This is a genomic window from Pseudobacillus sp. FSL P4-0506 (assembly GCF_038003025.1).
Lineage (GTDB): Bacteria > Bacillota > Bacilli > Bacillales > Domibacillaceae > Pseudobacillus.
In genome coordinates this window covers 240001-282500 of the sequence record NZ_JBBOOI010000002.1, presented here as the reverse complement: position 1 = coordinate 282500, position 42500 = coordinate 240001, and the positions used below count along the sequence as shown (strand labels likewise).

The window sequence follows — 42500 nt, the reverse complement described above, 5'->3', positions numbered from 1 at the left end:
GGGACCTTAGCTGGTGGTCTGGGCTGTTTCCCTCTTGACTACGGATCTTATCACTCGCAGTCTGACTCCCAAGGATAAGTCTTTGGCATTCGGAGTTTGTCTGAATTCGGTAACCCGAGGGGGGCCCCTAGTCCAAACAGTGCTCTACCTCCAAGACTCTTCCCTTGAGGCTAGCCCTAAAGCTATTTCGGAGAGAACCAGCTATCTCCAGGTTCGATTGGAATTTCACCGCTACCCACACCTCATCCCCGCACTTTTCAACGTGCGTGGGTTCGGGCCTCCAGTAAGTGTTACCTTACCTTCACCCTGGACATGGGTAGATCACCTGGTTTCGGGTCTGCGACCTCATACTCATGCGCCCTATTCAGACTCGCTTTCGCTGCGGCTCCGCCTTTACGGCTTAACCTCGCATGAAATCGCAACTCGCCGGTTCATTCTACAAAAGGCACGCCATCACCCATTAACGGGCTCTGACTACTTGTAGGCACACGGTTTCAGGTTCTCTTTCACTCCCCTTCCGGGGTGCTTTTCACCTTTCCCTCACGGTACTGGTTCACTATCGGTCACTAGGGAGTATTTAGCCTTGGGAGATGGTCCTCCCGGATTCCGACGGAATTTCACGTGTTCCGCCGTACTCAGGATCCACTCTGGAGAGAACGATGTTTCGGCTACAGGATTGTTACCTTCTCTGATGGGCCTTTCCAGACCTCTTCGCCTACACCGTTCTTTTGTAACTCCGTATAGAGTGTCCTACAACCCCAGAAGGCAAGCCTTCTGGTTTGGGCTGTTCCCGTTTCGCTCGCCGCTACTCAGGGAATCGCGTTTGCTTTCTCTTCCTCCAGGTACTTAGATGTTTCAGTTCCCCGGGTGTGCCTTCTCCTACCCTATGGATTCAGGTAGGGATACTGTTCCATTACGAACAGTGGGTTTCCCCATTCGGAAATCTCCGGATTAACGCTTACTTACAGCTCCCCGGAGCATATCGGAGTTAGTCCCGTCCTTCTTCGGCTCCTAGTGCCAAGGCATCCACCGTGCGCCCTTTCTAACTTAACCTAAAATGGCGATTACTCGGTTATTGCTTGGTTACTTTTATACGATATTATCCAGTTTTCAAAGAACAAGATTGCTTACCTATAGAGAAGGAATTCATCCTTCAAAACTGAACAAAAAACAATGCCGTTAATTCGCTTGTGAGAACAGCGTTCTCTGTTGCTACTACGTGCGGCTAAAAGCCTGGCACGGTTCACAATTTCCTTAGAAAGGAGGTGATCCAGCCGCACCTTCCGATACGGCTACCTTGTTACGACTTCACCCCAATCATCTGCCCCACCTTAGGCGGCTGGCTCCCGTAAGGGTTACCCCACCGACTTCGGGTGTTGCAAACTCTCGTGGTGTGACGGGCGGTGTGTACAAGGCCCGGGAACGTATTCACCGCGGCATGCTGATCCGCGATTACTAGCGATTCCGGCTTCATGCAGGCGAGTTGCAGCCTGCAATCCGAACTGAGAATGGTTTTATGGGATTGGCTAAACCTTGCGGTCTTGCAGCCCTTTGTACCATCCATTGTAGCACGTGTGTAGCCCAGGTCATAAGGGGCATGATGATTTGACGTCATCCCCACCTTCCTCCGGTTTGTCACCGGCAGTCACCTTAGAGTGCCCAACTGAATGCTGGCAACTAAGATCAAGGGTTGCGCTCGTTGCGGGACTTAACCCAACATCTCACGACACGAGCTGACGACAACCATGCACCACCTGTCACCGCTGTCCCCGAAGGGAAAGATCTGTCTCCAGACCGGTCAGCGGGATGTCAAGACCTGGTAAGGTTCTTCGCGTTGCTTCGAATTAAACCACATGCTCCACCGCTTGTGCGGGCCCCCGTCAATTCCTTTGAGTTTCAGCCTTGCGGCCGTACTCCCCAGGCGGAGTGCTTAATGCGTTAGCTGCAGCACTGAAGGGCGGAAACCCTCCAACACTTAGCACTCATCGTTTACGGCGTGGACTACCAGGGTATCTAATCCTGTTCGCTCCCCACGCTTTCGCGCCTCAGCGTCAGTTACAGACCAGAGAGCCGCCTTCGCCACTGGTGTTCCTCCACATCTCTACGCATTTCACCGCTACACGTGGAATTCCGCTCTCCTCTTCTGCACTCAAGCCTCCCAGTTTCCAATGACCCTCCACGGTTGAGCCGTGGGCTTTCACATCAGACTTAAGAAGCCGCCTGCGCGCGCTTTACGCCCAATAATTCCGGACAACGCTTGCCACCTACGTATTACCGCGGCTGCTGGCACGTAGTTAGCCGTGGCTTTCTGGTCAGGTACCGTCAAGGTACCAACAGTTACTTTGGTACTTGTTCTTCCCTGACAACAGAGCTTTACGATCCGAAAACCTTCTTCACTCACGCGGCGTTGCTCCGTCAGACTTTCGTCCATTGCGGAAGATTCCCTACTGCTGCCTCCCGTAGGAGTCTGGGCCGTGTCTCAGTCCCAGTGTGGCCGATCACCCTCTCAGGTCGGCTACGCATCGTCGCCTTGGTGAGCCGTTACCTCACCAACTAGCTAATGCGCCGCGGGTCCATCTGTAAGTGACAGCTAAAAGCCGCCTTTCCATTCTTCTTCATGCGAAGAAAAAGAATATCCGGTATTAGCCCCGGTTTCCCGGAGTTATCCCAGTCTTACAGGCAGGTTACCCACGTGTTACTCACCCGTCCGCCGCTAACTTGAACAGAGCAAGCTCCGTCAAGTCCGCTCGACTTGCATGTATTAGGCACGCCGCCAGCGTTCGTCCTGAGCCAGGATCAAACTCTCCAAAAAGATTGTTTGACTTGCTCATGTTTTAAAAATAAGAATTAACTTACTGGCATGTATTTTGTTCAGTTTTCAAAGATCAATTTGTTTTGTTGTCGTTATCAGCGACAGCTATATTATAATAACATTTTACAATAATAGTGTCAACGGTTTTTTTAAAATATTTTTTCTCTATCTCACTGTTTTTAGCAGCAAAGAGAACTATATCATTCTTTTAAATACGGGGTCAATAACTTTTTTAAATATAATAGTAAGTTTTTCTGCTAGGTAGCAATCATCCGAATAAAGAAGAAGCAAAAATTGAGCCTTGCCAAACTATATAAAAAGAACTCTCTGATTCACTCAAAGAGCCCACCCCACCTTCTTATTTAACTGACTTTAACTGGTCCTCATTATGGAACAAGTAAACAAGATAAGCATTCAAATCAAACTGGTTTTTATTGATAAAGTTAGTCAACATCAATTTATTTTCTACAATCACCATTTCTCTCTCCTTTACTAAATATTCTTGTCTCTATCATTGCCAATCTTTTATTCTTCTATACATGCAGATGTCTAAAAACTATTGATTAATAAAAAGAGCAACCTCTCCATGTGCTCATCCACATGGTTACCCCTTTTCAAAAAGGCCGTTCTTTTATTAAACAGAGCTTTAAAATAAAGTTTGATCAACACTACTTCATATTTTATGGTAAACAAGAAGAATCCATTTTGAAAAATTTAATCAAAATGGATTCTTCTCTAGCCGTTTTCAGTTTTGTTTTTTAATCGCTTGGTCCGTTCCTATTTGTGCGCATTATCGTTTTAATTGTGGGTAATTGAATTTTAGTTAAATCTCTATCTTTGTTCCGATCGATATGAAACTAACTTACAATGTAATAAACAACGAATAGTTTCTAGCTTTGAGCCAAGGTGCCATTGAAAATTTGTCCGCCTCCATTTACTTTAATGATTTTAAGGCGACTGGTATTTTTGATAAATATAGTTTTATATTGTTCTTCCCCATTTTCATCTTTAATAAGAAGAATACGTTTCCCTTCGTTATCTGTTACCGTTTGAAATCTATTATCTTTGTCCCCAATCTGCTCAATAATCTTATTATATTCAGGTAATGAAGACCATTCCTCATGATTTACACTTTCTTTAGATTGGTTTTGGGCTTGCTCTGTTGGCTGTTCATTTTCTTGCCGCTCTTCTTGTATGTTCTCTGTTTGTAAAACTTCCTCGTTTTTTGGGGTACTCTCATTATTGTCTTTATGTGCCTCATTACTATTACAAGCTGTTAGCATGGATGCAGCAGCAATGAATGCAATAAACGTTTTGAACATTATTCTTTTCCTCTCCTATTAATGTATTCTTTTTTCATTCTAACAATAAATCTTCTATAGTTGACTTATTTTGCTGATTCATTCATCACTCAATGGATTGATATAAAAAGACGAATTAGTTGCATGAAAGCATAGAAAAGAATAAAGCCATTCTCCACATGCTTACTGGAAAGTGAACGAAAAAACATGCACTCTTTTCTATATACGATCGTTCAACGATTTGCACACTCATGCAGTAGCTAAAATTTTGTATGGTTACTTTTAAGCTTTAGCAAACCGATTGAAAGAATGATTGCCGCAAAAAAAGAACCTCCCTCAACAAAAAACGACGCGGGAGGTTCTGAACCATTACTCAGATCATTTTATTTTAGATTGGTTCACTCTCTAATTCCTCTTTTGTTAAAACTCACCTCTCATTTATTCTTCATCCAAGTTTACATAAATTGTATCTTCTTTGACATTAGGTATGTATTTAACACCTTGGTCATCATTCGCCTTAACCTTTTCATAAACGAAAGTTGATGATATAAATATTAGTCCTACAATAGCACAAACTGAAAGTAGAACTGTTCTCTTTTTTTTCATTTAATCGCCTCCGTAACTATATAATTTTTTTGCTTTTGTATTTGTGAGTAATACATATTGAGTAGTAGTTTTTCCGCTCATCTTTGTTACTTTTATAGAGGTTGCACTCTTTTTATACCTATATTTACTAGTTGTCTTAGTAATATTTTTCATTTCACTTCTAGCACTTGAGGCTTTATTTAAATACTGTTGTAAATTATTTACTTTAACATACTTATCATTATAGTGTTTTGCAAAGTGATAATCTATCGATTTATGAATATCAGAAAAAGTTCCTTTATCCCATTCTTTAGTCAACTGATCCGTTGAAAAATCTAAAGACGCGTTAACACTTTTAGTAACAACTTTTTTGCCATCTTTAATGACTGCGCTACCTGTATAAGACATCTTGGTTCTAACCATCGGTACCGGTTTAGATTTGTCTTGGGAAATAGCAGGTTTTAAGTTAGTAAAAACAAAGGTGCTTTTGTTTTTTCCTTTTTGCTCTTTTCCTTTTGAGGTCAAAATCTTCGGTGAATTAACTGTAACTACTACACTGTCTACCGTATCCACCCCATAATTTCTCACTTTAACTGTTACACCTGTAACACTAGGAGTCACATTAATCGTAACAGCGTTCGGCAAAGAAGCTAACCTTTTAAATTCCTTATTGCCAGATTCTGATAATTCACTTTGACTAACGTTAATAACATCAGATTTTACAAGTACATTTCCTTCATTAAAAGAAGCATAGACTTCACTTTGGTTCCCTGATAAAAATAATAAAAAAATACTAACCATTAATAAGTACAAACTCTTTTTCATCAAATACACTCCTCCCAACTGTTTAGTTACAAATATAAATAAACGGTCAGGAAAAATCATCATTTTAAGTAAAATTATGACTATTTACATCAACCATTTTAAGGAAACTGTGTCTATATTCCTGCATGATACAAGATATACTTAGCATCTTTTATAAAGCCAACCATTTCCAAACAACCTTCTATAACGTTTAACAAATCTTTTTTATCAAAAAATTTCTCTTTAACCTCCTCAAGTTCTTCGAGGGTGAGCTTTTCCCTTTCTGTTTCATCCATTGTTTCTAATTCATAATAATAAACATCGGTGGGAAAAGAGAGGATCACGTCTTTCCATTGTAAAAACATGTTTTCTAGTTCACTAACAGAGTGTTTATTAAAAACCGTTACTCCATAATAATTAAAGCCTTTGTATTCAGGGAAAACTAAGCCATATGGTTTCTCTTGATAATCAGGATTAATAGAAGGAACCGTGTAAAACAAATTGTTTTCTTCTCCTATTGTTGTATCAATGTAATTTAAAAAGTCATCATGTATACTCAGTTCTTTTAATACTTTATCACTATGCTCTTCTATCAATTCAAATTCATGATTAAGTCCCATACTATACTCCTCTTTTCAAATAATAAAGATGGCTCATTAAGGATAAACTGAAAGTTCCAAGGAGAGCTATTTTAGATATACATCACCTTACCGGAAGCCATAAAAAGACTCTTCGACTGAAATATCATTTTTGTAGCTTAACTCCCTTTTTAGTTGAATAACACCTGGCTGTTTTTCTCTATCATCCAATCGTTATCCTATTAGCAATTCTCTCATCAACTTGCTGTTATTTTCCTTTTTTATTTCGATAAAAATCTTAATCATTGTTATAGGATGAATAGTCGGCTATTTATTGTTGCGGCTTCATAAACCTTAAGAGATCTCCAAAAATGATCTTGTCAGACAGTGTTAACTCTTGTCTCACCACATCTAGATATGGTTCACAATGATGAGTCCCTGCCGCTTGCCCACTTTCTTTTCTATAACAAATACTATCCTTGTATATGTAATTCTTTGAAATAAAACTGCCATCTCGAAAAACAACTGGATAATCTGGATCTCTTGTGAAAAGATCATGACCGAATGAATAATTGTTTTCTTTTTTAATGCCTAAAAGATGGAGAAGTGTTGGACGTATATCAATTTCTCCTCCCTGTGTGTCAATGATTTTTCCTTCGTGGCCGGGAATATGGATAATCAGCGGCACTTGGCGATGTTTCATTCGATTAGCCACGTTAATTTCTTCTCCTAATAACTCACTCAGACCTTCCTCGTATTTTTCAGAAATGCCGTAATGATCCCCGACTAGAACAAACATAGTGTCTTCGTACATCCCTTTTTCTTTCAATTGTTTAAAAAACGTTTCAATAGATTTATCTAAATACCGAACCGTTGTCACATAGCGATTAACAACTCCTTCTTTTGTAGCTGCTGGCTCAATGAACATATCTTCCTCTTCTAGCAAAAAAGGAAAATGGTTTGTTAAGGTGAGAAATTTCGCATAGTAGGGTTCAGGTATAGTCTCTAAATATTGAACAGACTGATTGAAGTATGGAATATCTTTAATTCCATAGTTGATTGAATTTTCTTCTGTTACTATGTAATCCTTCTTAGAAAAAAACTTATCGTAACCTAAAGTCTTGTACATCGTGTCCCGGTTCCAAAAGGTACTTACATTCCCATGAAATGCAGCAGCATAATAATCCTGTTTTTCTTTTAATAAATGTGGAAGACTATAGTACACATTTTCCGGTCTTCTTACAAAAACAGAACCGCTTGCTAACGGATAAAGCCCCGTATCAATCATAAATTCTGCGTCAGATGTTTTTCCCTGAGCTGTTTGATCATATACTTGGCTAAAATAGAAACTGTCTTTAATTAAATCATTAAGAAAAGGGGTTATTTCTTCTCCATTTACTTTTTGATGAATGACAAAGTCTTGGGTTGATTCCATGCTTATGACTACCACATTTTTTCCTTCTGCTATCCCAAATAAATCCGTTGATTGAAGATTTTTATGCTGAAAATATTCTTGCGGGGCAACAGCATCTGCTTCTGTGACCACAAACCGCTCTAAGGATACTTTCATCCCTAAAGCAATGTCATATACATGATAATTCAGCAAACCTAATGACTTAACCATTTGTTCCCGATCATAAGATTCAGAAAAAAGGTGAACAGATTTACCAATTCCTAAACCAATTGTTATTATAGTAAACGTTAAACTTGCTGCTGCGTATAACTTTTTGGTCTGTTTTCCTACTTTAAAACAAGTAGCTCTCGTTTTAAAAAGAAACCACCCTACCAAAAACAGATCGATAAATAAACAAAGATCCCATGGATTCATTAGCTCAACCGTGCTGGCACTCAAGCCGCCCACATTATCAAATTGAAAAAGAATCGGCGCGCTAACAAAGTCAATATAAAAACGATAATATAAGAGATCCCCATAAAGGATAAAAGTTCCGGTAAATAATAATCCGAACAACAGCAGTCTGTTTACCCTTTCACTAAAATAAAAACTAAAGCCCATTACAAATAAGAGCGAACCAAGGGAACTTATTAATATCACTCCGATGTCATACCATGATTGGAGGCTAAGGTTAAAGCCTAAAAGGCAAACGATCACCGTTTTTAACCAAAGAATGCCCGCTATCATTAAAACTAGTTTTATGCCCTCTATGTGTTTCCATCGCTTATTTTGAAACATGGTTTGAAACCTGCTTAATTTTTTTATTCATTATGTTTTGAAGGATGGCCAATGCAGTTTCAAACTCTTTTAATGTAAGGTTCCCCATTAAGGCAAACTGGATCCAGTTCCGTCGCAGTAAATAGTCACTTTCATAACTGATAATGATCCCGTTTTCCTTTAACTGATCCCCCACATTTTTTGAAGAAACACCGTATGGAAGCGGAATAGTCATAATGCCCGGTGAGTAATCCTCATTTCCTAACACAGAAAACCCAGCATTCGTCAGCATTTTCCTGACCTCATTTGCTAATGTATGCCTGCTTTCTACATTTACTTTTTTTACTGCTTCATGCAATGCAAAAATCAAGTTTGATGAATGAGTATAAGGAATGCTGTCAGTCATGGCATATATCCCTAAATCTAAATACCTCGGTATCTCTTTATTCGGTGCAATGGTCTCTTGATGAAACACAATAGCTAGCCCTGGATAAGAACCTAATCCTTTTCCACTAACAGTGCTTGCTAAATAAACATCCTGAAAATCAACAGGAACGACTCCAACTGAACTGCAGGCATCTACACATAATTTTATGTGATGCTTTTTGACCACTTCTAGAAGCTTGTTCAAATCGTACAGGTATCCTGTAGATGTTTCACAATGCACTGTCCACAGCCAATTTACATCCTGATGGGTTTCAAGAAAGCTCTTAATCTCTTCTGCCGGGATGCCCTCATTCCACCGTTTTTCCAATGTATAATGCTCCAAGCCGAACCGCTCTGCATGATCGATTAACCGATAGCCAAATTCTCCATTTGCAAGGATTAATCCTTTTCCAGGAAGTTTCTTTATTTGAGCAGCTACTAAGTCATTCGCAAGTGTTCCGGTTCCGACTGCGATTTGTGCCTTTTTTGCATTGACCAATTCACATAGTTTTGTTCGAACTGTTTTCATTTCATTAATAACCTCGCTAGAGCGATGGGAAATAGCTGTTTTTCTAAAAACTTGCTCTACTTCTTTATGTACTGCCACCGGACCCGGCAAAAAGTTCATTTTTTTTGGTTCTCTCTTTTTCTGTTTCATCATTTTAGAAAACGCTTTTGATGTAGTTTCAAATTTCTTCTTAGTTAAATACATCGGTTGAAACATTGCTTTTTCTCTTCCAACCATGGGGCCGAATGGTTCAAAGCCAATTCTTTTATATAGCCTGATTTGACGATCGGTACCGGAAATAAGAGCCATGTTATATTGTTTTTCCAAGCAATAGCTAACGAGTAAGTTTACCAGCTGGTAAAATACCCAGCTTTTTCGATAGTCTCTTTTCACCGAGAGCAACCGCACTTCACAAGGATTAGCATTCTTTGGTAAATAATGATCTAAATCGTCTATTTTATAATCAAGAGAAAACGGGCGGTTGGCACGCACTGCGATCATTCCGACGATAACTCCCGCGTCCTTGGCAATAATATAGGTATTTTCCTTATCAAATTTATCTATTAAACGTCGGCCTTGATTTTGTTGATGCTGCGGAATTTCCTCTACAAACGTTTCGTAATTTAGTTTATAGATTTGTTCCATTTCTTCCGGTTCGGATGCTATTTTATAGGTTAACGTATGTTGTTCCATTCTGTTGCCTCCTCAAAATAGATTGAAATGAAAGAAGTATAAAATAATTTATTGAATCATGCGTCTTTTATGTGTGAGATAACTACAATGACCAATAAACTAAATAGCCCAATAGCAAAATAGTATTCTCCCAGTATCCAAGCTGTCACAGGAATGGTGGCCATCGAAAAAAGACCAGCTATCGTAAAGTTTCGTACAATCCAATAGCTGATTCCAACGCATGTTCCTAAAACTCCAATGGCCGGTGGAACTAGAAACAAAGTGGAGGTTAAAAAAACGACGACTCCTTTTCCCCCTTTGAAACCAAGGTGTACCGGCCAAATATGGCCAATTAACAAGAAAAAAGCGCTAACTAACAGCATGATTTTATTTTGCGGAAAGAAAAGTGTTACGAAAGACAGAACCATCATAACTTTTGCCATATCAATCAAAAGTGTAAACACAAACGCTTTCTTTCCTAACTCTCTTCCGGCATTTCTGGCTCCAGCATTCCCGCTCCCAAGTTGGCGAATATCTTTTCCCACTGACCACTTGGCGATATAATATGCCCCTGTTATACTTCCAGCACAATAGGAAAGCATAACCATCAATACAATTTTTAAAATGGCGCATTCCCCCAAAAGAATCCTCATGTACATACAATAATTTTTTAACTGCCTACTGACTTCAAATAAGGATCATCCCTGTGTTAACGATTGTTTTTTGGCATTCTGCAGTTATTTTACCATAAATAACCATAGGCATCTTGAACTATTCTTTCACCTTGTTCATTAAACAATGCGTCTTAGGAGAGAAATACATATTAGTCTCCTTTTTGCTAGAATTCAGATTTTAACTTGCTTCTTTATACTAAAGAAATATAAAGCCTAATAGATGAATCTTAAATAAATGTAGTAATGAAAGTATATTCAATTTTATAAGTATAAAAATCAAGTAATAGTAAACAATCAATTCTATAAAAAATAATTCAAAATAAATACTCAAAGTTAATAAGCTCTTTTTTAAAACAGTTTCTAAACCCTTACAACAGCTGGGCTTATACCAAAAAGAAAGACACCAATATTTGATATATTCATAGATTCACAAGCAATCTATTGAATAATTAATAGACAAGAAGCAATTTACTGATACAAAAACCACTTAAGAAGCCATCATTTGTTTTTATGAAAAATAAGAAGCAATCTATTGATAGTAAATGAAATAAAAAAGAGAACAGCTTCTTGGTAAGAGGCCATTCTCTTAAAAAAGGAGCATAGATAAAAGAAAATCCAAGAACAGATACAAGTTCTTGGATTTTTTATACACGGGAAATAGCCTTGTTTGACTAAAAATTTAAAAACAAGGCATTAGATGAAATGCAGGGCTGGTACTTGTCCTGTTTGGATATATTCGTTGTACTTGGCCTGATGCATTTTATCGTATGGAATTTTTTTAAGTTCTTTAGGAAGCTCTCGTCGATAAATGGTCCGAAAATAGGCGCCGATGGACGTATGGAACGAGAACTTTCCTTTACGGTTGATTTGTGTTCGAATATGTTGTTCAAATTGATCCAGGCAGCGGAAAAACAGAGATTCTGCCCAAGCATCACGGTATGTATAACGCTCTTCACTTTCGTCTTCATCGATCAAGTATTTGACAATGTCAAGTACCTCTTGTTTAAAGGACAGCATGATATCAAAAAGATCTCGTGGCTTGTAGCGCAGTTTTAGCCCATTGAGTATATAAAGCGTGTGCTCCTGAAATTTAGCCAAAAGCGGCTCGACATGAAATTCATCTGTATTCTCTTTCACACATTCCGGTTTTAAGCGAAAAATCGCTTTTCGGATCCACAACTGGCAGCCGCGGACTTGAACGCCTGTATATTCGATATCAAAAAGAGGTTGTAAAATGGCCAATACCTCTCTTACCCCTTTTGCTCTTTTCTTCAATTTTTCTTTTAATGTATGCATGGTCCGTGCTTGTTCAAGAGCTGCCACTTCGTTTTTACGATCAAGTTTGGCGATTCCATGTCGAAATTGATTGAATAGAGAAAACATGAGTTCAAACGCTTCCGGATTAGAGGTGCGCACAAACTCGGCTACAATCGTCGTATCCAAGAGGGTATGAGGGACGATAAAATAATTCAATTCATGGCCGTTCTTTAATTCAGGAGTAGTATATTCCTGATAATTGGCTAACACCCATGCAGGCAGTCCGTTTGGCAGAATTTCTTCATAAAGAAAGCCATGCTCTTCTAAGAATTTACGTCCCGCATGCATCGTCGAATAAGCCACATGCAATTTTTTGCTCCAAAAAGCGAGATTAAACTCTTGGACTTTGCCCTGGCTATTTTTTTCCAAATGAATTTGTTTTAATACAGAAAGCAGGACGGCATAGGCACTCGCTGGTACTTGCCGTTTTTGTTCTTTTTGGAAGACACGAAGATCTTCGAGCAACTGATGGGGGAAACGGAAGCCATCCATTTTCACTATTTGCCGTTTGCTTTGCTTACGGAATTTTGCCATTTTCATACCCTCCCTTCTAGCGGTTTATGTATAAGTATGTCTATTATACACGACGCCTTTTTTCGAATAGGCTCTCTCTAAGAGAAAAGTGGCAAATTTTAAAGAGCCCCTCAGCCCAGTCAGGTCAAGGGCTCAGAGATTTTTTAAAATTTTTTCAGGTGCACGGGTAGGACGGAGCAAAATGGAAAGTGGCAAGGTTCAAGTGGAAAGATTTTTTGACTGCATGCTTCACAAACGTTGATTTAGCGGGATTTATAAAAAATTCCTATTTAAAAAAGGTGCACGGGTAGGACGGAGAATTTTTAAAGTGGCAAGAAAAAGGTGCACGGGTAGGACGGAGCAAAATGGAAAATGGCAAGAAAGGTGCACGGGTAGGACGGAAAGTGGCAAAAAAACGGTGGTTTTCGACTAAATCCGCCTCTTTTTATCCAAATATAGGAAAAAATAAAAGAAAAAGATGCACGGGTAGGACGAAGGAATAATGAAAATGGCAAGAAAGATGCACGGATAGGACAGAAATGTGGAAAGAAAAAGGTGCACAGGTAGGACGGAGAATAGAACAAAAGTGGAAAGGATCAGTAAACACAAGGAGAACTAGCAACTGTAGGAGCACCGTCTCTTCAAAGAAAAGAGATGATCAAAATGGCAAGTTGCCATTTTTATGATAGAACTGGCATAATGAAGGTATCCATATAGACAGAACGACTTGGGGAGAGATAGCATGGCGGAATACATTAACCCTAATAAACTCGCACTAAGTGAAGACTTTTTTAAACTTGCCGTTTTAGAAGAAGTCCAAAGGTATTTTTCCAACAACTATATTATTGAAGAATGGCAACAGTATGTCACAAGTGAAATCAATCAAACGTTTGATAATCAAAAAGCGTATAGAAGTTTTGATTGGTTATGTGAGATTGTGCGCTCCCTGCTAGTGAGCAAAAAAGTCACCCAGGAAAATATACGGGAGGTCTTCAGAAAACATCACACATATGTATTGGAACAAGTCAGCAGCTATATTAACCAGGACTTTCCGTTGGATGTACATCTTAGTGTTAACGAAGCGGCTGTCCAATTTGCCAAAGAAGAGCGGCATTTGGTCTCCAGCATGGATTATCAGTTTCATCTAGTAAGAAATATCGTGACACAGCCTAAGGCCTTTGTGGCGGCTAGTGAAGCAGACGATCTCTTTCAAGCAGAAATTAAAGATTCTAAAGGCAACATTCATGGAATGGCACGCGTCAATGTGGCAGGAGGAATGGACATGCCTTTTACGGATGAAGAACAGGAGTATTGGGATAAACTCCGGACGGCATTTAGTGCCATGGATGAAATGACAGCCGATATTTTTGATATTATTTGTTTTCTGTTTCTTTTTGCGCCAAAAGATGAAGATGGTTACCTGTATTTTCACTCCAATGATGCGCTGAAATTAAGAAGCAACCTTGTGGATCCGAATAGCAGCCTGGAAGTCCGGGAAAGAGACCGTTTTAACATTATGTCAAGAGTCAAGGCTCTTTCTAATATTTGGATTTCATTGAAAGAGGGCGAGGTCATTGAAGTCGATGAAAATGATTTAAAAGAAAGCAAAAAGTATAAATACAGGGATTTTCAGAAAATGTTTGAGGTAGGAAAAGTACGGGCAGCTTATGACGAGAACGATAAATTTTTAGGTATCTATGCCTGTCAAATCAAACCAACATCGTTATTAACGTCTTTTCTGAATGAAAATAAACGCTTAGGCATTATTGACTTAAGCGCATTGGAGTTTCATCCCGTGCGGCAGCGTCCGGAGAAGCGGCTGGCACGTTACCTTGCGACACAATGGTTTATTCGTCTGTCTAAAAATAATTTACATCAGCCTTTTATGGTCAAAACGCTCATCCGGGAAATTGATTTCCCTGCACGGATGAGAGGACTAGACATGTACGACCGCTTTGTCAAAGCGTTAGATGAACTAACAAACAAAGGCATTGTAAGAGACTGGCATTTTACGGACCCTGTCGACTTCAGTTTGTTTGGTCGAACCGGCTGGTTGTCTTATTTTTACGGGCTGAAGGTAGCCATTACCCCTTCTGCTGAAATGATGGAAAAAAATAAAAGAAAGCTGTCGATCTTACAGGATCAGCACCAGGTAGATTCATCAACTGTTAATCAAATGATTGAATCACTTAGTCAACCAGTTGTCATCCAACAAGTTGGATATCGGAGCATAGAGCAGCAAGCTTCCCCTTTAAGAAGAGAGCCGGCGGCAGAAGCATCTCAGCTTTCCCTTCCCCTATCGGAACCTAAAAAGAATGATGAACCTCTTCCGCCACTTACAGAGGAATCCTTAACGGCTGAAATGGTCATCCAAGAAAGAGAGCGGCGAGGACTTTCACTTGCCAAAGCAGCAAAAGAGATAGGGATTGGTTACAATACATTGAAACGATTTGAGAATAAGGAAACCAAAAGAAGAAATAAGAAGAACGATATGAAGATTGTTCAATGGTTGAAAAAGTCCCTAATACTAGAAGATTAAATAAACGATATGCACAAATAAGTTTTGTAAAGAGAATGATGCTTTTTGAACGATAACTTTATAAAGCCCCATCGGTCTTTTTTAGCTATGGCCGATGGGGCTTTCTTTATAGCAGCATTGGAATGTAATCGTCACTATATCTATTAGGATAACTATCATTTTCCAAAGCATGAATAACACTATTCATCTAACAAATGTTTTCTTTCCCCTACGTTTTCAGGAAGATCTATTTCATAGCCTTTTTTCTTTTGGAAATAGGCTAATGCTTGACCTGATTGCTCACCAATCGCATCAAAGGCTTCTTTATTCTCTAAAATCTCTTGCTCAATGACACTAAGCTCTTCCTTCACTGTAGAGATCTTTTTGGAAAGTGTGCTGTCCTTTGAAAAATTTGCTGCCTTTTCCATTTCTTCTTTCAGCTTTTCCTCAATTGCCTGAATGTCAGCTTCTAGATCTCTAACAATCGGGGATGCACCTATTTCTTCTTCAGTAGGTGCCTCTACTTCACTTTTCTCCACAATAATGGGTGAAAAGATCCTTCCAATAATATTGCTTTCTTTTTTTCTTTTGTTTTCAAGGGCTCGGACCTTCTCTAACCATAATCGTTCTTTTTCGGAATTTCTTTTTCGTCTTAAATCCCCTTCTAGCAAGAGTTTCCTGTCTATGAGCCGTCTGATGGTTTCCTCTATTTGCGATAGTTCCTTGTTATGTTCAATGTATAAGTGATTTAATTCCTGCTCTTTTTTACTTTTCTCCATAAATCGGCTAAACATCTTTTCTGTAAATTCAAGAGTGGCCTTCTCCCTTAGGTGCATGCCAAAGAGTAAAGTATCAAGAGTGTCTTCATTCATCCCTTTTACATTTTTACGTTTAGGAATAAATTGAGCCTCTTCCCCAATTTTCACTTTGATATCCTTTAGTTGCTTGTTCAGGTCTTTAATATACATAAAAATCAAATAAATACGATAGACGCCATCATATCTCATTCTATAAGAGGAAGAAGTCTTTACAACACCTATGTATTCTGGGAGGTTCTGCAAATAGTAGCGTATATTTGCATCTGACCGATTAACGAATCGAGCAGCATCTTGCGCAGAGTATTCCACTCCTTCTACTAGCTGGCCAAGAAAATCAGGAAATAGTTTCTCTTTTGTTTTAGAGGCCAATGAACATTCCAGAAATAATGGATCATCAGCAAATTTTTCTTTAATCAACTCCACCATGATGGTTTTTTGTTTCTCTTTGGTTTGTTCCAAAGTAAACACTCCCCTCTTTTCTCCAGAAACGAAAAGAAAGAAACAATTTCGCTTCTCTTTGTTTCGTTTCGGAAACACTTCGTTGTTTTGCGTTCTCTTATTAATACTTTTTATTATAGTGGATTTCACGAATAGACTCAATTATATAGGAATTGATAAGCATTATCTGAAACAGTCAAAGTGAAAACAGAGAAATGTAATGTGTTTTTAAAACCAATCGAAACAAAAAAATAGATTTTGTTTCTTTTCGTTTCGGTATTTCTCTGTTAATAGCATTTTTCATCCTTATATAAACATAAGAGAAAGGCTTCTTACTATGGGCTTTTTGTTTCGATGCATTTTAAGAAGAGAATGAAGAACACTCATTAGAAGAACGACAATAGAAAAATCAACTTCTTTATAAAAATTATTGATGATAATCAGAAGTCAATAAAAACACGAGAAAATTTGCGAAATAACCGGTTTTCTTTTTGTTTCGTTTCTAGGTATTTCTAGAAAGGAGAAAGTATTTCTTTTTACTTCGAAACGTTTCTATTCAATAAAAATTCGAGCGGGATTTGCGAAAAATGATGTTTTCGTTTCATTTCTATATAGATGCGTTACTGGTTGGTAGGAAGATATAGATTTGAAAACGGTATAAACCGTAAAAAACAACACCTCCAGATGTTGGAGGTGTTGGGAGGGCTTAATCATCGTCATCATCATCGAAATTCAAAAATGTTTTCTGAGCGAAAGATTGAAGTGCTTTATTTTGAATATAGGATTTCTCTTCCAGTTTTGGTTCGATTGGCTGCTCCGTTTCAGGTAACGTCACCATTTTGTCTGGTTCCTTTAAAAGATGGGTAATCAACTGGCCGATCAGAGCTTGGTTTTTTTCATTTTGCAAAAACTCTCTTTCATCCTGACTGATTCCAGAAGGAATAGGGATCACCAGCATGTCATCGGGTTTTTCCTTTTTTATTTCCTCATCGAGCATTTGAACGAACTTAGAAGAGAGCACACTACTAAATTTCCTGCCATGATGCGATTTCAAATCTTCCAGGTGTGAAAGAACTCTCTTGGGAGTGGTTCGAGGAAGACGAAAGGAGATAACTTTTCCAGGGATGAACTCACTCATAAGGATGCACCTTACCTAGATAGGCTCATATCTGTAATTTCAATCCCTTTAGCTTGGCAGTACATTAGCAAAATTTTAAAATAGGCACGTGAAATCATCCAAATGCTGTCCTCTGTCTTTGTAAAACGTAATGGATACTGTTTATCCTCATCATTTAGCTTGGATAGATAGGGTCTCAAGATGACAGATCCTCCACCGATTTGGTAAGCTAGACGAATATCAGGCACCGATCGCCATAGGTTCTTGATTAATTTATACTCCTCTTTCGCTAAAATCATTAGCTCGCTGTCAATTAGCGCTTTAATGGAGATCCGATTTCCATCTTTCCAAATGTAGTATTGTTCCTCTGGATCCTCATTTGTAATAATCTCAACTAAGGCTCGACGACTTTTAATGGTGTATTTGTATTCCTTGTAAACTTTCCGGATAATATTATCTAAGTAAGTGGATACTCCTTGTTTAATGCCATCGGAGTACTCATTGTCCACCTCTGCCTCTTTTGTAATAATGGCTGAGTCGGTAGAGAGTCCTCCTATATCATTTATTAAAATTGTTTTCCCAATTAACTCTTCATTTTTAGTAGAGCCGTCGTCATTAGTAGTTAAGTCGATATAAGCAGCAAAGCCCTCAGTGTTGACGAGTACTTGTTCAAATTTAATTCTGACTGTTTTCCCCTCTAGCTCTGGTGTTTTCAGGAAAGTCACCTGATGCTGTCCACTCTTAAGTTTTTTCCGGAATACTTTATTCAATTCTCTTTTTGTTTCATCCAAGGGTAGACCTGTTGAAAGAATATATGTAGCTTCAATAATCCCATCATGTTCCTCAAAGTGACGTGTGGCATCTATAGCCAAGGTGGTTAGCAGCAAAACAATAGGCTGATCGGAAGAACTTTTATCATTTTCAGGCGTTAATTCGTCGTTGTTTGGATATTTACTTGCCAGCTTCCCTACTGCGAAACGTTTCGAAGTTTCTTTTAAAGCAGAGGATTGAACTTCAACATGGAGAGCATTTAACGGCTCTTTCTCCATTTCTACAATAGTTCGGTCAGGGAGCTCCGCAATGACATTCGGAATGTATAGTGTTTCTTGCAGTCCGTTTAAATAAGCCTTAACGGCATCATTGCCAATATCCACGCTAGCTAATCTCATGTCTTTATACCTCCTAGAATAAATTTCTAATTTTATTGTATACATTTTTGTAAACAAAATCAATAGTTGTATACAAAAATGTATACAATGCTAAAAATGCTTTTATATCCCCATAACAAATGTAAAATTACTAGATTTTCTTACATAGTGACTAGAGACAAAATACAGCTACCTTAACTGTGATAGGAAGAGGATTTTGAGTGATGGCTCCTTGTGTATAACTAAGATGATATGAGGGGAATGTGTGCCTCTTAAAGCTTTTCTGACTTATTCAATCTATTCATTTTTAAATTTTTCGGAAGCGAAAAGAAAAGAAACCAAGAAAAAGAGTTTTTTCTTATAGATAGAAAAAAATGTTTGTTTTAATTAGATCTTTATAAGCAAACCCTTAAACGAGTTGCTCTTGCTTATACATTCTTTGGTTAATGTAAAATTCGTCACTTCATGTGCTTGTTCCTTTTTTTAATCATAGAAGGGAGGGGAACACAAACAATGATGAATTATGAGACAGTGGATGGAAACTTCATGCGGCTATATCAACCGAATAGAGGTCTGATTTAATAAGAAAGACTGCATTTCTGTCAAATCCTTAATCTAAAATAAATTAAAGAGAAAAACCCCATAACTCAGGAGTATAAGGATGTTACAGAACGATTTTGGAGATGTTTGGCAAGGTTAAGCTTAAAAAATGTGTTTCCGAATTTTGGATGTGGAGGCTGAAAAAAGACTGCCTTATAGGCAGTCCCAGACTGTAGACAAACTCAATGAAATTCTAGAGTTTGTCTACAGTCCTTTTTATTTTGCTTGTGAATGGGGGCTGTTGATTTCCATTCCAGGCGCTTCGCTTTCCGCGGGGCGGGCGGTGAGCCTCCTCGCCGCGAAAGCGCCTGCGGGGTCTCACCTGTCCCGCTGATCCCGCAGGAGTCTTTGCGCCATCCATTTCAATCAACAGGGGTTACAAAGTTAGAGTAGCCGTACAACCATACCTGTTTTAAAATAAATAGATCAAACACTTGAGGTGAGAAAGATGCTTTCGAAAAACAATCCAATCCAACGGAATCAAATAGAAATGATCGCTCTAGACCAGCTTGTACCAGAGAATCACCTGGTCCGTAAAATGGAGGCAGCGATGGATTTCTCTTTTATTTATGACTTGGTGGAAGGATTGTATGCGGAAGTGGGCCGCCCAAGCATTGATCCAATTATTTTAATTAAACTAACATTTATCCAATATGCCTTTGGCATTCGATCCATGCGCAAGACGATCGAGGAAGTGGAAACGAATATGGCCTACCGCTGGTTTCTCGGTTATGGATTCCATGATAAAGTGCCGCATTTCTCTACCTTCGGTAAGAACTACGAGCGTCGCTTTAAAGATACCGACCTGTTTGAACAGATCTTCTATCGTATCTTAAAAATAGCTGCCGAGAAAAAGCTCATTAGTGCGGAGCACGTTTTTGTGGATTCCACTCATGTAAAAGCTAGCGCGAATAAGCGTAAATTTGAAAAGAAAATGGTTCGCAAAGAAACACGCGCGTATCAGGAACGCCTCCAAGAAGAGATTAATCAGGACCGAGAGGATCATGGAAAAAAGCCGTTCCCGCCAGATAAGTTCGATAAAGAAGAAACAAAAGAAATCAAGGAAAGTACAACCGATCCGGACAGTGGCTACTACGTTAAAGACGAACGAACCAAACAATTTGCCTATTCCTTTCACGCGGCCGCAGACCGTAAGGGATTCGTAATTGGCACAATGGTCACACCAGGCAACACACATGACAGCCAAATCTTAGAGCCGTTAATGGAGAAAGTGATAGAAAAGGTAGGAAAACCTAAAGCTGTTGGTGCAGACGGAGCTTACAAAACACCTGCCATTGCCAGTTATTTAATGGAAAACGGCATGACACCTGCTTTGCCTTATACACGGCCGCGCACAAAAGAGGGCTTCTTCAGAAAGCATGACTATGTGTACGATGAACATTTTGACTGTTACCTTTGTCCGGCAGGGGAAGTATTGAATTACTCAACGACGAATAAGGAAGGCTATCGTGAATACAGATCACCCAAACAGGTTTGTACCTCCTGCCCTTTTTTAGCTAAATGCACGAAAAGCAGAAATCATCAAAAAGTGGTGACACGCCATATTTGGCAGAAATATATGGAAGAGGCCGACCATCTTCGCCACCACGAAGAAGTTAAAGCGATTTATGCGGAGCGAAAAGAAACGATTGAGCGTGTATTCGCAGATGCAAAAGAAAAGCATGGCATGCGTTGGACAACGTTAAGGGGACTTAAAAAATTGTCGATGCAAGCGATGCTTACTTTCGCTGCCATGAATCTCAAGAAAATGGCCAGCTGGACTTGGCGAGAACCAGAAATGGCTTAAATGATGACCTCGGAGAGGTCTATCTTTCTCTCGAATGGCTTTAAAACTACCGAAAAATCAAAAGGGGTTCGGAATAAGACTATTCCGAACCCCTTTTGTCGACAAACTGAGACTGCCTTATAGGCAGTCCTTTTTGGAGAATTATTATTCTATGATCTCATGTTTCATCGTACTAATATCTCCTTTTGCAAATCCTGCACACACTACTTCTTTATGTTTAGTAATGTAGTAGACATATTCATTTTTAGGTTCATCTTGATAAACAACATAAGCATAATGATACAGATAGTTTTTTCCGCCTAAAGGGTTATCATTAAAAAAAGTGATCTTCTTTATTTCCTTTTTTCTATAGCTTTTTTCTTTGTACAAATATTCATGAAGAGCACTTATGGCTATTTCTTTTTCTTCCTTTTGCTTATTTGTCCAATACATATAATAAGCGCCCGAAATCATTAAAGCGAATATGAATAAGCTTAATAAAAGTTTTTTTCTCATAAACACCCTCCTTTTTTACAATTTTATCACTATTATACAAAATATGTATATGGTGGTGAGGGGGTATAGGTTTTACACAACTTACAAGCTAGTTAGAAGGTTAAAAACCTTGATAAATCAACGATATATAAAATCCCGTCTAGAGAAAAAAACGGGGGAAGAAGAAACATCCAGATTTCGTGAGGGTGCTGTTCTTTGCTGGCTGCCTTCTTGTGGGGGGATGTGAACTAAAGGTGCATGGAATATACAAAGAGTTTTGTGTTCTATTTAATGTTTTTATAGTAATGTGAAAATATAAGGATAGATAAGTGGACAGGAGAATTTAAATGAAAAAATTATTTATTTCATTAGCTTTATTAGTACTTACTGCTTGTCAGCCCAATCCACCAAAACTTTCTGCAACAGTTAATGAAGAGCCAGTTAAGATTTATCAAGGCAGCTATTGTTGGAATGAAAACAACAAGGAAGTTTGTGCAGATACATCATCGCCTGAAGACATGGTAAAAGGGGATGTACCTACTGCAGTAGCCGAGAGAAGTAAATTAAAGCTTCATTTTGATTACCAGCCTAAAAAGGGGTCTCTAGGAGCAGATATTTGGAACAATGGTGAAGCCAGGGAGCAAAACATTGTTAATTCTGATACTATTATTCTTCCACGAGAGCCAGGTATTTATATTTATAGCGTGTATGCTAATTGGGAAGAAGGAGACTCAAGCTATGTACTACAAGTTGAAGTTAAATAAGACTTTAACACCCGGTGTTTTTACTCTCGGTATCGGAGGTTATGTTAATCTGTGGTCTACAAAACATTTTTACTATGAGGAATCAAAATGACTGACGAAGTGTTAAGAAATGGTTTAAGAGTGCGATGTGAGCAAGGTGTTCATCCAGAAGTAAGAAGAGCATGTTTAGAGTTTGGTAAATGGATGCGGAAAGAATTTGATTTTCCTATTCGTGTGGTGGTGTATTTAAAAAAGGATTATCAGATCAAAAACATAACCACCAAAGAGCTAGTTTCAGCTACCTTTTTTGCCCCTTATGATAAAACTCAAGAACCTTATATCAGAATTGCTACTGGTGATTATTTGGAATTGTTAGAGGAATTAGGCCAAGACAATGCCCTGGCTTCTATTCTTGGTTCTATTGCTCATGAAGTTGGACATTACTATCAATGGGTTGATAATAAAGATTTAGACGAAGATGAAGCCGAAGATTATGGCGAGTATATGCTTGATTTATATGCTCAAACAAGAGAGCATCCATAGAAGTATTTTTTATAATTTCTATTAATTCATCTGAAATAAAATAGGATTTGCGTTTTTTCTTTATAAGCAGAAGCAGATGATAGGGATGTTTGCTCATATATCTTCTGGTTATTTGATGAGATATTCGGGTTATTTCTGTCATTTCACTTATAGCTACCCAATTTTCCGCCTCACGTGCTCTCGCCTTAGGAAAGGGTGGTAAGTAGGTGTGAAATTGTATAAAAAAGAAGGGAAGTCAACTCAGCATTAAAAAAGTTTTAATATTAAAAGCCTAATTTCTCAGTGTTAAAATTGAGAAATTAGGCTTTTCCGTTGTTCCTTTCAAGCATCTCACTGCAAAGTAATTAGAATAGTATCTCTCATTCCTTATGATTTAATCGATTCTTCTTTTTCTATAAATAACTACGGTGATGACGATCGATACAACTACCCACACTAATAGCACAAGGATATGTTCAATAATCCCGCTCAATCCTTTTCCACTGCTCAACCCAAACCAAATGGCGTTTAGTTGCTCGTTTGGTAAATAATCGACGATCTTTATGAGAACTTTATTGTCTACCATGGATTTCATCATAGAACTCATTCCAAAGACGACTAATACAGGCATTCCAATAATGCTTGTTTCCATTACTGTTCTTGAAAGTAAGCCAAGAATAGTTCCTGTTGCAATGTAAAAGAACAAACCTAACACGATACTTATTGAAAACAACAGGGGGGAAGGAACCTTATAATCTGATAAGAAAATGGAACCAATAATAACAAGAATCGTCATAACAGCAGATAAAGCACTTTTCCCTACAAAAATTTCAGCTGTGCTAGCGGGTGACAGCAGCAATCCTCTCAATGTATTTTTCTCTTTTTCTTCTGCTACCATGGCAGCTTGAATGAAAGCACCTGCAATGACAAGGGCAAGGTTGATCGGATAAGTGTTTAAGGCTGCACTTTCTTCACCCATGCGACTTAACATAGCTGCAAACACTAAAGGAATGGCTAATGTAAAGATGATGTAAGAATTTCTTTGAAGGTCTTTCCAATCTTTTATAAATATTGCATTTACTCGTTTAAATGAAAATGTCATTATAAATTCCTCCCTGTTAATTGTACGAAAATGTCTCCAAGTGTTGGCTCGTTAGAGTGAATGGTTAAAATCTCCCCATCCTTCATATATTGGTGGATTTTCTCTGCTCCTTCTTCGTCTTTATCAACCACAACTGTACGATTTCCTTTTAATAAAAGTGTAATAGATGAATTTTCTTGTTGTGCTCTTATATTCTGAGGTGTATCTAGTAGTTTGATCTCCCCATTATTTAGGAAAGCCACTCGATCACAAAGTGTTTCTGCCTCTTGCATATCATGGGTAGTTAAAAAAATGGTCGTTCCTTCTCGATTCAACTTTTTTAGGCCCTCATGAATATGCTTTGTATTGACCGGGTCTAAGGCAGAGGTTGGTTCGTCTAAGAAGAGAAGATCAGGTTTATGTAAAATCGCCCGCGCCAATGTGACTCGCTGCTTCATCCCTTTGGATAGCTTTTGAATGGGTTTCTTTTTATCGTTTATTAGGTTAACGGCTTCAAGAACCTCATCGATTCTGCTTTTGTCCACTTCATATAAATCACAATATAATGCAAGATTATCAAATATACTAAGGCGATCATAAAGGCCACTATTATCCGTTAAAATGCCAATTCTCTTCATATAACTCGGGTCCTTTAATTTATTGATGGATTCTCCAAACACTTTCACCTCTCCAGCTGTCGGGTGAAGTTGCGCAGTTAATATTTTAATGGTTGTCGTTTTGCCAGAACCACTTGGTCCTAAGAAACCAATCGTTTCTCCTTTTTTCACTTCAAAGTTTACATTTTTCAAGGCCATATTGTTTTCAAACGATTTAACAAGTTTTTTTACCTCAATAACATTCTCCATTTTCATTACTCCTTCTCGCGTTTTCGTTTTCTTAATTCAAGTTTAGCTGTGATATAAAGCAAACGCAGTAATATCAAGGTGAAAAGAGTATAAGAGGGGATGAATGGAACCAAATTTCAGGTGAATGGATAGCTAATGGGGGCAAGAATAGAACAAAGTTGGGCCTATTACGACTGTTCTATTTTCTTATGGGGCTAATATGGCGGTTGAGTGGAAGAAGGAGAAGAAGGAGTAAAACTCTTTGTTATAGAAAGAGAACACAAGTGATTTTTTTATAAGGGGATGATTCTTATTGAAAACTATCCAAAAGATGTATGAGCATTTAAATTGGGCTAATCAACGTATTCTTGAGATATTGCAAAGTATCGAAGAGGAGAATCAAGAGGTGAGCCGTTTATTTTCACATATCCTGTTTTCAGAGAAAGTATGGATAACTAGACTGCGAGGATTGGAGAGTTCAGCACTGCCCATTTGGTCAGAGGTCGATATAGAATTCTGTGCAAAACTCGTTATGCAAAATGAAGAGAGCTTAACGACGTTTTTTACTAATTTAGCACACAATGATATGGATAAAATAATAACCTACACAAATAGTAAAGGAATCAAGTTTAAGAATTCTGTGCGGGATATTTTAATTCATGTAGCATTGCATGGTCAGTATCATCGAGGACAGATTAACTCACGACTTCGGGCAAATGGTATGGAACCAGTTAATATTGACTTTATTACATTTGTGAGATAGATGCATCTAGGTTCTATGCCTAGTTTATGATAGGCATATACATTCTACTAATGGGGGCGTGAAACAACAATTCTGTGAACTAAACTGTTCACCTCCTACCTGTAGAAACGTTAGTTGCAAGTTCAAATATAAAATTTGTTTTAATGCAATAAAGGGATACTTTGTTACGCTCATTAAGGAGCGTATCTGAAGAAGTCTCTTTATCATTCTTTACATGTGTTTAATTAAAATTTATTTTACCGGGCGAAGGGGATATCAAAGTGAGTAAACCAGAGTTATATATCAGTTTAGTTGTAGGTCCAAATTGTGACATGGAATCGTATGCGTTAAGGTCAACACTTGAGTATTTTGGGGCAAGAGTTACAATGCACTGGATAGGAAGGCCCAATGATCTTGTTGATGTTTTATCTGGTGAAGAACGTGATAATAAAGTTGATTATTTAATATTAAATTTTCATGGAGATGAAGGAAGATTTTGCATGCCTGAACTAGGTGAGGATATTTATGAACCTGGCGAGCCAAGAGGAGAATTTTTTGATGTTCAAGATGTTATGAAGCATTCGAGCTTGAAAAATATAAAAGTGATAGCTCCTGGATGTACATTAGGAACAACCTCGCTAGCAGCAGCATTTCTTGCATCTGGTTGTCATTCATATATTGGTCCAAATGATTATATAGACGGTAATTCTAATTTAATATTTGTGGTGCGATTTTTCTACGAATTGATCAATAATAACAAAAGTCAACAAGAAGCGTTTGAAATCGCAAAGAGTATAGATCAAGAAACCTCAATGTATCAAATTTATTTATCTTAAGTAATTTTCAATTAGAAGCAGACACCAAAACCAATTATTCAGGATTGCTATTCTAGAGTCTTTACTCTTGTAGAGAATGCAAACACTATCGGAGAGATCAATGTAGATTAAGCGAGTTGTCTTTTTAGACTAAAGCCTAATCAAAAAACAAATGCCATGTAATAGTGATTATATGGCATTTATGATATAACACATCCGGTCGTAGAAGTATTTATTTTAATAAACAGACATGCAATTGTATAAAATATCTTCGTCGATAAAGACCCTAATTTATTTATGAAATTAGGGTTTTTTCACTGAGCTTCTGTTAGTTTATTTAATTTTAGAGATACTAAATTTCTTTTGAGAGAAACAATAAGCTAATGTAGCAGTTAACAAAGTCAACAGTAACGGACTTGAAGTAGTTCCAAACACTACTTCTTGACTAAAATTCTCCTCTGTTGCAGAGAAATGTGGAGTATAAAAAGCTGTTAGAAGCCACCCCGATAAAACTTGAAATACTGTATAGAGCAATAAAAAACTAATTATAAATACGAAGTATTTTTTCAAATTCCTCACCACTTTTTACAATATTTTGTAATTGGAGTATATCATATATTTTCTTGTTTCACTAACCTTGATTTGCCAAACTTTATAACTTTATTAGAGTAGGTTTTACTGGGATAAAATCAGTAACAATGATCAACTATTTCTTAAGGGTATAAAACCTATCATTTTTATGTACGCTTGGTCTGTGAGGAAGTCTAGAAAGCTTGATAAACCAATGATGGATAAAATCCTGTAGAGGAAAAAAATGTAGAACGAAATTTCTTGTTGAGGAACTTATTTGTCCAGGAGTTTTCTGCTTATAGGGTTATATGGACTGGAGAGGTGTAGAACATACATAAATTCCATTTATTGCGAATCCCATGTTTTTTTGTTAATATATCGTATTATACGATATATGAGAGGTGTAAATTATGGATGCTAGTCTCATTAATGAAGCATGGACCGATCTTTATTACTATTTGCATTACAAGCATGAGGAATCTCTAACCCATCAAAATATTAGATGTATGCAAGCTATTAAGAAAAATAAAGATGCAACGGTACAGTTTCTTTCGAAAGTATTAGATGTTACACATCATACAACGTCTGAGCATATTAAAAGGCTTATACAAAAAGGCTATGTAGAGAAGGAACGCTCTCTTCAAGACAGAAGGGTTGTCTACGTGAAACTTACGAAACTGGGAGAAGAAGTACTTAAGAAAAATACAGAGCTGGATGAGGAAAAACTAAAAATAATCTTAGATCGTTTTGATGCTGAAGAACAAGCACAGATTATAGAGACGTTTGTTTTATTAAGAAGGGAGGTTAAACATGTCTTTTCTTGTTAAGATTAGTGTCTCAGCCTGTGTCATTGGACTAGTTACTATTCTTGCTAAATATTCACCTAAATATGGGGGGATTGTAGCTGCCCTTCCTCTTGTTAGTTTATTAAGTCTTTTTTGGCTATATATACAGGGGGAGCAATCAAACAATTTAAGTCAGTTTTTATTCGGGGTACTTTATGGCCTGCCCAGTACAATAATCTTGGTTTTTATTGTGGCTGTTGCTCTAAAGTATTCCACTCCATTCTCGATCTCCATCATCCTCGGAATCAGCGGATGGGGTCTATGTTTATTCTTACAGAAGTTCTTACTATCAAATATGTACTCTTAAATTTCGGGCATCAAACGTTAGGGAAACTAAGGGGATATAGCGCATACTTCCTTTTGGTCGGTCATAAAAATTTGAATATCCTGATAATAATATAGACTTTTATGGTGAATTGTTCTTTATAAAGAAGGTGAAAGTAAAATGGCAATAGTACTTACATTAACAATTTTAATAGTGGGTCTTATACTTGCCTTTAAATTAAGTCAGGGAAAATCAACTAAAAAAATACATAGTATGGGGAACAACTACAATATTAATAATGGCCCCGCCCTTTTCATGGCCAGTATCTATCTTGTTTGGTATAAGTCAAGGAGATGGTTTTGCAGCAATCGGATTAATGATGTTATTGTTTCCACTTTTCTTCTTAATAGGACTTGTTACCCTTCTAATAGGGATTTTTAAAAAAAGCAGTACGAATAAATCTATTTAGCAGGCAAAGAAAGCTTTAGAGGCAATCTTCTAAAGCTTTTTTACTTTGTATAACAGAGCTTATGTTAATCAAAGGGGAGTTGGAATTCTTAAACGAAAACCTATACTCACTGTTATTATGTTAGCAGCCACGCCTCTTTCAATCATATCCCATATGATGAAATATCCTATCGAAAATAAGCGCGACGACATTCAAGAGCCTTCGGTAACGTAGAAAAATAAGCTTTTGGCCGGTCCAACTTTAAACTTAAATTGATACAAGTTGCACACTTGGAAGAATCAAATGCATATGTTGTTCTTTATAGAGTTGATTCGAATAATCATAAGGCCATTTTAGAAGAAAGGCCTCAATGGAAATCTTCAAATTATTCATAGTGTTACTACCACCAGTGGCTTAGTTTATGAAGGAATTTATATTACCTTCAAATACTAAGGCTTGATTTGTTTCTCCATCTCTTCTCCAACTTCTTAGTTAATCTCCCCTTTTTCTGTTTTGAACCATGCAGGGTTTAATAACTCAGAATATTTGTGATCCTTCGAAACGGCGTTTAGCCGTTTTTTCCTATTATTCATTTTTCAGGTATCAAGCTTATAGATCAAACAACTAATGAAAATATATCTCTGTCTATGCCTGCATAGATAGAACAAAGAGACCAAAAATTTATTTTTCTAAATAGCAATCAGCATGTTGAATTGAGTTGGACGGCATTCAATTATAGATACTTATGAAATAAAACATAGGCTTGTTAATGAGAAGGTAGAAAAAGCAACAGATTACTTGACGTTGATAATCATTATCAATTACTATATTTAATAGATAATGAAAATCGTTATCAATTAGGGTGGCGGATAACTTATAAAACTTTTTCCCTTTTCTTTGTTAGTAAAGACTGCAAGTTATGTGGATTTTAGATAAAAGTATTAATATCCATCTCAATAAACAGAGGGCTATATTGAAGGGAAATTACAAATCTTGAAGTTCTTTGCTGATCAGGTCAATAAAGAACATGAACTAAGAAGTAAGAAGACGAATCTGTATGGGGAGGGAAAGGTCGTGATTGAAATCATAATTTGTGAATGGTGTGGTTTTATAGACGACAAGGAAATGGTTGATCAATGTGACAATGATAGTTGGTGTCCCTGTTGTGGCATGTGTGAGTAGATGTCGTCTAAAGTTTATCATTTGAACTATGCAGGATAGACACTGAGGGTTTGTTTGAAATGTTTATAAGGAAAGGGAGAGATTTATTTAACAGGACAAACAGCAGCCGTTTTTGATTCATGCGATTCAGCTTATCACATATGATGCAGCCGTAGATATCATAAGGGAAAGCTTAGAGAAAGGGATAGAGGTGTATCCCCAGGGATTAGAAGTTGAATTAAGATCACAAAAATAAGAAGAAGCCTGACGAACGTTTGGGCAGAAGCTCGTTCCATTCTTAAGAACGATAGTTGTTTAAAGAAAGGAGAAGATCGACTAAATGAAAAGCAGGTATCCACTAGTCTCTTTGAAAACTATGGCCAATTATCACTTAGAGTCGTTTATAAGGTGTCCTTATACATATTATTATCAACATGTTTTGTTATTAAATCCCCTCGACGTAAAATGGAGACAAGTTATTCAATCTATAATTAATCAGGTGGTTCAAAACTTTTATCAACTTCCACTAGATGCACAAAACAAGTTAAATATATTGAAATTGATCCATAGATATTGGAAAAGCGTGAGTCCACAGCTATTTGAATCGAAGGTACATTACTATATGGTTTTAACAAAGACGACAGATCATTTGCTTCAATTTTTATCTGCAAAGAAAGAGCAGAAGCCGCCGTTATGGGTGAATACCAATATTGAGGAATTGGAAGCTCAGCTTTCATTAACTATTGAATTAGAAGAGCGGGCAACTCACTCTTTTACTATAAAAAAATTTCTTCTGGAAGCGGATGAGGAAATAATTCAACTATACAATGACTTAACGATTGTATTTTCGAATAAAGCATTTGGCAAACTTCCTGAGAGAATAGAAATCAGCACTCTATTGGAGGGAGAAAAATATACTTTTTCACCCACAGTGAATAATGCTGCTGAAGGAAACGTGGATGTAAAGAATATGAAAGATCTACTGCAACATCCAAATGACTATACAAAAATAAGTTCCCTGAGAGAATGCAGGAAATATCTTTTTTTGCATAAACGTAAAGGCAGCCCAAATAGCCTGAAAGTGGCTAATAGACCAAATGAAGATTATTAGCACAAATCGCAATTAGAAGTAAATTCCTTTTGATATGGGAAAGTAAGTTCGAAGTTTCGAAAACTATACTATTAATAGGAGGGAAGAGAATGTCTGAATATTTTATCGCAACAGAAACGTTTGAGCATCAAATTGACTGTTTTTGTCCGGAAGGGGATCATGCAGATGTTTTAAAAATCAATAAAGGAGATGTAATTGAAGTCACGGATGAACATAAATTTACGATGATTAACGGATGGTACCTTCTGGTTAAGATCAATGATCAATATGTTTTCTATATGGCCCTCGCAGATTTAGAGCAATATTGTATAAAAGAGCGCGTTTTATCTATATTGGAAATAAACTTAAAGATGAACTTTTGGCGATTTAAAATAAATGAAGCACTTGATACAGGGGATGAAGCCTCTTTCCTCAGTTATACAAATAGATTACTTGAATCAAGTGAACTTCAAATAAAACTGGAGAACTATTTAAACACAGAAGCAGTAAACCATACCATATAAAGGCATTAATATGCGGGGAGAACTGAGTCACTTGGACAAAATCTTAAGACACCAACTAGAGAAATAAGCTTAAATAATGCTACATGGCATGCCAAGAACAAAAATTCGATCATCAACATAAAAATTTTAAAGGAGATGATGAGGATGGGTGATATTTTAAATCAAGTGATCATTAATCGAAAAGAGCAGTTGATCCAGCAAATGTTAAAATGGGAATCCTACAAATCAACGGATGATCGTCAGTTGTACGAGTTAACACTAAGTGAATTAGAACATGAATATCAAAAGATGTATAAAGATCATTCGAACATTCGATGAAAACCTACTCTTGATAGGGCAGTTAACCTAAAGTGCTATGCAGAGCACTTTAGGAGGAAGAGTGAATATCAAACCTCTAATAAGTAAAAAAGTACAGACCTATATATCACTTTGGGCGCTCAGAGGACCATAGGGATGATAGCTTTGAAATTGAATATATAAGCGAACATTTCAGAAAAATAACAGGTCAAGTTTTGGGAGATATAGCTAATTCAGTATAATGGTTAGCACATTGTATTGAAAACGCCCCGGCTATCTTTGATAGCCGGGGCGTTTAATGTGGAGCATGGACATATTGCTGATTAATACAATTAATTTTTCACTCTATAATTACCCGATACAACTAACTGTGATTCAGTTAATGAAACACCCTCTATCACCTCAACTGATAGCATTTACAGCTTTTAGTGTCGTAGAAGAGTTCGCAGCGAAGAAGGGACTTCCAAACAATAAGATCGTAGATAACAATATTACTAAAATTTTCAATGATTTTAACTAATTAATCCTGGTTTGGGTATTTTTAAAAGAATGTTATATCATAAATTTATGATAAGATATTAATTTTTTATTACCGCTACAAACAAGGGAGATACTGGATGAAAAGCGTTCTTTTAAACTCTATCATGTTTCTCGTTTTAGCCATATTATTATCGGCCTGTACTTCTAATAAAGAGTCCACCAGTGAAGGAGTTGAAGACTTTGACTCACCAGTATACTCCGGGGGAAATTTAAAAATAGGTATAGTAGGAGCACCTCCTAAAGTGAGAGAAGATAATGTAAAATTCATTTCTTTGTCATTAGGAGATGTAGAAGAGAAAAATTTCAGGGACGTAGATGCTGTATTTATAAATAAAAATTATTTACCTGAAGCAGCAGAGGCTAAATATGCAAAAGTTTATCTAGAGTCCCTTGTTCCTTTTATTTTTATCAATTCGGAGAAGGTTTATTTAGCATTCATTGATGAAGAACTTTCTTACGAAGATGCTCATACTTCAAAAGCAGGTGATTATTTAATTGGGTACTTTAATCACAAATATTTTGGATTGAGTCTATACAACCACCAAAACACAAAGAAAACTATTCAGGATTGTTATTCTAGAGTGTTTTCTATTATAGAAAATGCAAAAAATACTGGGGAAATTAATTTATAGTAAGTAGAAAAATCGTAATGCTAAGATGGGGAGCAATTTTTCAATTCGACTTTACATTGACACTTGGGGTTGGCTGAGACTATAAGACGGGAGAATGAAGTTAGACAATTTTATTCAGTTTTTATACAGTTACAGAGTCTATTTAGGAGCCCGAAATATTGCTGGTAGCAGCTCCCTGCTTGCAACATTAGGTGAACTAGAAATAAATAGAACATACAAGTGCGAAGGAGAAAAAACAAAAACTCGAACTATAGACCTCATGTTTGAGTGTCCATAGTTCGAGTAGTCCAATGGAGTGGATATTTTTTTAATTTAGTTTATTCGTCTTTTTGTTCTGTTTGCCACCATAATGAATCTTTTGGATTTTCGACAGCTTCTTTATATTCAGCCTTAGAAGCAACGGTTGGGTAGGAACCCTTGAGAGATTTCCCTGAAGTACTATTGAACAAGAATAGTATCACTAAAAATCCGATAATACTCACGGCTGTTAGATAGAAACCAGGTGCTAAGTTATTGCCTGTTTGGTGAACGAGCCATGTGGAAAACAATGGGGTAGTTCCACCAAATATTGAAACAGAAACATTAAAGGTCACAGATAATGTACGATATCGAATATCAGTATAGAACATCGCTGGTAACGATCCTGGCATGGTGCCTTCATAAGTTGAAAGTAAAACACCTAGAATGAGAATACCTAACGAAACAAATATTAAACCATTCAAGTTTATTAAATAAAAAGCAACGGTAGACAATAAGGTCAACCCGCCTAAACCAATTAAGAACACCGTTTTGTTTCCGATTTTATCACTGAGTTTTCCAAACATGAAAGCAAGCGGCACCATAATAATCATGACAGCCGTAATTAATACGGTTCCTATCGTACTGGATAGTCCAATAATTTCATTTAAATAAGAGGGCATGTATGATAATAGCATGTAGTTTGTAATGTTAAAGAAGGCGACAGCTACAAAACATACAACAACATCTTTTTTGTGGTTTTTTAAAATAGATAGGAAGCTTTCCTCTTGGACTGTATCATCAGAAAGTTCATTTTCAAAAATCGGTGTTTCTTCTAAGCTCCTTCTTAAGTACAGCCCGATAAGACCTAAAGGTAAGCCCAGTAGAAATGGTATTCTCCAACCCCATGAGGCCATCTGTTGATCAGATAGGGTGATAAAGAGTGCACTGGCAAGTAGTGAAGCTAATATGTAACCCGTGAGCGTGCCAATTTCTAATCCACTCCCAAGCATATTGCGTTTATTATCTGGAGAAGATTCTGCAATATAGACCATGGCACCGGCGTATTCCCCACCAGTTGAAAAACCCTGAATAATTCTAGCTACTAATAAGAGTATAGGCGCCCATATACCTATTTGATCATATGTAGGCAATAAACCGATGAGCAATGTGGAGAAAGCCATTAAAATAATCGTGGTTGTTAAAACGACTTTTCTTCCTGATTTATCTCCGATCTTACCAAATATAATACCGCCTAACGGGCGCATTAAGAAGGCGATCGCAAATGTTGCAAAGGTAAATACTAATTTCAGCTGGTCATTTTCAACAGCAGTGAAAAAGTTCTGGCTAATGATAACCGCTAAATAGGAATATAAGCCAAAATCAAACCATTCCATCGCATTTCCTACCCCTGTAGCAAACACGCTTTTCTTAGTTCGCTGAATATCTACGACGTTGATTTTCTTCTTGTTAAATTTCATTTTGTTGTGTCAACTCCATGGTATACAGTTATATGGGAATGAGAAATAAACTCAAACTAAGGGGGAAACAAGCCTTGAGCGTTTTCTCCAAAGATATCTCAAATAAAATTTTGTTTTTTTATAAACTAACTTGTTCTAGATTAGGCAAATACGATGCCCTGGCATGAAGCTTTGTTGAAAGAAATAAATTCTTTGACGTTAGTTATTTTGATACAAAAACAGAAAAATATTCATTTTTCGCTTATAATAGTTCCCCGTGGGTATACAAAAAAATTAACATCCTCGCATATTCTTATTCACCTCTCTTTGCTTTCGCATCTCTGTCTGAAGTTGTATCAAAGTTTCTCCTTGTTTTGTATGGCTTCTGCTAAATGTATGTCACCTGCTTTCCTCCATCTTTTACAGTTATGTTTATAGACATTTCTAGGCCGGATAAAACATTATCTACCTTTCCAACATCGTGCCCTCTGAATCAAGCACCTCATTTTTTAAATCGTCTCTATTGTGAATTTATCTGCAATAAGGAAGGGTTGTTTTTTTATGAGAGGATGAAGCGAATGCTTGCTCATCTACCTTCTGATCACCCGTTGGGATATCTCTGTTTTACTTATGGTTAGCCAATTTCTCAATTACTCACATCTTAAGGAAGTTCATTATACTTATGGATGTACAACTCCAAAAAGATTACAAGAGGGGATAAATGGAACCAAATTTCAGATGAATGGATGATGTTTTTCGCCCTTTATATAGCAAAATTTCAATAGGAAATGGAGGTGTGAAGGGGGGAGGCGCTATCAGGACTCGTACTATAAGGAAAGCTTTCGGCTATCGTTTTTACCAGCGAATGAAGGGCGCGGCGGCATTGCAGCAAATCTCCAGCTATTCATCCCCATCAATTATACTGAGATATATTGTCATGAATAATGAAATGGTAGATAGAGTCCTAGAAGGTTTCAACGGATCAAATCCAAAGCTTAGTATGGCTTGAAAACAAAGTTTGATCACTTTAAAAAGCGGATTAAAAACCCTGTGTTGAGATGCAGGGTTTTTTCTTGTTCAGCAACCGAATCAAATGATGGAGCAACGTCTTTAAAGAAAATTGGATTTCTTGATTCAAGTTTAGGGGAGATGATGAGATGTTGTAAGCAAAGTAATAGTCGAAAGGATTAAAGAGAAAATAGTTTTACAAAGGCACGTTTTTCAAAATCCGTGGGATTTTCAAAAAAGCTTCTCCTCTAATAGGAAATTGTTTTTTTGTTATTCATAAAAATAGTCTAACCTGCTTAGACCTAGTGAGAGTAAAGATGCCCAAATGTATAGTATGAATAAAAATTAATTGACACAACACGCTACTTTGTAATACTATATAGTAGTACTAAGTGATAACGAGTAGTTAGCAAGGAGGAAATATGAAAGATTTAACGGAAATGCTCAAGGGAGTTCTTGAAGGTGTGGTGCTTCAAAAGATTCAAACAGGAGAAACCTATGGTTATGAAATTGCTAAGTACCTAAATAAGTTGGGTTTCGACGATATTGTGGAAGGAACGGTATATACCATTCTTGTTCGAATAGAGAAAAAAGGGCTTGTGGAAATTGAGAAGAAAAAGTCGGAACTTGGGCCAGCGAGAAAATTTTACACACTAAATGCGAAAGGCGAACAAGAATTAAAGGAATTTTGGAAGCGTTGGACATTCTTAGAAGAAAAAATGAATGAAATAAAGGAGCAAAGAAATGTTTAAAAAAATGATTCAAGAAAAACGCGAATATCGAGCCTATAGAAAAAGAGTGAATGAATTACCTGAGGAATACAGAACGGCAATGACAGCCATTGAGAAGTATATGTGGAATTTTGCTAAGGGATCAGGCATGCTGGCGTTGTTACAAAATGTTTTAGAGATGTTCGAAAGTAGTGCCAGTGACGGATTAAACGTAAGAGATATAGTCGGGAACGATGCAGCAGAATTTGCCGACTCCTTACTAGCAGAGTTTCCAGAAGAAACATGGATTGACAAAATGAGAAAAGAATTAAGAGATTCCATTAAATAAAGGAGAGAGCCATGAATACAACTGTCCTTGAAATCCAAAATGTAAAAAAGAGCTTTAAAGGGAATGAAATTTTAAGCGATGTCAATATCACTGTGAAAGCAGGCTCCGTTTATGCTTTATTAGGAGCGAATGGGGCTGGAAAAAGTACCTTATTAAAAATTGTTACGGGGTTACTTAATAGCGATGGTGGAAAGGTAACCATTCAGGATATTAATATTGCTGACAATCCTGTGGCAGCACAAAATCTTTTTAGTTTTAGTTCTCAGAATTCTACCGTTGACGGCATGCTGACTGGATATGAAAACCTTCATTTGATTGCAAAATTGCGACATGAACGCAATCCGAGAAAAGTTGCCGAAAGTTTGTTAGAAAAGTTTGATCTGACTGAAGCCAAAGACAAAGCTGTTTCAAATTACTCAGGAGGAATGCGACGGCGTCTTGACTTAGCTATGAGTTTAGTTGGGAATCCAGAAATTGTTTTTCTAGATGAGCCCACCACTGGATTGGACCCTAAAAGCAGGCAGGATCTTTGGGAGATGATTAAAGAAATGAAGTCGCAAGGGAAAACAATCTTTTTAACGACTCAGTATTTAGAGGAGGCAGATTATTTAGCTGATCAGATAGGCTTCTTATGTGAAGGAAAAATTGTTGCCAGTGGAACTCCTGATAAAATGAAACGTATTGCTGGAGCGGATAAATTACTTCTTGTATTTAATTGTAATGAAGACACTGAAATAGCTTTAAAACTCTTAGAACCATATTCCCCTCAAAAAAAAGACCATTGTGAGATTTCTATTGATTTAACAGAAGATATCACAACAACTTTAAACGTAATGAATGCTCTAACAACCGAAAATATTGAGCTCAAGACCTTCAAAATGATTACCCCAACCCTTGATGATGTATTTATGACACTTACGAGAGGAAGAAAATAATGAAGATAAGTCAAAACGTGAGTGATACATTAGCACTTGCCAATAGAATTATTAAGCACAATTTGCGAAGTATCGATACGCTTATTACTGTTATTGCTATGCCGGTTATGATGCTATTAGGTATGGTTTATATATTTGGAGGAGCCATTCAAATTCCAGGAGTGTCTCAAGAGGATTATATAAATTATGTACTTCCAGGAATCTTATTAATGACAATTGCCACTGGTTCAGCTTATACCTCATTGCGGATAAACTTAGACAAAACTTCAGGGATGTTTGACAGATTTAAGTCAATGCCTATATCAAAATCATCTGTATTGGGCGGTCATGTTTTAGCATCCGTTGTCTTTATGTTAGTTTCTATCGTTGCCGTTTTGCTAGTAGGATTTCTAGTCGGATTTAGAAGTAACGCCACATTTTTTGAATGGTTTCTTGTGGTGGTTATGATTATTTTATTTTCTCTTGCATTAACTTGGCTTTCAGTACCATTTGCGTTAGCTGCTGGAAGTATTGAAGGGGCTGGTTCCTTTTCTTATATTCTATTGATGATGCTTTTTGTTAGTTCAGCATTTGTTCCTACTGATGGAATGCCTAAGGTAGTTGGCCTCTTCGCAGAAAACCAACCGATGACACCGATTATTCAAACAATCAGAAATCTGTTAAATTCACAAGTTGCTGGAAATGATTTGTGGATGTCTATTGGGTGGATGGTGCTAATTATCATGATTTCATATATATTTGGAATGAAAGCCTATAGGAGAGTATAAGCGCCTAATAGTAAGGATGTAAATATACTCGTAGTTCGTCCGAAGAGGATGCCAATCCTTTTTGGTTAATTATAAAAAACATCGGATCAAATGGTTAATGTAGCAAGACTTTATTATAGGGTTAGCAGGTAAGTTAGTTTGACCATCCGAATTATAAAGATGACAAATCATTAAAACCAAATGGCGATTATATTATATCTATAACGGAGCATCCCGAAGAGTGATCAAATTCTTTGGGATGTTCTTATTAAATTAGATGAGAAATAGAGGTCTTTAACTATCCTGGACTTAAATGGTAACATAATCATGAAAATGGAATAGGGTGGTCATCAAAAAAGAAAAATCAAGAACAGCTATACTATGTTCGCCTAATTTAGGGAGTAGATAGGACCCTGAGGCTATTTCTATCTTAAATAGAAATGTATTGCTGGTTTCAAAAACTCAATCCATTCTTTTTGTGGTAAAATTTAACTTTAGAGGTGGAAATATGAGGAATCATTTTAATGTTTTATCTATTGGTTTGTTTTGATTATGACATTTAATGCCTATTTTATCTTCAAAGATGGTTTAAGTCCTATATTTCTTCCGTTACTTTTTGTTATTTCGATCATGGGCATTGTGCTTGTATGGTATGGAGGGAAAAGTTCGCTGAGAACGATTGCTTTGGCTGTCAATCTGACTTTCCTCTTGGTTTTTATTGTTTTACCAATATTGATACGTACTTTTATTTGGAATAGACCATAGAAGGGAAAATGAAGTTAGACAATTTTATTTAGTTTCTTTATATAGTTACAGAGTCTATTTGGGAGCCCAAAATACTGCTAAATCAATAATATATAAAATCTTACATAAAGAAAAAGCCAGGCAAAGAAAACACTGATACTTTCTATTATTAGATACTTGCATCATCTCAGTCTCTGCTTTTATTTCAATGGATAATAAATATTGATTAGATTATTTTGATTCCTACATCAGGTATTATATTAATTGAAGGAGGCAGTTATGGTGAATGGAGCGATTGTTCATTTGATTATTCTAATTCCCTTTTTGATTTTTGCTATCTTTTTATCAAAAGGCAAAGGAGCAGCTTTAATTGCGGGTTACAACACAATGCCAGAGAGTAAAAAAGCTCAATACGATGAAGCAGCTATGTGCAAGTTTATGGGGAAAGTGATGTATGGTATTTGCTTTAGTCTATTATTGTGGGCAGTAAGTGAAATCCTAAAAAGTCAAACACTGTTTCTCATTGGTCTTGTTTTATTTTCAGGTCTTATTATTTTTGCAGTAGTGTATTCAAATACAGGAAACAGATTTTTAAAAAAAGGTGATGAACGTGCCAAGTAACAAGGGATTTCTAGACAGGAGTGTTTAAAAGGACAGGTTGAAACGCTGGCTGTTTTATCGAATGAGTGACAGACGAGGAAGAAAATAAAAAAGAAAAATGTGATGAGAAATTTTGAGGCAACGCACAAGTGCTTATAAATAATAAGGTTGTTTAAGAACGGTGGCAATATCATAAGGATCCCTGCTTTTTAGATTGGAAGGAAACTATACCGTAAAGCTTAAAGGACCATATTGGTAGTGGCGCTAGTTGATTTTTTAGTTAGCGTATCAAGGGATTGCCATGTTGGGATTAATGCTATCCAGTAGAAAAACTTACTATTATATTTAAAAAAGTTATTGACCCCGTATTTAAAAGAATGATATAGTTCTCTTTGCTGCTAAAAACAGTGAGATAGAGAAAAAATATTTTAAAAAAACCGTTGACACTATTATTGTAAAATGTTATTATAATATAGCTGTCGCTGATAACGACAACAAAACAAATTGATCTTTGAAAACTGAACAAAATACATGCCAGTAAGTTAATTCTTATTTTTAAAACATGAGCAAGTCAAACAATCTTTTTGGAGAGTTTGATCCTGGCTCAGGACGAACGCTGGCGGCGTGCCTAATACATGCAAGTCGAGCGGACTTGACGGAGCTTGCTCTGTTCAAGTTAGCGGCGGACGGGTGAGTAACACGTGGGTAACCTGCCTGTAAGACTGGGATAACTCCGGGAAACCGGGGCTAATACCGGATATTCTTTTTCTTCGCATGAAGAAGAATGGAAAGGCGGCTTTTAGCTGTCACTTACAGATGGACCCGCGGCGCATTAGCTAGTTGGTGAGGTAACGGCTCACCAAGGCGACGATGCGTAGCCGACCTGAGAGGGTGATCGGCCACACTGGGACTGAGACACGGCCCAGACTCCTACGGGAGGCAGCAGTAGGGAATCTTCCGCAATGGACGAAAGTCTGACGGAGCAACGCCGCGTGAGTGAAGAAGGTTTTCGGATCGTAAAGCTCTGTTGTCAGGGAAGAACAAGTACCAAAGTAACTGTTGGTACCTTGACGGTACCTGACCAGAAAGCCACGGCTAACTACGTGCCAGCAGCCGCGGTAATACGTAGGTGGCAAGCGTTGTCCGGAATTATTGGGCGTAAAGCGCGCGCAGGCGGCTTCTTAAGTCTGATGTGAAAGCCCACGGCTCAACCGTGGAGGGTCATTGGAAACTGGGAGGCTTGAGTGCAGAAGAGGAGAGCGGAATTCCACGTGTAGCGGTGAAATGCGTAGAGATGTGGAGGAACACCAGTGGCGAAGGCGGCTCTCTGGTCTGTAACTGACGCTGAGGCGCGAAAGCGTGGGGAGCGAACAGGATTAGATACCCTGGTAGTCCACGCCGTAAACGATGAGTGCTAAGTGTTGGAGGGTTTCCGCCCTTCAGTGCTGCAGCTAACGCATTAAGCACTCCGCCTGGGGAGTACGGCCGCAAGGCTGAAACTCAAAGGAATTGACGGGGGCCCGCACAAGCGGTGGAGCATGTGGTTTAATTCGAAGCAACGCGAAGAACCTTACCAGGTCTTGACATCCCGCTGACCGGTCTGGAGACAGATCTTTCCCTTCGGGGACAGCGGTGACAGGTGGTGCATGGTTGTCGTCAGCTCGTGTCGTGAGATGTTGGGTTAAGTCCCGCAACGAGCGCAACCCTTGATCTTAGTTGCCAGCATTCAGTTGGGCACTCTAAGGTGACTGCCGGTGACAAACCGGAGGAAGGTGGGGATGACGTCAAATCATCATGCCCCTTATGACCTGGGCTACACACGTGCTACAATGGATGGTACAAAGGGCTGCAAGACCGCAAGGTTTAGCCAATCCCATAAAACCATTCTCAGTTCGGATTGCAGGCTGCAACTCGCCTGCATGAAGCCGGAATCGCTAGTAATCGCGGATCAGCATGCCGCGGTGAATACGTTCCCGGGCCTTGTACACACCGCCCGTCACACCACGAGAGTTTGCAACACCCGAAGTCGGTGGGGTAACCCTTACGGGAGCCAGCCGCCTAAGGTGGGGCAGATGATTGGGGTGAAGTCGTAACAAGGTAGCCGTATCGGAAGGTGCGGCTGGATCACCTCCTTTCTAAGGAAATTGTGAACCGTGCCAGGCTTTTAGCCGCACGTAGTAGCAACAGAGAACGCTGTTCTCACAAGCGAATTAACGGCATTGTTTTTTGTTCAGTTTTGAAGGATGAATTCCTTCTCTATAGGTAAGCAATCTTGTTCTTTGAAAACTGGATAATATCGTATAAAAGTAACCAAGCAATAACCGAGTAATCGCCATTTTAGGTTAAGTTAGAAAGGGCGCACGGTGGATGCCTTGGCACTAGGAGCCGAAGAAGGACGGGACTAACTCCGATATGCTCCGGGGAGCTGTAAGTAAGCGTTAATCCGGAGATTTCCGAATGGGGAAACCCACTGTTCGTAATGGAACAGTATCCCTACCTGAATCCATAGGGTAGGAGAAGGCACACCCGGGGAACTGAAACATCTAAGTACCTGGAGGAAGAGAAAGCAAACGCGATTCCCTGAGTAGCGGCGAGCGAAACGGGAACAGCCCAAACCAGAAGGCTTGCCTTCTGGGGTTGTAGGACACTCTATACGGAGTTACAAAAGAACGGTGTAGGCGAAGAGGTCTGGAAAGGCCCATCAGAGAAGGTAACAATCCTGTAGCCGAAACATCGTTCTCTCCAGAGTGGATCCTGAGTACGGCGGAACACGTGAAATTCCGTCGGAATCCGGGAGGACCATCTCCCAAGGCTAAATACTCCCTAGTGACCGATAGTGAACCAGTACCGTGAGGGAAAGGTGAAAAGCACCCCGGAAGGGGAGTGAAAGAGAACCTGAAACCGTGTGCCTACAAGTAGTCAGAGCCCGTTAATGGGTGATGGCGTGCCTTTTGTAGAATGAACCGGCGAGTTGCGATTTCATGCGAGGTTAAGCCGTAAAGGCGGAGCCGCAGCGAAAGCGAGTCTGAATAGGGCGCATGAGTATGAGGTCGCAGACCCGAAACCAGGTGATCTACCCATGTCCAGGGTGAAGGTAAGGTAACACTTACTGGAGGCCCGAACCCACGCACGTTGAAAAGTGCGGGGATGAGGTGTGGGTAGCGGTGAAATTCCAATCGAACCTGGAGATAGCTGGTTCTCTCCGAAATAGCTTTAGGGCTAGCCTCAAGGGAAGAGTCTTGGAGGTAGAGCACTGTTTGGACTAGGGGCCCCCCTCGGGTTACCGAATTCAGACAAACTCCGAATGCCAA

At 38.1% G+C, this 42500-nt stretch carries 32 protein-coding genes and 4 rRNA genes (2 of these 36 only partly in view); 19 read left to right on the top strand and 17 right to left on the bottom strand.

The window, feature by feature from the left end; translation table 11 throughout:
- The 10 genes from MKZ02_RS23405 to MKZ02_RS23360 all read right to left on the bottom strand — a co-directional run.
- Positions 1-1053, bottom strand: a 23S ribosomal RNA gene (locus MKZ02_RS23405); it reaches 1879 nt to the left of the window's first position.
- 205 nt (positions 1054-1258) lie between these two features.
- Positions 1259-2812 (bottom strand): 16S ribosomal RNA (locus tag MKZ02_RS23400).
- Positions 2813-3702: 890 nt separating this feature from the next.
- Positions 3703-4134 (bottom strand): hypothetical protein, encoded by a 432-nt coding sequence (locus MKZ02_RS23395; protein ID WP_340856833.1) that lies wholly within the window; start codon positions 4132-4134, stop codon positions 3703-3705.
- Between the two features lie 417 nt (positions 4135-4551).
- Positions 4552-4719 (bottom strand): hypothetical protein, encoded by a 168-nt coding sequence (locus MKZ02_RS23390; RefSeq protein ID WP_182917201.1) that lies wholly within the window; start codon positions 4717-4719, stop codon positions 4552-4554.
- Positions 4720-5523 carry a hypothetical protein gene (locus tag MKZ02_RS23385; protein ID WP_340856831.1) on the bottom strand — a complete coding sequence of 268 codons (804 nt, stop codon included), beginning with the start codon at positions 5521-5523 and terminating at the stop codon, positions 4720-4722.
- 113 nt (positions 5524-5636) lie between these two features.
- Positions 5637-6122: a hypothetical protein gene (locus MKZ02_RS23380; RefSeq protein ID WP_120038621.1), complete on the bottom strand. Its 486-nt coding sequence runs from the start codon at positions 6120-6122 to the stop codon at positions 5637-5639.
- 289 nt (positions 6123-6411) lie between these two features.
- Positions 6412-8271 (bottom strand): LTA synthase family protein, encoded by a 1860-nt coding sequence (locus tag MKZ02_RS23375; RefSeq protein WP_340856830.1) that lies wholly within the window; start codon positions 8269-8271, stop codon positions 6412-6414.
- Positions 8258-9877: an aminotransferase class V-fold PLP-dependent enzyme gene (locus MKZ02_RS23370; protein ID WP_340856829.1), complete on the bottom strand. Its 1620-nt coding sequence runs from the start codon at positions 9875-9877 to the stop codon at positions 8258-8260. Before MKZ02_RS23370 ends, MKZ02_RS23375 begins: the two co-directional genes overlap by 14 nt.
- A gap of 56 nt (positions 9878-9933) precedes the next feature.
- On the bottom strand, positions 9934-10497 hold the full coding sequence (locus tag MKZ02_RS23365; RefSeq protein ID WP_340856828.1) for a glycerol-3-phosphate acyltransferase: 564 nt from the start codon (positions 10495-10497) through the stop codon (positions 9934-9936).
- A gap of 726 nt (positions 10498-11223) precedes the next feature.
- A complete protein-coding gene (locus MKZ02_RS23360) occupies positions 11224-12381 on the bottom strand; it encodes a hypothetical protein (RefSeq protein WP_120038624.1) in 1158 nt (385 codons plus the stop codon).
- A gap of 721 nt (positions 12382-13102) precedes the next feature.
- Between MKZ02_RS23360 and MKZ02_RS23355 the strand changes: the two genes are divergently transcribed.
- Positions 13103-14899: a helix-turn-helix domain-containing protein gene (locus tag MKZ02_RS23355; RefSeq protein WP_340856827.1), complete on the top strand. Its 1797-nt coding sequence runs from the start codon at positions 13103-13105 to the stop codon at positions 14897-14899.
- A gap of 179 nt (positions 14900-15078) precedes the next feature.
- Here MKZ02_RS23355 and MKZ02_RS23350 read toward each other — a convergent pair whose 3' ends face one another.
- From MKZ02_RS23350 to MKZ02_RS23340, 3 genes are all read right to left on the bottom strand, one after another.
- Positions 15079-16155: a hypothetical protein gene (locus MKZ02_RS23350; protein WP_340856826.1), complete on the bottom strand. Its 1077-nt coding sequence runs from the start codon at positions 16153-16155 to the stop codon at positions 15079-15081.
- Between the two features lie 685 nt (positions 16156-16840).
- Complete coding sequence (locus MKZ02_RS23345; RefSeq protein ID WP_340856824.1) at positions 16841-17272, bottom strand: hypothetical protein; 432 nt, start codon at positions 17270-17272, stop codon at positions 16841-16843.
- 11 nt (positions 17273-17283) lie between these two features.
- Positions 17284-18420, bottom strand: coding sequence for a ParM/StbA family protein (locus MKZ02_RS23340; RefSeq protein WP_340856822.1), 1137 nt, complete (start codon positions 18418-18420; stop codon positions 17284-17286).
- A 1027-nt stretch (positions 18421-19447) separates the two neighbouring features.
- On the opposite strand from MKZ02_RS23340, the gene MKZ02_RS23335 reads away from it, so the two are divergent.
- Positions 19448-20806, top strand: coding sequence for an IS1182 family transposase (locus MKZ02_RS23335; RefSeq protein WP_340851863.1), 1359 nt, complete (start codon positions 19448-19450; stop codon positions 20804-20806).
- A gap of 144 nt (positions 20807-20950) precedes the next feature.
- Here the strand turns inward: MKZ02_RS23335 and MKZ02_RS23330 are convergent, their stop codons facing one another.
- Positions 20951-21301 carry a DUF3139 domain-containing protein gene (locus MKZ02_RS23330; protein ID WP_340856821.1) on the bottom strand — a complete coding sequence of 117 codons (351 nt, stop codon included), beginning with the start codon at positions 21299-21301 and terminating at the stop codon, positions 20951-20953.
- A 326-nt stretch (positions 21302-21627) separates the two neighbouring features.
- Between MKZ02_RS23330 and MKZ02_RS23325 the strand changes: the two genes are divergently transcribed.
- The gene (locus MKZ02_RS23325) at positions 21628-22044 is read left to right on the top strand and encodes a hypothetical protein (RefSeq protein WP_340856820.1); all 417 of its coding nucleotides are present in this window, start codon (positions 21628-21630) and stop codon (positions 22042-22044) included.
- Between the two features lie 87 nt (positions 22045-22131).
- Complete coding sequence (locus MKZ02_RS23320; protein ID WP_340856819.1) at positions 22132-22566, top strand: hypothetical protein; 435 nt, start codon at positions 22132-22134, stop codon at positions 22564-22566.
- Between the two features lie 373 nt (positions 22567-22939).
- Here the strand turns inward: MKZ02_RS23320 and MKZ02_RS23315 are convergent, their stop codons facing one another.
- Both MKZ02_RS23315 and MKZ02_RS23310 read right to left on the bottom strand, forming a co-directional pair.
- A complete protein-coding gene (locus MKZ02_RS23315; RefSeq protein ID WP_340856818.1) occupies positions 22940-23647 on the bottom strand; it encodes an ABC transporter permease in 708 nt (235 codons plus the stop codon).
- Positions 23647-24492, bottom strand: coding sequence for an ABC transporter ATP-binding protein (locus MKZ02_RS23310; RefSeq protein ID WP_340856817.1), 846 nt, complete (start codon positions 24490-24492; stop codon positions 23647-23649). Before MKZ02_RS23310 ends, MKZ02_RS23315 begins: the two co-directional genes overlap by 1 nt.
- A 292-nt stretch (positions 24493-24784) precedes the next feature.
- Here MKZ02_RS23310 and MKZ02_RS23305 point away from each other — a divergent pair, with 292 nt between their 5' ends.
- The 8 genes from MKZ02_RS23305 to MKZ02_RS23270 all read left to right on the top strand — a co-directional run bounded on the left by MKZ02_RS23305 (position 24785) and on the right by MKZ02_RS23270 (position 32400).
- Positions 24785-25234 carry a DinB family protein gene (locus tag MKZ02_RS23305; RefSeq protein ID WP_340856815.1) on the top strand — a complete coding sequence of 150 codons (450 nt, stop codon included), beginning with the start codon at positions 24785-24787 and terminating at the stop codon, positions 25232-25234.
- Positions 25235-25494: 260 nt separating this feature from the next.
- The gene (locus tag MKZ02_RS23300; protein WP_340856812.1) at positions 25495-26049 is read left to right on the top strand and encodes a delta-aminolevulinic acid dehydratase; all 555 of its coding nucleotides are present in this window, start codon (positions 25495-25497) and stop codon (positions 26047-26049) included.
- Positions 26050-27008: 959 nt separating this feature from the next.
- Positions 27009-27425 carry a MarR family winged helix-turn-helix transcriptional regulator gene (locus MKZ02_RS23295; RefSeq protein WP_340856811.1) on the top strand — a complete coding sequence of 139 codons (417 nt, stop codon included), beginning with the start codon at positions 27009-27011 and terminating at the stop codon, positions 27423-27425.
- On the top strand, positions 27409-27750 hold the full coding sequence (locus MKZ02_RS23290) for a DUF3147 family protein (RefSeq protein ID WP_340856810.1): 342 nt from the start codon (positions 27409-27411) through the stop codon (positions 27748-27750). Before MKZ02_RS23295 ends, MKZ02_RS23290 begins: the two co-directional genes overlap by 17 nt.
- Positions 27751-29657: 1907 nt before the next feature.
- Positions 29658-30428: a PD-(D/E)XK nuclease family protein gene (locus MKZ02_RS23285; RefSeq protein ID WP_340856808.1), complete on the top strand. Its 771-nt coding sequence runs from the start codon at positions 29658-29660 to the stop codon at positions 30426-30428.
- Positions 30429-30517: 89 nt separating this feature from the next.
- Positions 30518-30931, top strand: coding sequence for an IDEAL domain-containing protein (locus MKZ02_RS23280; protein ID WP_340856807.1), 414 nt, complete (start codon positions 30518-30520; stop codon positions 30929-30931).
- Between the two features lie 144 nt (positions 30932-31075).
- Complete coding sequence (locus MKZ02_RS23275; protein WP_340856805.1) at positions 31076-31249, top strand: Fur-regulated basic protein FbpA; 174 nt, start codon at positions 31076-31078, stop codon at positions 31247-31249.
- Between the two features lie 596 nt (positions 31250-31845).
- Positions 31846-32400: a hypothetical protein gene (locus tag MKZ02_RS23270; RefSeq protein ID WP_259455855.1), complete on the top strand. Its 555-nt coding sequence runs from the start codon at positions 31846-31848 to the stop codon at positions 32398-32400.
- A gap of 317 nt (positions 32401-32717) precedes the next feature.
- On the opposite strand, the gene MKZ02_RS23265 is transcribed toward MKZ02_RS23270, so the two are convergent.
- Positions 32718-34118: an MFS transporter gene (locus MKZ02_RS23265; RefSeq protein WP_340856804.1), complete on the bottom strand. Its 1401-nt coding sequence runs from the start codon at positions 34116-34118 to the stop codon at positions 32718-32720.
- Positions 34119-35527: 1409 nt separating this feature from the next.
- On the opposite strand from MKZ02_RS23265, the gene MKZ02_RS23260 reads away from it, so the two are divergent.
- The 7 genes from MKZ02_RS23260 to MKZ02_RS23230 all read left to right on the top strand — a co-directional run.
- Positions 35528-35857: a PadR family transcriptional regulator gene (locus MKZ02_RS23260; protein ID WP_340856803.1), complete on the top strand. Its 330-nt coding sequence runs from the start codon at positions 35528-35530 to the stop codon at positions 35855-35857.
- Positions 35850-36164, top strand: coding sequence for a DUF1048 domain-containing protein (locus MKZ02_RS23255; protein ID WP_120038679.1), 315 nt, complete (start codon positions 35850-35852; stop codon positions 36162-36164). The genes MKZ02_RS23260 and MKZ02_RS23255 overlap by 8 nt, the downstream gene beginning before the upstream one ends.
- 11 nt (positions 36165-36175) lie before the next feature.
- Positions 36176-37099, top strand: a complete 924-nt coding sequence (locus tag MKZ02_RS23250; protein WP_340856801.1) for an ABC transporter ATP-binding protein — start codon at positions 36176-36178, stop codon at positions 37097-37099.
- A complete protein-coding gene (locus MKZ02_RS23245; RefSeq protein WP_340856800.1) occupies positions 37099-37866 on the top strand; it encodes an ABC transporter permease in 768 nt (255 codons plus the stop codon). Before MKZ02_RS23250 ends, MKZ02_RS23245 begins: the two co-directional genes overlap by 1 nt.
- 1002 nt (positions 37867-38868) lie before the next feature.
- Positions 38869-39210 (top strand): DUF3784 domain-containing protein, encoded by a 342-nt coding sequence (locus tag MKZ02_RS23240; RefSeq protein WP_220702353.1) that lies wholly within the window; start codon positions 38869-38871, stop codon positions 39208-39210.
- 560 nt (positions 39211-39770) lie between these two features.
- Positions 39771-41324: ribosomal RNA gene (locus tag MKZ02_RS23235) — 16S ribosomal RNA — on the top strand.
- 205 nt (positions 41325-41529) lie between these two features.
- Positions 41530-42500: ribosomal RNA gene (locus MKZ02_RS23230) — 23S ribosomal RNA — on the top strand (it continues 1961 nt past the right edge of the window).

Excerpts from the sequence above, each read along its gene's own strand:
- MKZ02_RS23395 (WP_340856833.1), bottom strand. The coding sequence starts at position 4,134 with ATGTTCAAAACGTTTATTGCATTCATTGCTGCTGCATCCATGCTAACA.
- MKZ02_RS23390 (WP_182917201.1), bottom strand. The coding sequence starts at position 4,719 with ATGAAAAAAAAGAGAACAGTTCTACTTTCAGTTTGTGCTATTGTAGGA.
- MKZ02_RS23385 (WP_340856831.1), bottom strand. The coding sequence starts at position 5,523 with ATGAAAAAGAGTTTGTACTTATTAATGGTTAGTATTTTTTTATTATTT.
- MKZ02_RS23380 (WP_120038621.1), bottom strand. The coding sequence starts at position 6,122 with ATGGGACTTAATCATGAATTTGAATTGATAGAAGAGCATAGTGATAAA.
- MKZ02_RS23375 (WP_340856830.1), bottom strand. The coding sequence starts at position 8,271 with ATGTTTCAAAATAAGCGATGGAAACACATAGAGGGCATAAAACTAGTT.
- MKZ02_RS23370 (WP_340856829.1), bottom strand. The coding sequence starts at position 9,877 with ATGGAACAACATACGTTAACCTATAAAATAGCATCCGAACCGGAAGAA.
- MKZ02_RS23360 (WP_120038624.1), bottom strand. The coding sequence starts at position 12,381 with ATGGCAAAATTCCGTAAGCAAAGCAAACGGCAAATAGTGAAAATGGAT.
- MKZ02_RS23355 (WP_340856827.1), top strand. The coding sequence starts at position 13,103 with ATGGCGGAATACATTAACCCTAATAAACTCGCACTAAGTGAAGACTTT.
- MKZ02_RS23345 (WP_340856824.1), bottom strand. The coding sequence starts at position 17,272 with ATGAGTGAGTTCATCCCTGGAAAAGTTATCTCCTTTCGTCTTCCTCGA.
- MKZ02_RS23340 (WP_340856822.1), bottom strand. The coding sequence starts at position 18,420 with ATGAGATTAGCTAGCGTGGATATTGGCAATGATGCCGTTAAGGCTTAT.
- MKZ02_RS23335 (WP_340851863.1), top strand. The coding sequence starts at position 19,448 with ATGCTTTCGAAAAACAATCCAATCCAACGGAATCAAATAGAAATGATC.
- MKZ02_RS23330 (WP_340856821.1), bottom strand. The coding sequence starts at position 21,301 with ATGAGAAAAAAACTTTTATTAAGCTTATTCATATTCGCTTTAATGATT.
- MKZ02_RS23325 (WP_340856820.1), top strand. The coding sequence starts at position 21,628 with ATGAAAAAATTATTTATTTCATTAGCTTTATTAGTACTTACTGCTTGT.
- MKZ02_RS23320 (WP_340856819.1), top strand. The coding sequence starts at position 22,132 with ATGACTGACGAAGTGTTAAGAAATGGTTTAAGAGTGCGATGTGAGCAA.
- MKZ02_RS23315 (WP_340856818.1), bottom strand. The coding sequence starts at position 23,647 with ATGACATTTTCATTTAAACGAGTAAATGCAATATTTATAAAAGATTGG.
- MKZ02_RS23310 (WP_340856817.1), bottom strand. The coding sequence starts at position 24,492 with ATGGAGAATGTTATTGAGGTAAAAAAACTTGTTAAATCGTTTGAAAAC.
- MKZ02_RS23295 (WP_340856811.1), top strand. The coding sequence starts at position 27,009 with ATGGATGCTAGTCTCATTAATGAAGCATGGACCGATCTTTATTACTAT.
- MKZ02_RS23290 (WP_340856810.1), top strand. The coding sequence starts at position 27,409 with ATGTCTTTTCTTGTTAAGATTAGTGTCTCAGCCTGTGTCATTGGACTA.
- MKZ02_RS23285 (WP_340856808.1), top strand. The coding sequence starts at position 29,658 with ATGAAAAGCAGGTATCCACTAGTCTCTTTGAAAACTATGGCCAATTAT.
- MKZ02_RS23280 (WP_340856807.1), top strand. The coding sequence starts at position 30,518 with ATGTCTGAATATTTTATCGCAACAGAAACGTTTGAGCATCAAATTGAC.
- MKZ02_RS23275 (WP_340856805.1), top strand. The coding sequence starts at position 31,076 with ATGGGTGATATTTTAAATCAAGTGATCATTAATCGAAAAGAGCAGTTG.
- MKZ02_RS23270 (WP_259455855.1), top strand. The coding sequence starts at position 31,846 with ATGAAAAGCGTTCTTTTAAACTCTATCATGTTTCTCGTTTTAGCCATA.
- MKZ02_RS23265 (WP_340856804.1), bottom strand. The coding sequence starts at position 34,118 with ATGAAATTTAACAAGAAGAAAATCAACGTCGTAGATATTCAGCGAACT.
- MKZ02_RS23260 (WP_340856803.1), top strand. The coding sequence starts at position 35,528 with ATGAAAGATTTAACGGAAATGCTCAAGGGAGTTCTTGAAGGTGTGGTG.
- MKZ02_RS23255 (WP_120038679.1), top strand. The coding sequence starts at position 35,850 with ATGTTTAAAAAAATGATTCAAGAAAAACGCGAATATCGAGCCTATAGA.
- MKZ02_RS23250 (WP_340856801.1), top strand. The coding sequence starts at position 36,176 with ATGAATACAACTGTCCTTGAAATCCAAAATGTAAAAAAGAGCTTTAAA.
- MKZ02_RS23245 (WP_340856800.1), top strand. The coding sequence starts at position 37,099 with ATGAAGATAAGTCAAAACGTGAGTGATACATTAGCACTTGCCAATAGA.
- MKZ02_RS23240 (WP_220702353.1), top strand. The coding sequence starts at position 38,869 with ATGGTGAATGGAGCGATTGTTCATTTGATTATTCTAATTCCCTTTTTG.